This is a genomic window from Kitasatospora sp. NPDC003701, from assembly GCF_053587085.1.
The window spans coordinates 280,952-332,343 of sequence record NZ_JBSFNM010000002.1 but is presented as its reverse complement, the minus strand read 5'-3'; the positions used below and the strand labels follow the sequence as shown (position 1 = coordinate 332,343).

Here is a 51,392-nt window from a genome sequence, read left to right as displayed (position 1 = left end):
GCGGCCGCCGCCCGCCAGGGGTTCCGCCACGGTGTCGCTTCCTTCCTCGAACTGGTCTGCCTGGAACGGGCGGCCGACGCCGGCCCCAGCGAGGCGCCCGGCGAGCGGGTGGCCGAAAACCGCCTCCGGCACGGCCGGAAAGGTGAGGTGACGGATCCGCCCGGCGGCCCGGTCCACCAGGTGGACTCCGGGTGGGCCCTGAGTGCTGGTCAGTGCCCGCCGGAAGTGATCGAACCTTTCGGGCGGCAATGAAAACCGTCGTCGGTAGTTCCCACGCCCGTAACACGGACGGCGGTCCGACGGATGAACGGACCCGGTAGCTAATCGGCCAATCCGTGGCATGCATCTGTCATTAACGGCTCGTTTGCTGCCACGATTCCCCCGGCTGCAGACGAGGGGGCCCCACCCCCCGGTGCGGCTGTCCCAGGTCAGGTACAGCGCCTCTTCCTGTCAGCAACTGCTCGGCAAACTGCTCCGCAACCGCACCCGCGCCGCGCACCCGGCGGCGGGGGCCCCCACTGCGCCGCAACCCTGCGGCCAGGTTCTCTCCACCGCACGCGCACCCCGCGGCGGTCGGAAAAGGAGTCCGCATGTCGCGTTACACCCAGGCTCGGAAGGCAGCGGTTGTCATGGCCGCCTCCACCGCGCTGCTGGTGACCGGTATCCCCGTCATCGCGCAGGCCGCCACCCCGGACGCGCCGGCTGCCGTCGCCGCCCAGCAGGCGAGCCGCGCCCAGCTGATCGCCTCCGCGACCCAGCAGACCGCCACCCTCGCCCAGGCCCTCGGCCTCGGCAGCGAGGAGAAGCTGGTCACCAAGGACGTCGTCCAGGACGCCAACGGCGCCCGCCACCTGCGCTACGAGCGCACCTACGCCGGACTTCCGGTGCTCGGCGGCGACCTGATCGTCCACCAGGACGCCACCGGCGCCACCCAGGGTGTGACCAAGGCCGCCGAGGCCGCTCTGACCGGTGTGAGCACCACGCCGAAGCTGGCCGCGCCGGCCGCGCAGTCGGCCGCGCTCGCCGCCGAGTCGGGCGCCTCGCTGGAGAACGCGCCCCGCCTGGTGGTCTGGGCCGCCGACAACAGCCCGCGGCTGGCCTGGGAGACGGTCGTCGCCTCCACCGAGTCGGACGGCACCCCGAGCAAGCTGCACGTGGTCACCGACGCGACCTCCGGCCAGGTCATCCAGAAGTTCGAGGGCGTCAAGACCGGCACCGGCAAGGGCGTCTTCGTCGGCAACGTCACCGTCGGCACGACGCAGTCGGGCTCGACGTACCAGCTCAAGGACGGCACCCGCGGTGGGATGTACACCACCAACCTGAACCACGGGACCACGGGCACCGGCACCCTGTACACCAAGTCCACCGACAGCTGGGGCGACGGCACCGTCGCCAACAGCGAGTCCGCCGCGGTCGACGCCCACTTCGGCGTCTCGGCGACCTGGGACTACTACAAGAACACCTTCGGCCGCAACGGCATCCGCAACGACGGTGCCGGCGCCTACAGCCGCGTCCACTACGGCCAGAACTACGTCAACGCGTTCTGGGACGACACCTGCTTCTGCATGACGTACGGCGACGGCGACGGCAACACCCACCCGCTGACCGAGCTCGACGTCGCGGGCCACGAGATGAGCCACGGCGTCACCGCCGCCACGGCCAACCTCAACTACTCGGGTGAGTCCGGCGGCCTCAACGAGGCCACCTCGGACATCTTCGGCACCATGGTCGAGTTCTACGCCAACATCCCCACCGACAACCCCGACTACCTCATCGGTGAGTTGATCAACATCAACGGGGACGGCACCCCGCTGCGCTACATGGACAAGCCCTCCAAGGACGGCGGCTCCGCCGACTACTGGTCCTCCACCGTCGGCAACAAGGACGTCCACTACTCCTCGGGCGTCGCCAACCACTTCTTCTACCTGCTGTCCGAGGGCAGCGGCGCGAAGGTCATCAACGGCGTCAGCTACAACTCGCCGACCCAGGGCAACATCACCGTCACCGGCATCGGCCGGGACAAGGCCGCGGCGATCTGGTACAAGGCCCTCACCACCTACATGACCTCCACCACCAACTACGCCGCGGCGCGCACCGCGACGGAGAAGGCGGCCACCGACCTCTACGGCGCGGGCAGCCCCGAGCTCCTCGCGGTCGGCACCGCCTGGGCGGGCGTCAACGTCGGTACCGTGCCCACCAACCCGGGTGGCGTCACCGTCACCAGCCCGGGCAACCAGAGCACCAAGGTCGGCACCGCGGTCAGCCTGAGCATCAAGGCCAACGGCGGCACCGCGCCGCTGACCTACTCGGCCACCGGCCTGCCGGCCGGCTTGTCGATCAACGCCTCGACCGGCCTGATCAGCGGCACCCCGACCGCCGTCGGCACGTCCAACGTGACCGTCACGGCCAAGGACGCGGCGAACAAGACCGGCACCGCGAGCTTCACCTGGACCGTCACCGACAGCAGCAGCACCTGCACCCCGGCGCAGCTGCTCGGCAACGCCGGCTTCGAGACCGGTAGCGCCGCGCCGTGGACCGCCTCCAGCGGTGTCGTCGACAACAGCGCCTCGCAGGCCGCGCACGGCGGTTCGTGGAAGTCCTGGCTGAACGGCTACGGCTCCACCCACTCGGACAACCTCTCGCAGACGGTGACCATCCCGGCCGGCTGCAAGGCCTCGCTCAGCTTCTACCTGCACATCGACACCGCGGAGTCCGGCTCCACGGTGTACGACAAGCTGGCCGTCACGGTCAACGGCACCGCGCTGAAGACCTACTCCAACGTGGACGCGGCCGCCGGCTACCAGCTGCGCACCTTCGACCTCTCGTCCTACGCGGGCCAGACGGTCACCCTGAAGTTCGCCGGCACCGAGGACGCCTCGCTGCAGACCAGCTTCGTGATCGACGACACCTCGATCGCCACCAGCTGACCCCCGCCCCGGCGGTCGGCAGGGCCCGGTAGGGCCCGGTAGAACCAAGCAGGACAGGGAGCAGGGCCCGGCAGCCACGGCTGTCGGGCCCTGCGTCCGTCCGTGCGGGGGGTCGGGTGTGCGTGCCGCCGTCGAACGCGGGTGCGTGAGCTTTCGGAAACCGGTCGGCAACTGCGGGGCAACCGCCGGGCAACACGAAACACGGGCGAAACGTGTCCGTCCGCAACCAGAAATCCGTCCTCGCGACACTCTCCCAATCGACCCGCGCTCCCCCCTGGCGCGGGCCCGTGGGAAGGCACGCCCCTATGTTCCTGGCTGACCCGTCGCCCGGCCTCGACACCGGTGACACCGCCTGGCTGCTGGCCAGTACCGCCCTCGTCCTGCTGATGACCCCCGGCCTCGCGCTGTTCTACGGCGGCATGGTCCGCACCAAGAGCGTGCTCAACATGATCATGATGAGCTTCGTCTCCATCGCCGTGGTCACCGTGGTCTGGCTGCTGGCCGGCTACTCGCTCGCGTTCGGCCCGGACGTCGGCGGCTGGGGCCTGATCGGCGGCACGGACCACCTCGGGATGGCCGGAATCACCCCCTCCTCGCTCACCGGGCACGTCCCCACGGTGCTGTTCGCCACCTTCCAGCTGACCTTCGCGATCATCACCGCCGCGCTGATCAGCGGCGCCATCGCCGACCGCGCGCGGTTCGGTTCCTGGGTCGCCTTCACCGCCGTCTGGACGCTGCTGGTCTACGTCCCGGTGGCGCACTGGGTGTTCGCGCCCGGCGGGTGGATCCTGTCGAGGCTCGGCGCGCTCGACTTCGCCGGCGGCACCGTGGTCGAGGTCAACTGCGGCGCCAGCGGCCTGGCCCTGGCCCTGCTGCTCGGCCCCCGGATCGGCTTCCGGAAGGAGGCGATGCGCCCGCACAGCCTGCCCCTGGTGCTGCTCGGCGCGGGCCTGCTCTGGTTCGGCTGGTTCGGCTTCAACGCGGGCTCGGCGCTGGGCGCCAACGGCCTGGCCGCGTCCGCCCTGCTCAACACCCAGGCGGCCGGCTGCACCGGGCTGCTCGGCTGGCTGCTGGTCGAGAAGCGCCGGGACGGCCACGCCACCACGCTGGGCGCCGCCTCCGGCGCGGTGGCCGGCCTGGTCGCCATCACCCCCTCCTGCGGGAGCGTCGACCTGGTCGGTGCGCTGGTGATCGGGCTGGCGGCGGGCGTGGTCTGCTCGTACGCCGTCAGCTGGAAGTTCCGCTTCGGCTTCGACGACTCGCTGGACGTGGTGGGCGTGCACTTCGTGGCCGGCGTCATCGGCACCGCGCTGATCGGCCTCTTCGCCAGCGCGGCGATGACCGGCGGCCCGATCGGCCTGCTGCACGGCGGGGGCCTCGGCCAACTCGGCAAGCAGCTGGTCGCGGTGGCCGCCGTCGCGGTGTACGCCTTCGCCATGACGTACGGGATCGGGCGGGCGATCGACCGGGTGATGGGCTTCCGGGCCACCGAGGAGCACGAACTCACCGGCCTGGACCTCGCCGTGCACGCCGAGACCGCGTACGATCACGGCGTCCTGGGCCACGGTACGACCGCCCACGCCACCACCGTGCTCACGCACTCGTCCGACAGGACCCCCGCCGCATGAAGCTGATCACCGCGATCGTCAAGCCGTTCAAGCTGGACGAGGTCAAGAACGCCCTGCAGGCCATCGGCGTGCACGGACTGACCGTCACCGAGGCCAGCGGGTACGGGCGCCAGCACGGGCACACCGAGGTCTACCGGGGTGCCGAGTACCGGATCGACCTGGTGCCCAAGGCCCGGATCGAGGTGGTGGTCGAGGACGCCGACGCCGAGCAGGTGATGGAGGAGATCGTCCGCGCCGCCCGGACCGGGAAGATCGGCGACGGCAAGGTCTGGGCGGTGCCGGTGGAGACCGTCGTCCGGGTCCGCACCGGCGAACGCGGGCCGGACGCCGTGTAGTTCGGGCGCCCGTCCGGGGGCGGCGGCCGTCACGGGCCCCCGCCACCCGTCGGCGGCGGTCTGCCCCCGCCGCCCGCGTGCGAACGGCGGTTCGGCCCTGGTGCGGCGCGGGCCGGGCGGTGGGTCGTCCGGCCCGCGCGGCGTGCCGTTGGCACGATCGGCGCCACCCGGGCGCCGTCCGGGCGGGACGCCCGGATGCGAGGGGCCGTCCCCGCCGCCGCGCGGCCGGCCCCGGACCGGGAACATCTCGGCGGGAGTGGCCCGGACGAGGTCCTGGGCCCGTGCCGGCCGCCGCACCTCAGGTGGGCGCCCCGGAAGAGCCGTCCGGCCCGGTCGGGCGCGAACTCCTCGAAGTCGCCCCGCCCTGCTCATGCCGGCCCCCGCGTGCCGCCCGCCGGCCGCCCGCCGGCGTCGCCGCTGTCCACGCCGCGGCCCCCGCGTGCCGCCCGTCGGCCACCGCTGTCCACGCCGCGGCCCCCGCGGGCCGCCCGCCGGCCGTCCACCGCTGTCGCCGCTGTCCACGCCGCGGCGCACGGGAAAGTCGCACACGAGCTTTCCGGAGCTGCAGAAACGTTGTTCCCAAGGCCTTGACGGGCCCTCACCGCGACCTTAGGTTCAGCGCTGCAAGTTTCCAGCAAGTTTCAGCAATCTTTCACGAGCGGTACCCCAGGCTGCCCCCACCCCAGCCCCCAGGAGACATCGTGGTCACCTACGCCCCCACCCGCCGGCCTGCCCGGACGGTCGGCGCGCTCACCGCCTCGGCGGCGCTCGCACTCTCGCTCACCGCGGCGTTCGGCGCCGCCCCCACCGCCCAGGCCGCCCCGCCGGGCAACGGCAAGGACGTCACGGCCACGCTCTTCGAGTGGCGCTTCGCCTCCGTCGCCAAGGCCTGCACCGACACCCTCGGTCCGAAGGGCTACGGCTTCGTCGAGGTCTCGCCGCCCCAGGAGCACATCCAGGGCGGCCAGTGGTGGACGTCCTACCAGCCGGTGAGCTACAAGATAGCCGGGCGCCTCGGCGACCGGGCGTCCTTCAAGAGCATGATCGACACCTGCCACGCGGCGGGCGTCAAGGTGATCGCCGACTCGGTGATCAACCACATGTCGGCCGGCTCCGGGACGGGCACCGGCGGCACGAACTACACCAAGTACACCTACCCCGGGTACTACCAGGACCAGGACTTCCACTCCTGCCGCACCGCGATCAGCAACTACGCCGACCGCTCGAACGTGCAGAACTGCGAACTGGTCAACCTCTCCGACCTGAACACCGGCAGCGGCTACGTCCAGCAGACCATCGCCGGCTACCTGAACGACCTGGCCTCGCTCGGCGTCGACGGCTACCGGATCGACGCGGCCAAGCACATCGCCGCCGCCGACCTCGCCGCGATCAAGGCGAAGACCGCCAACCCCAACGCCTACTGGGTGCAGGAGGTCATCTACGGCGCGGGCGAGCCGATCCAGCCCACCGAGTACACCGGCACCGGCGACGTCGACGAGTTCCGCTCCGGCACCTGGCTGAAGAGCGCCTTCCAGGGCGGCCGGATCGCCGACCTCGCCGGCTGGGGCTCCGGGCTGCTGCCGGGCGACAAGGCCCGCACCTTCGTCGACAACTGGGACACCGAGCGCAACGGCTCCACGCTGACCTACAAGGACGGCTCCGCGTACACCCTGGCCAACGTCTTCATGCTGGCCAACCCCTACGGCTCGCCCAACGTCTACTCCGGCTACGCCTTCTCCGGCCACGACGACGGCCCGCCGAACGGCGGCACCGTCAACGCCTGCTACAGCGACGGCTGGAACTGCACCCACGCCTGGCGCCAGGTCGCCAACATGGTGGGCTTCCGCAACGCGGTGGCGGGTACCGGGATCACCAACTGGTGGTCCAACGGCAACAACGCGATCGCCTTCGGGCGCGGCGGCAAGGGCTTCGTGGCGATCAACCGCGAGCCGGGCCCGGTCACCCAGACCTTCCAGACCTCGCTGCCGGCCGGCTCCTACTGCGACGTCCAGCACGGTGACCCGACGTCCGGCGGCTGCAGCGGCCCGTCCTACACCGTCGGTCCGGACGGCCGCTTCACCGCCACCGTCGGCGCGGGCGACGCGGTCGCCCTGTACGTGGGCGCTCCCGGCAGCGCCGGCGGCGGCACGCCGGTGAGCGGCGGCGCGTCCTTCGCGGTCAACGCGACCACCGTCCTCGGGCAGAACATCTTCGTGGTCGGCAACACCGCGGCGCTCGGCGCCTGGGACCCGGCCAGGGCGCTGCCGCTCTCCTCGGCCGCCTACCCGGTCTGGAAGCTGGACGTGGCGCTGCCGGCCGGGACGGCCTTCGAGTACAAGTACGTCCGCAAGGACGCCTCCGGGGCCGTGACCTGGGAGTCCGGCGCCAACCGGACGGCGACGGTGCCGGCGTCGGGCGGCGTGGTCCTGAACGACACCTGGCGCGGCTGATCCCCCGTGACGGCCGCCGCCCGCCCCCTGCGTCGGGTGGGCGGCGGCCGTCAGCGCGCCGCCCGGGGATTCCCCCGCGCGAGTGGCCCGGCGCGGTTCGGCCCGCCGGGACGGGCGGACGCTGCCAGCATCACGGGATGAGAACCACCCCCGCCGTCCTCGACGTCGAGCTCTGCGGCGGCCGCTGGGACGGCCACCGCAAGCGGGTCAACGCCGTGGCCCCGCCGCCCTCGCTGCGGATGGTGCTGCGGGCCGAACTGCCCGCCGCCGAGGCCGGCGAGTACTGGCCGACCACCAGCGTCTACCGGCTGGACGGGACCGGCGGCCGGCGGCGCTACCGCTACTCCCACGACGAGTAGCGCCCGGCGCACGGTGCCCGCCGGGTCAGCCCCGCCCGATGTACGGCATGGTGGTCGCCATCACCGTGGCGAACTGCACATTGGCCTCCAGCGGCAGCTCCGCCATGTGCCGCACGGTGCGGGCCACGTCCGCGACGTCCATGGTCGGCTCCACCGCGACCCGCCCGTCCGCCTGCCGCACCCCGACGCTCATCGCCGCGGTCATGTCGGTCGCCGCGTTGCCGATGTCGATCTGCCCGCAGGCGATCCGGTACGGACGCCCGTCCAGCGACAGCGACTTGGTCAGCCCGGTGACGGCGTGCTTGGTCGCCGTGTACGCGATCGAGTGCGGCCGCGGCACGTGCGCGGAGATCGAGCCGTTGTTGACGATCCGGCCGCCCTGCGGGTCCTGGACCTTCATCTGCCGGAACGCGGCCCGCGCGCAGAGGAAGGCGCCGGTCAGGTTGAGGTCGACCACGGCCCGCCACTCGGCGATGTCCAGCTCGTCCACCGCGGCGGGCGCGCCGAACGTCCCGGCGTTGTTGAACAGCAGGTCGACCCGGCCGAACCGCTCGACGGCCGCCGCGAAGAGCGCGTCCACCGCCGCCGGGTCGGTGACGTCGGTCGGCACCACGGCCGCCGCCCCGCCGCCCGGCCCGGCCGCCGCGCAGAGCGCCGCCGTCTCGCGCAGCGGCTCCTCGCGCCGCCCGGCGAGCACCGGCCGCCACCCGGCGGCGGCCAGCTCCACGGCCACGGCGCGCCCCACCCCGCTGCCGGCTCCGGTGACGACGGCGATCTGCTGCGGCATGGCGGTACTCCTCGAAGCTTCTACGGGCGGCTCGTCGGTCGACGGCGGGTGTGCCGATCGTTCCCGATCCGCCGCCCCGCGTCACTGGTGGAAGCACCCAAAGTCCGACCCGCGCGACGCGCCGTCGGCTGTGGGGGGGATCCCCCCGCCGGGCGGCGGGGTCGGGCCCCCGCCGATCGGCGGACCCGCCCGCCGGCCTTTACCCGATCGGGGGCAAACATTGGATCGACGCAGGCTGTAGCGCAACCGGGCCGCCCGGCACCACGTCATAAGATCGCAGGACGGCACGCTCCCGCGAGGGACGGCGCGCCGCCGCCCCGGGGGTACGCGCGACGCCGCACCCCGGGTCTGTCCGGCCCCACCCGGGGGCCGCCGCCCGGCTCCCGACGGAGCGGGCGCGACATCGGTCGGAGAGTCCTCACCGTGCAGCCGCAGTCCACCCGCATCCGCGCCGTCCTGACCGGCGCCGCCGCCTTCACCCTGGCCGCCTCGCTGGCGGCCTGCGGCAGTACGGACGCCAGCGGCAAGGGGGACACCGTCAAGGGCGCCAAGGGCGCCGGCACGGCGAGCGGTACCGCCGCGCCCGGCACCCCGACGGCCACCGGGGGCACCACGACGCCGCCGGCGACCTCGAACCCGTCCGGCAAGGTGCTCATGCCCACCGGCCCGGCCGCGAGCTTCACCAAGGCCCGGGACACCGCGGCCGGGCAGATCCTGATGACCACGCTGAACGGGCCCAAGTCGGGCGTCTCCGGCAAGGTCTGGGTCTGGCTGCCGCCCGAGTACAACGACCCGAAGTTCGCCCGGACCGGCTTCCCGGTGCTCACCCTCTACGCGGGCGGCCAGAGCGCCGGGTACAACACCTGGACCGACAACCAGCTGCCGATCCAGGAGATCGACGCCGACCTGGCGAAGGCCGGCAAGGCGCACCCGTTCATCATGATCATGCCGGTGCAGAACCTCGACTCCAACGAGGCCAAGGCCCTGGAGTGCGCCGACATCCCGGGCCAGCCCCGGATCGGCACCTGGATGGCCGAGGACATCCCGGACTTCGTCCGCGCCAACTACCGGACGGTGAAGGGCCGCGACGGCTGGGGGCTGATGGGCGCCTCCACCGGCGCGTTCTGCAGCGCCAAGCTGGCGCTCCAGCACCCGGACAAGTTCAAGGCCGCCGTCCCGATCGACGGCTACTTCAACCCGGACTCGCCGCTCTGGAAGGGCCACGAGGCGGAGCGGCAGGCCAACAGCCCCGAGCTGATGGTCGCTCAGGGCAAGTCCGACGTGAAGCTGCTCGCCACCGCGGGCGGCGCCAACGCCTTCGAGATGAAGCTGGTCAAGGCGTGGGTCGCCAAGGCCGCCCCGCCGCTCTCCGTCGAGTACTACGAGCAGGCCGGCGGGAAGCACCTCACCAGCGACTTCAAGAAGATGATCCCGGACACGCTGCAGTGGCTCACCAAGAACCTCGCGGGGCCGCAGAGCGACTGACCGGGCCGGGGCGGCCGGCGCGCGCCGGCCGCCTGCCGGTTCCTTGCCGCGGCACCGTGGACGCGTCCGGTGCCGCTTCCGCGCGCTCGGCCGTAGGCGCGCACTGCCGTACGTACGTGGCTCCTTCTTCCCGGCCGCCCCCTGCCGCGCGTGCCCCGGCTCCAGGTGCCCTCGAAGCCCCGCGCCAGGCCGCTGACCTGCACGTCAATCGGACATTGATTCGCCTCTGATCGACTACGGCCACTGTGGTGGGAGCGCATTCCGCCAGTGCTGCCAGCCGTCGAGCCGGTCGTGAACCCGGTCGCGCCATGCCGTGCAAGCCCGCCGTGCCAAGTCGTGAAGAGAGTGCCATGCCGAGCCATCTGGTGTCCGTAGCGTCCCCCTCCCTGTCCGCCCGGCCGGACTCCCAGCATCGGCGGGCCGTCGACGAGGAGCCGGAAGAGGTCCGGTTCGCCGGGCTGCGACTGGTGTACGAAGCCCTCCGCCGCGACCTCGCCCGGCTGCCCAACGCGCTGCGGCTGATCCAGCCCGGTGAGGACGAGAAGGGCGAGGCGCTGCTTCGGCACTGGACCTTCGTCACCGCGATGCTGACCTGCCACCACGAGCAGCAGGACACCCGGATCTGGCCGATCGTGCGCCGCTTCGCGCCCGAGCTGCGCCTGCTGCTCAACTGGCTGGAGGCCGACCACCACAACCTGGACCACTCCTTCACCCGGGTCACCACCCTGGTCCGGATCGCCAGCCGGGACGCGGGCAGTGCCTGGCCGGTCGCCTACGCGATGGACGACCTGGCGGCCCGGCTGGAGACCCACCTGCGGATCGAGGAGCGTCAGCTGCTGCCCCGGATGGAGCGGGTGTTCGCGGACACCTCGCGGGTCGGCAGCCTGCCGGAGCTGCTGGACCTGCTGCGCTCCGCCGACGGCCCGGGCACCGCCGACGCGCTCGCCTGGCTGCTGGACGGCGTCGAGCCCGCGCTGGTCGAGCGGCTGCTGGCCGAGTGCGACGACGACGTGGCCCGCAACTGGCCGCACTGGCACGCGACCTACCAGCGCTGCACCGGCCTGCTCTGGGGCCCCGCCGACGCCTCGGACGGCCCCGCCGAGTGAGCACCCGGCCTTTCGCGGGCCCTTGATCTACGCGCGTGGCATATTCCTCCGGCCTGTGCCGCGCAGTTTTCCGACGAGTCGGGCCCGTCCGGCCCCCCGACCCTCAGGACCGGCGCAGCCCGAGTCGGGCGAGGTATCCGGGCAGGTCGGCCGGGTCGTGGGTGGCCAGCCCGAGATAGCCGTCCGGCCGGACCACGAAGAGCCCGCGGCCGTAGACCTCGGCCGCGACCCCGCCGTCCACGCGGTGCGTCCGTACACCGGCCGGGACGTCCGGCAGCTCGTGACCGACCGCGAGCACCGTCACCTGCGGGCCCCGGAACACGTCGAACAGCCGGGCTCCCGGCGCAGCCGCCGGGGGTGCGTCCAGCGGTACGTCCAGCGGCGCGTCCGGCGCGCGCTCGCCGGCGCGCAGCGCGTCCTCGGCCAGGCCGGTGCGCGCCTCCACGGTCAGCGGGCCGTGCTCGTAGCCGAGGCCCAGCTGCTCCGTCCGCGGCCCCCGGCGCAGTCCGCCGTCCCGCACCCCGCCCGCGCGGTGCAGCCGGGTGGAGATCTCCAGGACGTCGGCGGCGATCGGCAGCCGCTCCGCCTCGTAGCTGTCCAGCAGCTCCTCCGGTGCGCCGTGCCGCAGCACCTGGCCGAGCTTCCAGCCCAGGTTGTAGGCGTCCTGGATGCTGGTGTTCAGGCCCTGCCCGCCCGCCGGGGAGTGGATGTGCGCGGCGTCGCCCGCGAGGAGGACCCGCCCGGCCCGGAACCGCTCGGCCAGCGCCGCGCGCGGGCGGAAGTCGGAGGACCAGCGCACCTCGCCGACCGCCGATTCCGCGAGGTGGGTGCGGGCCGCGATCACCCGGCGCACCCCCTCGGGCGAGGTGTCCGGTGTCCCGTCCGGCTCGAACTGGGCGAACAGCTGGAAGTCGGTGGTGCCGGGCAGCGGGCAGAGCAGCAGCGGCCCGCCGGGTGCGTGCGGCCAGACGTGCCAGTTGTCGCGGTCGAGGCCGTCGACCCCGACGTCCGCGACCAGCGCCGGCCGGGGGTCGACCTGCTCGCCGGCCATCGTGATGCCCACCGCCCGGCGCACCGTGCTGCGGCCGCCGTCGGCGGCCACCAGGTACCGGGCCGAGACGGTCCGCCCGACGCCGTCCGGGCCGGTCACGGCGGCCTCGACCCGGTCGGGGTGCTGGTCGAGGCCGGTGAGCGCGGTGCCGAAGCGGACCCGGCCGCCGAGCTCCAGCAGCCTGCCGTGCAGGATCTCCTGGGTGCGCCACTGCGGGATCATCCAGACGTCCGGGTACGGGACGGTCGGGTCGGGCAGGCTCCGCTCCACGAGGTCCCACTCGCCCTGCCGCTCGCCGTCCTGCCAGGACACCATCCGGGGGTAGGGCCCACCGTGCGCCCGCACCGCGGGCAGGACGCCGAGGTCGTCGAGGACCTCCTGGGTGCGGGGCTGCAGGCCCTTGCCGCGCGAGCCGGGGAACAGGGCCCCGGCGCGTTCCACCAGCAGGGCGTCCACGCCGCGGCGGGCGAGGTCGCAGGCCAGGGCGAGGCCGGTCGGGCCGGCTCCGACGATCAGCACGTCGGTGCGATCGGGGAGCCGGGTGGACCCGGTCTGCGTGCGGGGGGACCGGTGCTGCGCGGCTTCGTGCCGGGCAGGCGTCATGAGCGCTCTCCTTAACGTCGTTAAGTTGGCCAATGGGGAGAGCATGGGCTTAACGGTGTTAAATTGTCAACGGCGGGGATCGGAGCGACAGGAAGGGGTGGCCGGAGTGCCGCCGAAGCTGGACCGTGCGCAGGTGGTCGACGCCGCCCTGCGACTGCTCGACGAGACCGGACTCGACGGCCTCACCCTGCGCCGGATCGCCACCGAGCTGGACGTCAAGGCGCCCGCGCTCTACTGGCACTTCGCCAACAAGCAGGCCCTGCTGGACGAGATGGCCACCGAGATGCTCCGCCGGATGTCCGCCGGGCAGGTGGTGGTGCCCGGCTCCTGGCAGGAGGCGCTCATCGGCACCTGCCGCACCCTGCGGGCCGCCCTGCTCGGCTACCGGGACGGCGCCAAGGTCTTCAGCGGCACGCGGCTCACCGACTACGGCCATGCCGAGGGCCAGCACGCCGTGCTGGCCGTCTTCGCCCGCGCCGGGTTCGAACTCGCCGACGCAGCACAGGCGTTCACCACCGCGTACGCCTACACCATCGGCTTCGTGATCGAGGAGCAGGCCGTCCACCCGGTGCCGGGGGAGCGGGCCCCCGGCTACGATCCGGAGCAGCGGGCCGCCGCCATCGACCCCGCGTACGGGCTGGCCGCCGCTGCGGGGCAGGACTTCTTCGGGGGCTTCGAGCAGCGCTTCGAGCGTGGCCTGGCCGTCGTCGTGGCCGGTGTCGAGCGCGTCCTCGGTCCCTCAACTCCCCACGCCCCCTAGGGGATCCACCCCGGCGCCCTCGGGGGCCGGGTGGCCCGGGTGCTCCGGGGGCGGCCAGGGGGAGGGTACCGCCGGGGGCCGATGGCGGGGCCCGGGCGGCTGCCTACCGTCGGAGGCATGACCACAGCGACCATCTCCGCGCGACCCGCGCGCCGCCCCGGACCGGTCCGTTCGGCCCTGCTCGCGGCCGGCGCCGTGCTGGTGCTCGGGGCCGGGCTGACCGCCTGCAAGGGCGGCGCCTCGCTCTGCACCACCGACAACAGCTGTGACGTCGTCGTCCGCACCGACGGCGGCGACTCCACCCACACCGTCGAGATCTTCGGCGGCGACCGGACCGTCAAACTGATCGTCAGTCACATCACCGACACCGCGGCCGAGGTGAAGCTCGGCGACGAGACCAGGACCGTCGCCGAAGGGGTCGAGACCGCCGTCGGCACCACGAAGATCACTCTGCGCAACGCCAACGCCCACGACAACTACGCCGAACTCCACGTCAGCCGCTGACCGTTCCCGTCGCCGGCCGGGCAGGCCGGCGACGTCGGCCGGCCCCGGCCCGCGTCCGCTACTCGGGCAGGCGGTTGAGCCAGGTCAGCGGAGTCACGCAGATCGCCTTCTGCGGCGATCCGTCCCACTCCACCGGCAGGCCGGCCGCCTCCAGTGCCGCGACCACCGCACGGCCGATCTCCACCGTCCGCTGCTCCGCCGCCTCCTCGGTCTCGCCGTCGGCCCGGAACCCGCCGTAACGCAGCATCAGCCCGAGCCCGGCGGCCGCTCCCTCGGTGTCCTGCTGGTGGAAGAAGACGAAGCCGCGCGAGTCCTCGTCGGCCTCGCCGCCGATCTCCGCGTAGCCGCAGTTGGCGCAGCAGGTGAAGTCCATCGCCGCGACGATGCCCTGCTCCTCCAACGCGTCGAAGGCCTCCTCCAGCCGGTCCACGTCCGTCGTCTCCGGCCACGACGCCTGCTCGGCCAGCCGCTCCTGCCAGAGCGGGGCGACGATCTCCTCGGCGTCCTCCGGCTCCAGTCCCTGGTCCTCGAACTCGTCGACCAGGGACTCGGCTATCTCGTCCGGCTCCTGGAAGCCGCAGCGGATCAACTCGCGGGCACGCTCCTCGGCCTCGCGCCGTACCTCGAAGCTGAGCTCGGTCTCCTGGTTCATGCCCGAATCCTCGCACCGACCACCGACAGACCCGCCGCCCACCCCCGGTGCTAACGTCCCCCGGTGCCCTCGCTTCTCGAACCGCCCCTGATCACCCGTCTGCTGGCCGCCGAGCGCATCCTGATCGCCGGCGCCGGCGGCGGATTCGACGTGTACGCGGGCCTGCCACTGGCGCTCGCCCTGCGCGCGGCCGGCAAGGAGGTGCACCTGGCCAACCTCTCCTTCAGCCACCTGTACGGTCTGCCCGCCGAGGTCTGGTGGGAGCCCGACGTCGCCCGGATCCGCCCCGACACCGCCGCCCCCGAGGGCTACTTCCCCGAGCGGACGCTGGCCCGCTGGCTGCACCGCCACGGCATGCCCGACACCGTCTGGGCGTTCCCCTCGGTCGGCGTGCAGCCGCTGCGCGCCGCCTACCGGGCGCTCACCGCCCACCTCGCCGTCGACGCCGTGCTGCTGGTCGACGGCGGCACCGACATCCTGATGCGCGGCGACGAGGCCGGCCTGGGCACGCCGGAGGAGGACATGGCCAGCCTCGGTGCGGTCGCCGGGCTGACGGAGGTCCCCGAACGCCTGGTCGCCTGCCTGGGCTTCGGCATCGACGCCTTCCACGGCGTCAACCACGCCCTGGTGCTGGAGAACCTCGCCGCGCTGGAGCGGTCCGGCGGCTACCTCGGGGCCTTCTCGATCCCGCGCGACAGCCGGGAGGGCGCGCTCTACCTGGACGCCGTGGACCATGCCAGGTCCGCGTTCCCCGAGCACCCGAGCATCGTCAACGGGTCGGTGGCGGCCGCGCTGCGCGGCGAGTTCGGCGACGTCCGGTTCACCGACCGCACCAAGGGCAGCCCGCTCTTCGTCAATCCCCTGATGACGCTGTACTTCGGCGTCACGGTCGAGGCGCTGGCGGCCGAGCACCGCTACCTGGACCTGATCGAGCACACCGTGCTCATACGGCAGATCAGCAGCGTGATCGAGGAGTTCCGCGACGGCCTGCCGGCGCAGCGACCGCCCCGGCAGTTCCCGCACTGACGACGGCCGGCGCCGGGGGCCGGGTCCCGGGCGGCGCTCAGCCCGAGGCGAGCCGGAACTCCAGGTTGCCGAAGCGGACCTGGTCGCCGGGGCGGACGCGGACGCCGCCCGCGACCCGTCGGCCGTTCACGTGCGTCCCGTTGGTCGAGCCGAGGTCGTACAGCACCCAGTCGTCGCCCTCCCGCCGCAGCTCGGCGTGGTGGCGCGACACCGAGGCGTCGTGCAGCCGCAGCCCGGAGCCGGGGATCCGGCCGATCGTCAACTGCCGCGCCGCCGGGTGCGGCAGGCTCAGCCCGGGCAGTCGCTCGACCCGCCACGCCCCGCGCAGCCGCACCCCGAAGGCCGAGAGCTGACCCACCGTCCGCAGCAGGAAGCGCCCGAGCGGTCGGCCGGCCGGCAGGTCCGCCATCGCCTCGTCGAGCTCGGCCCGGCTGTCGGCGCGCAGCACGAGCTCCATCCGCCCGAGGAAGGTGTCGTGGGACAGCCGGCCGCTGCCCGCACCCTCCCGCAGCACCCCGAGCGCCTGCTCCCGCTCGGCCTCGGACGGCCGGACCACGTGCGTCCGGATCTCAGGAGACGTCATGGCCCGATTGTCGGCTCACCCGCCCGTACCTGTCCAGATTGCCGGGCGCCCCGGTCCGTCGAACACCTGGCCCCGGCCCCGGCCCCGGTCAGGCTTTCTGGGCAGCCGCCAGGATCTTGACGGTGGTGTGCAGGAAGCGGGCCGTGGCCGAGCCCCGGTAGGAGGGGCCGAAGAGCTTGCTGCCGGTCCGCCACTTGCCGTCCTGCAGGTGGATCACCACGTAGGCGGCGCCGGCGTCGGCGCCGACCACCTCGTAGTCGCCCTTGGGCGAGGTGTACGGCACCGGGAAGTCGGCCGGCAGCGGCTCGGAGAGGAACTCGACCACCAGGCGCGTCTCCGGTGTGGCCTCGATGCCCGCGAACGGCTCGGCCGCGAGCAGCTCCGCCACCTCGTCGACGGTGCGCAGCATCACCGGGACGGGGTAGCCGAGCGCCTCGGCCAGGTGCTCCTCGATGCGCAGGGTGAGCGCCGCGCGGTCCGGCTCCTCGGTGTCGAAGAAGACGTTGCCGCTCTGGATGTACGAGCGCACGCCGGCGAGGCCCAGCTCGGTGAAGAGGGCGCGCAGCCGCTCCATCCTCACCGTCCGGCCACCGACGTTGACGGCCCGCAGGAAGGCGATGTACCTGGTCGTGGTGGTCACCCGCCCAGTCTGGCACCGGCCACCGACAACCACCGGACAGCGACGGCCACCGGCGACCGACGACCACCGGACACCGACGACCACCGGCCCGCGAGGAGCACCCGGCGGCGGCCGGAGGGCCACCGTCCGGCGGAGGGCGACCGTCGGTGCCCGGTGCCAGACTGGCGCCATGGCTACCTGGCAGGATTTCGAGCACGAGGCACCGGAGCTGGCCTCCGCCGTCCGGGCCCGCTTCGAGGCGAACAAGCACCACGTCCTGGCGACGCTGCGCAGGGACGGCTCACCCCGGGTGAGCGGTATCGAGGTGAACTTCCTCGGCGCCGATCTGACGCTCGGGTCGATGCACGGCGCGGCGAAGGCGCGCGACCTCCAGCGGGACGCCCGCTTCGCGCTGCACAGCAACCCGAGCGACGAGACCCTGGCCGGCGGTGACTCCAAGCTCTCCGGCCGGGCGGTCGAGATCACCGACGAGACCGAGCTGGCCGCCTACGCGGCGGAGCTGCCGGAGCCGCCGCCCGGCCCGTTCCAGGCCTTCCGGCTGGAGGTGGAGCAGGCGGTGCACACCACCGTGGGCGACGACCACCTGTGGATCACGTCCTGGCGCCCGGGGGAGCCGGTGCGGCGGATCCAGCGGCACTGACCGGGCCGCCCGGCTACGGCAGGACGGACTTGAGGACGTCGGGGGTGCGGGCCACCACGGCGTGGCCGTCGTCCGCGGTGATGATCGGGCGCTGGATCAGGATCGGGTGCTCGGCCATCGCCGCGATCCAGCGCGCCCGGTCGGCCGGCTCCCTCGTCCAGCGCTTCATGCCCAGGTCCTTGGAGGCCTGCTCGTCGAGCCGGGTGATGTCCCACGGCTCCAGCGCCAGCCGCTCCAGGACCTGCTCCAGTTCCGCGGCGGTCGGCGGGTCCTCCAGGTAGCGCCGCACGGTGTACTTCGCGCCGACGGCTTCCAGCGCGCCCAGTGCCGTACGGCACTTCCCGCAGCGGGGGTTGATCCAGATCTCCATGCCGCCAGGGTACCGACCGCCCGTCCCCGATCGGGTGAACCCGGCCTCCCGGGAACTACCGTCCGTCCACCGGCGGTTTACGAACCGGCAGCGGGACCTCGGGAGCGCGGTCTCGGGAGCGGGTCGCGGGAGGGGAGCACCGGGTGGACGGCGCGTCGATCATCGAGCAGCTGACAGCGGACAGGGGCGTGGCGGATCCGTACCCGCTGTACGCGCGGGCGCACGAGCTCGGCGCCGCCGTCCCCGCCGGGCCCGGCACCGTCCTGGCGGTCGGCCACACCGCCGCCAACCAGGTGCTGCGCAACCCCGGCTTCGGGCTGGAGGACATCGAGCTGCTGGGCGAGGTGAACGCCGAGCTGGCCCGGCACTCGTCGGTGACCCTGCTCGGCCGCTCGATCCTGCAGCGGAACGCGCCCGACCACGCCCGGGTCCGCTCGTTGATCGCCTCGGCCTTCAACGCCCGCCGGGTGGCCGCGCTGAGACCGGCCGTCGAGGCGGCGGTCGGCCGGCTGCTGGACGGGATGGCGGAGCAGGGCGGTGACGGCTCGCCGGTCGACTTCATGGACGCCTTCGCGTTCCGCCTGCCGGTCGAGGTCATCTGCGAGCTGCTCGGCGTCCCGGAGCCGGACCGCTACCGCTTCCGGGGCCTAGCGGGGGACTTGACCATCGCCCTGGAGCTGGTCCAGGACCTCGCCGAGCTGGCCGTCGCCGACGCCGCCGCCGACGAGCTGTCCGGCTACTTCACCGCGCTCGTCGCCGAGCGGCTGGCCCGTCCGAAGGACGACCTGGTCAGCGACCTCGCCCGGATCGCCGCCGACGCCCCGGAGCGGATCTCCGGCCGCGAGCTGCTGGCCAACCTGGTCCTGCTGCTGGTGGCCGGCTTCGAGACCACCACCAATCTACTCGGCAACGGGCTCGCCCTGCTCTTCCGGCACCCGCAGGCGATGGAGGGGCTGCGCACCGGCGCGCTCGCCCCGGCGCGCTTCACCGACGAGGTGCTGCGCTACGACTCGCCGGTCCAGCTCACCACCCGGATCGCCACCACCGAGGGGCTCGACGTGGCCGGTGTGCCGGCGCCGCCCGGCACCGTGGTGCTGGTCCTGCTGGCCGCCGCCAACCACGACCCGGCCCGCTACCACCGCCCGGAGCTCTTCGACCCGAGCCGCACGGACAGCCAGCCGCTCAGCTTCGGCGGCGGCTCGCACTTCTGCCTCGGCTCCCAGCTGGCCCGGCTGGAGGCCGAGGTCGCGGTGCCGGCGCTGCTCGACCGCTTCCTCCGGCTCGCGCCCGGGGGCGTGCCCACCCGGCGGGACCGCCTCGTCCTGCGCGGCTTCGACACCCTGCCGGTCACCGTCCGCTGAGCCCGGCCGGCGCCCCGCGGTCACGCCGCGCCGCGCCCTGCCCGGTCCGCGCCGCCCCCGTACGCCGGCCGTCGGCGAACCGGGCCGTTGGGCCCGGGCGGCCGGGACCAAAGCAAGGGGCCCTCCGGGCACCGGTGGGAGAGCATGGAAGGGATGGGACCGGCCGTTCCGGCCCGGTCGCCCCGACCGTGCCCCGCCGGTCAGCCAGGAGGTCCCCGCCGTGCCCGCAGCGCCCCGTCCGCCGTATCCGGCGGCCGCGGAACCGAGCGCACCGCGCTGGGTGGCCTGGCTGCCGGTGGTCCTGGTGCTGCTCGACCTGGCGGCCGAGGCGGTCGTCCCGGACGCGGTCGCGGCCGGTTTCCTGCTCACCGCGCTGCCGGTGGTGGTGGCGTTCTCCTACGGCCCGGTGCTGACCGCCGGCTCCACCGCGGGAGCCCTCGCACTCCAACTCGCCCTGGCGGCGCGCGCCGGACACCTCGCCGAGCAGCACCACGTCTGGGTCTACATCTCCACGCTGCTGGCCGGTGTGATGGGCACCGCCCTGTCCTGGCAGCGGACGCGGCAGACCCGCACCCTGCTGCGCACCCGGACGGTCGCCGAGACCCTGCAGCGCACCGTGCTGCGCCCCGTCCCGGAGCGGGCCGGCGGGCTGCGGGTGGCCGGCCTGTACCGCCCGTCGCAGGCCGAGGCGCTGATCGGCGGCGACCTGTACGAGGTGTGCGACACCCGCTTCGGCGTCCGGGTCCTGCTCGGCGACGTCCGGGGCAAGGGCCTCGGCGCGGTCCGGACGGTGGCGGACGTGCTGGGCGCCTTCCGGGCGACCGCGCACGACACCGCCGACCTCGTCGAGCTCGCCGAGCAGCTGGACCGCGCGGTGCTGCGCGACGCGGCCGACCGCGGCGACGAGGAGCTGTTCGTGACGGCCGTCCTGGTCCAGTACCGGGCCGGCGCGGACCGCGTGGAGATCGTCAACCGGGGCCATGTCACGCCGCTGCTGCTCTCCGACCGCGGCATCGCCCCGGCGCACTGCCCGTTCGACCTGCCCCTCGGCCTCGGCCACCTCAACCGGCCCGCCGCCCCCGGACCGGACGCTCCCGCGCACGCCGGGCCGGCCACCGTCCCCCTGCCGCTCGGCCAGACCCTGCTGCTCTACACCGACGGCGTCAGCGAGGCCCGCGACGCCTCCGGCGCCTTCTACCCGCTCGCCCACCGGCTGGCCGCCCTCGGCACGACCGCCCCGGACCGCCTGGTCTCCTTCCTCGCCCAGGACGTCCGCGCCTACGCGGGCCTCCTCGCCGACGACCTCGCCGTCCTCGCCCTCACCCCGGCCTGACGCCCCCCGGCCCGACGACCGCCCCGCCGGAGCACGACCGAGCCCCCCGCCCCCGACCACCGAGGTCGGGAACGGAGGGCTCGGCCACCCGGCAGCGAGCGGCCTACAGGTCGTAGTACAGCTCGAACTCGTGCGGGTGCGGGCGCAGGGCGATCGGGGCGATCTCGTTGGTGCGCTTGAAGTCGATCCACGTCTCGATCAGGTCGGGCGTGAAGACGTTGCCCGCGAGCAGGTACTCGTGGTCCGCCTCCAGGGCCTCCAGCACGGCCGGCAGCGAGGACGGCACCTGCGGCACGTTGGCGTGCTCCTCGGGGGCCAGCTCGTACAGGTCCTTGTCGACGGGCTGCAGCGGCTCGATCTTGTTCTTGATGCCGTCGAGGCCGGCCATCAGCATCGCGGCGAACGCGAGGTAGGGGTTGGACGACGGGTCCGGCGCGCGGAACTCGATGCGCTTGGCCTTGGCGTTGGAGCCGGTGATCGGGATCCGGATCGCGGCCGAGCGGTTGCGCTGCGAGTACACCAGGTTCACCGGCGCCTCGAAGCCGGGCACCAGCCGGTGGTACGAGTTCACCGACGGGTTGGTGAAGGCGAGCAGCGAGGGGGCGTGCTTGAGCAGGCCGCCGATGTAGTAGCGGGCGGTGTCGGAGAGCCCGGCGTAGCCCTGCTCGTCGTAGAAGAGCGGCGAGCCCTCGGTCCACAGCGACTGGTGGACGTGCATGCCGGAGCCGTTGTCGCCGAAGATCGGCTTGGGCATGAAGGTGGCGGTCTTGCCGTTGCGCCACGCGACGTTCTTGATGATGTACTTGAACAGCATCAGGTCGTCGGCCGCGTGCAGCAGCGTGTTGAACTTGTAGTTGATCTCGGCCTGGCCGGCCGTGCCCACCTCGTGGTGCTGGCGCTCGACCTCCAGCCCGGCCGCGGCCAGCTCCAGCGACATCTCCGCGCGCAGGTCGGCGAAGTGGTCGACGGGCGGGATCGGGAAGTAGCCGCCCTTGTACTTGACCTTGTAGCCGCGCACGTCGCCCTCGGCGGAGCCGCTGTTCCAGGCGCCGGCCTCGGAGTCGATGTGGTAGTACGACGCGTTGGCGCTGGTGTCGAAGCGCACCGAGTCGAAGACGTAGAACTCGGCCTCGGGGCCGAAGTACGCGGTGTCGGCGATGCCGGAGGAGGCGAGGTACGCCTCGGCCTTCTTCGCGACGTTGCGCGGGTCGCGGCTGTAGGCCTCGCCGGTGACCGGGTCCTGGATGAAGAAGTTGATGTTGAGGTGCTTGTCCCTGCGGAACGGGTCGAGCCGGGCCGTGGCCAGGTCCGGGACGAGTGCCATGTCGGACTCGTGGATGGCCTGGAAGCCGCGGATCGACGAACCGTCGAACATCAGGGTCTCGGACGGGTCGAAGGTCGCCGCGGGCACGGAGAAGTGCTGCATGACGCCCGGGAGATCGCAGAACCGGACGTCGATGAACTTGACATCGTTGTCCTGAATGAACTGCTTCACTTCGGCGGCGCTGTTGAACATCCATCCTCCTCGGCGTGCGATTGGGCCTCACCCTAGGAATGGCCCGTTTCCAACCGGTGACCCGGTCGTTTCCTGAATGTTAACCGCCGCCTTCGGACGGGCGGCAAAGTCGTACGCTCCGGGGCAAAATGCTTCGCCCGCCCGGATCGCGGCCGTTGAGTGGTCTGGACCACTTGAGGAGTCCCGGGCGACGCGATTCACCCTCCGGGGGAGCCGGTGCCGGGCCGCGGTGTCCGCCCGGTTAGTGTGGATTCGTGGACACCAGAGAAGCGTTGGGATCGTGGATCGACGGCCCGAGGGCGGCCGCCGAGAAGATGGGTGCCGACTTCGGCTACCGCGGTGAGCGCCTCGGACTGCCCCGGGAGGGCACCGGCTCGATCGCCGGCCCGGGCCGCCGCGTGGGCGCGCTGTTCGTCGACGGCTGGCTGGTCGCCCTGGTCGCCTACGGGCTGCTCGGCAAGGGCTCCCCGGCCTCGGCCAACCTGTGGACCACCCCGCTCTTCTTCGCCGTCACCGTGCTGCTGCTCGCCACCACGGGGACGACCGTCGGCAAGCGGCTGTTCGGTCTGCGGGTGGTCCGCCTGGACGGCCGCCGCGCCACCATCCCGCAGGTGCTGCTGCGCACCCTGCTGCTCTGCCTGGTGGTGCCGGCCCTGGTCTGGGACCGCGACACCCGGGGCCTGCACGACAAGGCGGTCGGCGCGGTCGAGGTCCGCATCTAGGGCCTGTCTCTCTCGGTCGCCCCCGAACGACGACCGGCCCTCGAACGACGACCGGCCCTCGAACGACGAACGGCCCCCGAACGACGAACGGCCCCCGAACGACGAACGGCCCCGCTGCGGAGATTCCGCGGCGGGGCCGATCGCGTCGATGGGGGAGGGGGTCAGCGGACCTGGCCGCCCTTGGGCATCCGGGCGCCCTTGGGCATCGGGCCCTTGGGGATCGGCGCCTTGGAGAGCAGGTCGCCCAGCGCGCGGAGGCGGTCGTTGGTCTCGGTGACCTGGGCGGGCGTGATCGCACGGGGCAGTCGCATCAGGTGGATCTGCAGCTTCTTGAGCGGGATCTCGCCCTCGCCGGTGCCCACCACGATGTCGTGCACCGGTACGTCGCCGACGACCCGGGCCATCTTCTTCTTCTCGGACGCCAGCAGCTGGCGGACCCGGTTCGGGTTGCCCTCGCCGATCAGCGCGATGCCGGCCCGGCCCACGGCGCGGTAGACCGCGTCCTGGTTGCGGGTGACCGCCACCGGGGTGGAACTCGCGCTCCACCCCCGCTTGATGTTGTTCAGCACCGCCGCCACGGCCCCCGGCTGCCCTTCCATCTGCCCGAACGCGGCGCGTTCGGCCCGGCGCCCGAAGACGATCGCCATGGCCAGGAAGGCCACGATGAAGCCCAGGATGCCCAGATAGACCGGGTGGTCGATTGCGAAGCCGATGGCGAGGAACACGCCGAAGGTCAGCAGGCCGACGCCGGCGATGATCAGGCCGATCTTGGTGTCGACCTTCTTGGTCATGGTGTAAGCCAGGCGGATCTGCTTCAGTCGCCCGGGGTTCTCGGATGTTTCCCTCGCCATAACGCTCATGGTACGTGCCGTGGGTGCGGGATAACCAAGCCCGGGTACCCGTTCGCCCGAACCGTGACCCGGGTGCCCCCGGGCGAACGCGCACAGTGGTCGTGCCGGGGGGTGGTCCGGACGGGGTCTAGCGGCGCGCGGACTCCATCGCGGGGCCGCCCGGCAGGGCGTCGCGCTCGCGGTCCGCCGCGTAGCGGCGGTTCTCGCAGACCGCGGCCCAGGCGTTGCGCCGGGCCTGCCGCTGCCCGCCCGCCAGCAGCACACTCTCGGCCAGCCGCAGCGCGGTGCCGACCGACCGGATGCCGACCTGCATGTCGAACAGCTCCTCTGGTGGCGGAAATGATTCGAACGGTTCCATCCTCACCACTCCGTGTTACCAGCCCGTGACCTGCCAGTCAAAGCCCGGTGAACCCGAAGGGGCGGAGCCGAAGCCCCGCCCCTCAGATGGCTCAAACCGATCGGTGGCCGGACCGGAACCCACGGCCGGACCGGGTGGACCGGGACCGGGCCCGAGACCCGGACCGGCCCGAAACCGGACCGGCCGGACCGGGACCGGACTGCCGTCAGACGGCCGCCGTCCGCTCGCGGTGCTCCAGCGCCTGCCGGTACAGCCGCCCGGCGCGGTACGAGGACCGCACCAGCGGGCCGGACATGACCCCGGCGAAGCCGAGCTCCTCGGCCTCCTGCTGCAGCTCGACGAACTCGTGCGGCTTCACCCAGCGCTCGACCGGGTGGTGGCGCAGCGACGGGCGCAGGTACTGGGTGATGGTGATCAGCTCGCAGCCGGCGCCGACCAGGTCGGCCAGCGCCTGGCTGACCTCCTCGCGGGTCTCGCCCATGCCCAGGATCAGGTTGGACTTGGTGACCAGCCCGGCCGCGCGGGCCTGGGTGATGACGTCCAGCGAGCGCTCGTAGCGGAACGCGGGCCGGATCCGCTTGAAGATCCGCGGCACCGTCTCGACGTTGTGCGCCAGCACCTCGGGGCGGGACGAGAAGACCTCGGCCAGCTGCTCCGGCACCGCGTTGAAGTCGGGGATCAGCAGCTCGACGCCGGTGCGGCCGCTCTCGCGGCCGGCGGTCAGCGCGTGCACCTGGCGCACCGTCTCCGCGTACAGCCAGGAGCCGCCGTCCTCCAGGTCGTCGCGGGCGACGCCGGTGATGGTGGCGTAGTTGAGGTCCATGGTCACGATGGACTCGGCCACGCGGCGCGGCTCGTCGCGGTCGAAGTCGGCGGGCTTGCCGGTGTCGATCTGGCAGAAGTCGCAGCGGCGGGTGCACTGGTCACCGCCGATGAGGAAGGTCGCCTCGCGGTCCTCCCAGCACTCGAAGATGTTGGGGCAGCCGGCCTCCTGGCAGACCGTGTGCAGCCCCTCCTTCTTCACCAGCGACTGGAGGGCGTTGTACTCCGGGCCCATCTTCGCGCGGGTCTTGATCCACTCGGGCTTCCGCTCGATGGGGGTCTCGCTGTTGCGGACCTCCAGGCGGAGCAGCTTCCTGCCGTCGGGTGCGACAGCGGACACGTGCGACTCCTAGAACTAGACGGGGTACCCCCAGGGTACGCCTGTGCTTGTACGGCCTTCGCCGGGCCCGTGGCCCGCAAACGCAGGGCAACAGTGCTACCGGCCGGTAGATTCCCGGGTGGCCCGGTCGGGCGGCACCCGGGTGCGGGCTCAGCGGCCGAGTGCCGGTTCCGGCAGTTCGGCGAACACCTCCGCCAGGTGCTTCTCGACCACGGTCAGCGCCTCGCCGACCTCGAAGGGCCGGGCGAGCTCACCGGAGAGCGAGGCCACGCCCGCGTCCCGGATCCCGCACGGCACGATCCGGTCGAACCAGGTCATGTCCGGATCGCAGTTCAGCGCGAAGCCGTGCATCGTCACCCCGCGCGCGACCCGGACGCCGATCGCGGCGAGCTTGCGGTCGTCGCCGCGCTGCCCGGCGTTGGACGGCGCGTACTCGGGGCCGGCCAGCCGCGGGTCGATGCCCAGCGGCAGGCCCATCCGCAGGGTCAGCTTGCCGATGTCCACCACCTGCGCCGGGTCCACCACCGCGTCCGGGATGGTCGCGCCCAGGACCCAGACCCCGCTGCGGCCCTCGATCCGGGTGGTCTCCACGCCGAACTCGCCGCAGGCCCGGATCAGGGCCTCCTCCAGCCGGCGCACATAGGCGACGACGTCCATCGGCTCGGGGAGCTTCACGATCGGGTAGCCGACCAGCTGGCCGGGGCCGTGCCAGGTGATCTCGCCGCCCCGGTTGACCTCGACCACCGGCGTGCCGTCCAGCGGCAGGTCGGCCGGATTGGTGCGGCGGCCCATCGTGTACACCGGCGGGTGCTCCAGCAGCAGCACGGTGTCGGGGATCTCGTCCGCGACCCGCAGGGCGTGCAGCCGCTGCTGCTCCTCCCAGGCCTCCTGGTAGGGCACGGCACCCTCGCCCATGCCCATCCGCACGAACCGTACGTTCTCGCTCATGCGCCCACCTCGTTGCGCTCTGTGGCCACTGCTGCTCCTTGCCAGGCGTTCGAGACCAACCTCGCCACTGTACGCCCGAGCCGCTTTCGGCCGTTCAGGTGCCCGAGGGTGCCCGGGAGGGCCCGGGGATCCCCGGGGGGACGGCCGAGCGGGAGCGACGGGGCGGGCGCCGGGGCGGCCCCGGTTCAGCCGCCCGCGAGCAGTTGCAGGCGCAGCGCCAGCTGGAGCTCCAGCGAGCGCTCCGGGTGGTTCCAGTCCCGGCCGAGCAGCACCTCGACCCGGTCCAGCCGCTGCACCACGGTGTTCACGTGGACGTGCAGCTCGTCCTTGGCGCGGGTCAGGCTGCCGCCGCAGTCGAAGTAGGCGCGCAGGGTGCGGACCAGTTCGGTGCCGCGCCGGGCGTCGTAGTCGAGCAGGGGGCCGAGTGCCGCGCCGACGAAGCCGTCCACGTCGTGGCCGTCGCCGAGCAGCACACCGAGGAAGCCGAGGGCGCGGGCCGAGGCACCGTCCCCGGCCCGGCCGAGCACCCGCAGGGCCCGGACGCAGCGCAGGCCCTCGGCGTACGAGGCGGCCAGCGCGACCGGTCCGGCGGCCGGGCGGCCGGCGCCCACCGTGACCGGGAACCCGGCCAGCCGGGCGAGCCGCTCGGCGGCCAGCTCGGCCGCTTGCTGGGCCGCCGCCGCACCTGCCGCCCCGCCCGCGCCCCCGCCCGCCGAGCCCGAGCCCGAGCCCGCGCCCCCGCCCGCCGTCGGGCCGTCGTCCGGGAGCAGCAGGACGACGGCCTCGCCGTGCTCCGCGCTGATGCCGCGCGAGCCGAACAGGTACCGCCCGGCGGCGCCCGCCAGCCGGCCGCGGTCGGTCGCCGCGGTACCGGGGGCGCCGGCCGGTTCGGCGACCAGCACCAGGTGCGGGCGCCCGAGGTCCACGCCCAGCCGGCGGCCGCGCGCGGTCAGGCCGGCCGGGTCGCGGTCGGGGGCGGTCAGCAGGTCGGCCAGCAGTTCGCCGCGCACCCGGTTCTCGGTCTCGGCCACCGAGCGGCGCAGCAGCAGGAGCAGCGCGGTCACCACACTGGCCCGTTCGAACAGCCGCCGGTCGGCGTCCTCCAGGCCGGGCCGCCCGCGCAGCACGAGCGCCCCCAGCGGCTCCTGCCCGGCCAGCACGGCGCAGACCCAGTCCTCGCGGTGCCGTACCGACCGGCCCTCGGTCCGGGAGGCGGCGACCGCCTCGGCCAGCCCCTCGGCGGGCCCGGCCCGGCCGGCCAGCGGCTCGCCCTCGGTGTCCAGGACGGCGATCTCGCCGCCCAGCAGGGCGGCCACCGCGGCGGCGACGTCCGGCACCTCGGCGCCGCGCAGGACGAGGTCGGTGAGCCGGTCGTGGCCCTGCTCGGCCCGCTGGACGGCGGCCGAGTGGGCGCGGATCAGCTCGTTGGCGCTGTTCAGCTCGGCGAGCGCGGCGCGGGTGTCGGCCAGCGACTTGGCGGTGTCCAGCGCGATCGCGGCGTGCGCGGCCAGCGAGCAGAGCAGCGCGACCTCGTCGGGGGAGAAGGCGCGCGGGGAGCGGTCGGCGGCGAACAGCACCCCGATCACCCGCCCGCCGAGCAGCAGCGGCACCCCGATGATCGCGACCAGGCCCTCGTCCAGCACGCCGGCGTCGATCGTGCCGGTGTGGTGGAACCGTTCGTCGGCCCGGTAGTCGGGGGTGGCGTACGGGCGGGCGGTCTGGGCCACCAGGCCGCCGAGGCCGTCGCCCAGGCTCAGCCGCAGGGTCTGGAAGAGCACCGAGACCGAGCCGTCGGTGACCCGCATGTAGGTGTCGCCGGCGGCCTCGTCCGGGAGGGTCAGATAGGCGGTGTCGGTGCCGAGCAGCAGCCGGGCCCGGCGGACGATCGCCTGGAGCACGGTGTCCAGGTCCCGGGAGGCGGCGAGGTCCCCGGCGGTGTCGAAGAGCGCGGTCAGCTCGGCCTCGCGGCGCCGGTGCTGACGCAGCGTCCGGTGCACCCGCAGGGCCTGCCAGGTGGCGTCGTCGATCTCGCTCAGCACGGCGGCGGGCGCCCCCCGGCGGCGCGCGTCGGCCAGGACGTCGGCGAAGTCCTCGGTGGCGGCGCCGGAGGCGAGGAGGTCGAGCAACCGCCGCAGCGCCGGTGCCGCGCTGGCGTCGGGACGGAGGTCGTTCACGGTGCGGCCGCCAATCGGCAGTGGGTCGCTGGCCCAGGGACGGAAGCGCGATCGTAGCGGCTCGGCCCCGGTGGACGCGGGTGGCCGGCGCTCCCGGGGCGACGGGCGCCGGCCACCGGTTCGTCAGGCGCTCGCGGCCTTGGCCACCACGGTGTCCTCCGGCGCGCCCACCGCCGGATCGGCGGCCTCGGGGCCGGCCTCGGTCAGGTCGGCGCCGCGGGTCTCCCGGCCGCAGAGCACCGCGAGGACGGTGATCACCGCGGCGATGGCCACGTACACGGAGATCGGCGTCGAGCTGCCGTAGTCCTTCAGCAGCGCCGTGGCGATCAGGGGTGCCGGGGCACCGGCCGCCACCGAGGCGAACTGGGCGCCGATGGAGGCGCCCGAGTAGCGCATCCGGGTCGCGAACATCTCGGAGAAGAAGGCCGCCTGCGGCGCGTACATCGCGCTGTGGAAGACCAGCCCCACCGTCACCGCCAGCAGCAGCGAGCCGAACGACCTGGTGTCCACCAGCCCGAAGAAGACGAACGCCCAGACCCCGACGCCGACCGCGCCCACCAGGTACACCGGCTTGCGCCCGACCCGGTCGGAGAGCGCGCCGAACACCGGGATCAGCGCGAACTGGATCGCGGAGGCGACCAGCACCGCGTTCAGCGCGGTCTGCTTGGGCAGGTGCACCTGGGTCACCGCGTACGCCAGCACAAAGGTGGTCATCACGTAGTACGAGATGTTCTCCGCCATCCGGGCGCCCATCGCCACCAGCACCTCCCGCCAGTGGTGCCGCAGCACCGCCACCAGCGGGGTCTGCTCCGCCGCCCGGCCGGCCGCCTTCCGGGCCTCGGCGGCCGCCAGCGCCTGCTGGAACAGCGGGGACTCGTCCACCGCCAGCCGGATCCACATCCCGATCGCCACCAGCACCGCCGACAGCAGGAACGGCACCCGCCAGCCCCAGGACAGGAAGGTGGCGTCCGACTGCACGGTGGTGAGCAGCGACAGCACCCCCGCCGCCAGCAGGTTGCCCGCGGGGGCGCCGCCCTGCGGCCAGGACGCCCAGAAGCCGCGGCGCCGGGCGTCCCCGTGCTCGGAGACCAGCAGGACCGCGCCGCCCCACTCGCCGCCGAGCGCGAAGCCCTGCACCAGCCGCAGCACGGTCAGCAGCACCGGTGCGGCCGCACCGATCTGGTGGTACGTCGGCAGCAGGCCGATCAGCGTGGTCGAGCCGCCCATCAGCAGCAGGCTCACCACCAGCAGCTTCTTGCGGCCGACCCGGTCGCCGAAGTGCCCGAACACCAGCGCGCCGAGCGGCCGGGCGGCGAAGCCGATCGCATAGGTGAGGAAGGCGAGCAGCGTCCCGGTCAGCGGATCGCTCGCCGGGAAGAACACCTTGCCGAAGACGAGCGCGGCGGCCGTGCCGTACAGGAAGTAGTCGTACCACTCGATGGTGGTGCCGATCAGGCTGGCACCGACCACCTTCCAGAGCGGGGAGCCCGGTCTCGCGACTGCGGGGGAACTGGCCATGGGCGGGGTCACCTCGAAGGGGGGAGTGTGGTGAGGGGGCATCAGCGCGCCGTCCAGCCGCCGTCGACGGGGAGGCTGGCGCCGGTGATGTAGGAGGCGTGCGCGGAGCAGAGCCAGAGGGCCAGCTGCGCCACCTCGTCGGGTTCGATCAGCCGCTTGACGGCGGTCCGGTCGAGCATGATCTGCTCCACCACCTCGTCCTCGCGGATGCCGTGCGCCAGCGCCTGGCCGGCGATCTGCTGCTCCACGAGCGGGGTGCGGACGTACCCCGGGTTGATGCAGTTGCTGGTGACGCCGTACGGCGCGCCCTCCAGGGCGACCGTCTTGCTCAGCCCCTCCAGCGCGTGCTTCGCCGTCACGTAGGCCGACTTGAAGGCGCTGGCCCGCAGGCCGTGGACGGAGGAGATGTTGACCACCCGCCCCCAGTCCTGCGCGTACATGTGCGGCAGGGTGCGGCGCAGGATGCGGAACGGGGCCTCGACCATCACCCGCTGGATCAGGGTGAAGCGGTCGGTCGGGAACTCGTGGACGGGTGCGACGTGCTGGAGGCCGGCGTTGTTGACCACGATGTCGGCGTCGTCCGGCAGCGCCTCCACCGCCTCCGGGTCGGCGAGGTCGGCGACGAGCGCCACGCCGCCGATCCGGTCGGCGAGCTCCCGGGCCGGGGCGGCCGCGAGGTCGACGACGTAGACCCGGGCGCCGGCCTCGGCGAAGGCCTCGGCGCAGGCCCGGCCGATGCCCGAGGCGGCCCCGGTGACCAGGGCCGTACGGCCGTCGAGCGGGCGGGCTGAAGTGGTGTCCATGGCCGAGAACGGTAGGAATCCGGCGGCTCGGCTCCCATGTGATGGGACACCACAGTGGTGGGGCGGGCTGTGGCGGTCATCGCTACGAGGGTCGATCGGCGGTTCGGCCGCCCAGGGCCAAACCCATCCTGTCCGGGCTTCCCCACAATGGGCGCCGATGCTTCACCCGTTCGGAGGATTGCTCGGTCAGAACCACCCATAGCGCCCGAATGCTCGCTACATTCACGCCGATTCCCGACAGGGGGCGCCGCCACAGGCAGCCGAAGTGCTGGTGGAGCCGGTACGGCGTCCGAGAGGTGTTGACTGACTATGCCCCAACGGCCTGCAACCGACAGCCCGGCGTACGGACCGCTCGACCCGCTCGACCAGCACCGAGGTCCGGTCGGCCGGGCCCTTCCGGACGCCCCCGACGCCCTGGCCACCGACGACATGCGGCTGCCCGCGCAGGTCACGACCGCACGGCACCGGAGCGCCCCGGCGCCCGCGGACGCGCCCGTCGCGCCCGCCCAGCCCCCGGCGGCCGCCGCCGGACCGGCCCCGCAGAACGGCCAGCTGGCCGCCCTGATCGAGGAGGCCGGCTTCTCGCACGCCGGTCTGGCCCGCCGGGTGGACCAGCTCGGTCTGGAGCACGGTCTGGACCTGCGGTACGACAAGACCTCCGTCACCCGCTGGCTCCGCGGCCAGCAGCCGCGCGGCGCCACCCCCGCGCTGATCGCCGAGGTGTTCACCCGCCGGCTCGGCCGCCGCCTCACCGCCCAGGACCTCGGCCTGGACGCCTGCGCCCCGGTCTACGCCGGCCTGGAGTTCGCCGAGACGCCGCAGGAGGCGGTGGACATCGTGGCGAGCATGTGGCGCAAGGACAACGGCCCGCAGTCCGAGCTGCGCCGGATCGCCTTCACCCCGGCCGGCCTGGTCGTCCCCAGCCGGGACTGGCTGATCGGCCGCACCGACGAGCGGGTCGCCCGGGACGGCTCCACCCTGCCCCGGCCCGATGCCGCCACGGGGGCGGCGCCGGCCGGTCCGGCCGCGCCCGGCGGGGCCGCCGCACCACCGGCGCGCGGTACGGCGCCCGGTGCGTCCGCCGCGCCGTCCGCCTCGTCGTCGGCCCGGAACGCCGCCGGGGCGGCGGCCGGCCCGGCCTCCACTGCCCCGGCCGCCGCCGGCGCGCTCGGCCGGGTGCCGACCCAGAGCCGCCGCCCGCCCGCCGCCGTCGAGCCGCCGTACACCGACCCGGCCCGCGAGCCCAGGCCGGCGCTGCGGGTGGGCCGGGGCGACATCGCCGCCATCCGCGCCGTCGGGGACCTCTTCCGCGCGCTGGACCACGCCTACGGCGGCGGCCACGCCCGCCAGGCACTGGTCCGCTACCTGGAGAGCGAGGCCGAGCCGATGCTGCGCGGCCGCTACGGCGAGCAGATCGGGCGGGCGCTCTTCGGGGCCGTCGCCGACCTGACCAGGCTCGCCGGCTGGACGTCCTTCGACATCGCCGCGCACGGCCTGGCCCAGCGCTACTTCGTCCAGGCCCTGCGGCTCTCCCAGGCCGCGGGGGACCGCGCGCTCGGCGGCTACATCCTGGTGACGATGAGCCAGCAGGCCGTCCACCTCGGCCACGGCCGGGAGGCGGTCCAGCTGGCCCGGGTCGCCCAGCAGGGCGTGGGCACCGCCGTTCCGCCCACCGTGCAGTCGCTGCTGCACGCCGCCGAGGCGCGCGGGCACGGCCTGCTCGGCGACGTCCGGTCCTGCACCACCGCGCTGGTGCGCTCCGAGCGGGCCCTGGCCGGGGCCCGGGCCGGTGACGAACTTCCCTCCTGGGCGCGCTACTTCGACGAGGCGCAGCTCTCCGACGAGTTCGCCCACTGCTACCGGGACCTCCAGCAGTGGCGGACGTCGGCCCAGCACGCCGAGAAGTCGCTGCGGCTGCGCTCGCCCGCCTACGCCCGCAGCCGGATCTTCTGCCGGCTGGTGCTGGCCACCGCCCGGCTCGGCATGGGGGACTTGGACGAGGCGTGCACCATGGCCACCGACGCGCTGCGGGCGGCCGGGGAGATGCGCTCGGCCCGTTCGCTGGAGTACGTCCGGGACTTCCACCGCCGGCTCACCCCCTACCGGGGCAGTCCGGTGGCCCGCGCCTTCGAGGAGACGGCGCGCCAGGCGGGGGTGATCTGACGGCGGGCCGGGGTGGTCCGACGACGATCGGGGGCGGTCCGACGACGGCCGGCGGCGGTCCGGCGGCGGGCCGGGCCGGGGCCGGCCGGGCGCGCCCACCGACCGGCCCGCCGCGGCTACCAGCTCTCGGCGTTGACCCGCTGCCGGTCGCCCTCGGCAGCGGGCGGGCGGACCGTCCCGCGCAGCCGCTGGGCCAGCAGCGGGAAGACCAGGACGGAGAGCATGCCCGCGCCGACCAGCGCGGCCGCGGTGGAGGACGGCAGGTGCCCGTCGTCCACCTCGATCGTGGTGATCACCACGACCAGCGGCAGCGCGGTCGCGCCGTACAGGCCGAGCGCCGCCCGGTCGCGCCGGCCGAGTCCGATCGGCGCGATGAGGGCGGCCGGCAGTCCGCGCACGGTCAGCAGGAGCAGCAGGAACACCGGGACGAGCAGCAGGGTGCCCGGGTCCCGGAGCAGCGCCTCCAGGTCGAACTTCATCCCGCTGACCACGAAGAACACCGGGACGAGGAACCCGAAGCCGATGCCCTCCAGCTTGGCCTCGATGACCTCCTCCTCGGCCTCCGGCACGTCGGTGAGCAGCAGGCGGGAGACGATCCCGGCGGTGAAGGCGCCGAGCAGCATGTCCAGATCGAGCCAGATCGCGGCGGACACCATCGCGGTGAGCACCAGGATCACCGTGCGGATCGCGAACTGGCCGGAGGTGCGCAGGGTCCGGCGGATCAGCCGGGTCATCCAGGCCGGCCGGGGCCGGCGGGCGTAGCCGACGGAGGTCGCCGTGATCACCGCGAAGACGGCCAGGATGACGGCGGTCCGGAGCGGGCTGTTGCCGCTGAGCAGGATCGCGACCGCGATGATCGGCCCGAACTCGCCGACCGCGCCGGTGGCCATCACCAGCGAGCCGAACGGGGTCGGCAGCTCCCGGGAGTCCCGCAGGATCGGCAGGATGGTGCCGAGCGCGGTGGTGGTGAGCGCCAGTCCGGCGAAAGCGCCGTTCAGCGCGTCCCGGTTGACCATCGCGCCCACGCCGAGCGCCACCACCAGGGACACCAGCCACGCGGCGCCCGCCCGTTTCAGCGGGCCGCCGCGCAGCTTGGCGAAGTCGATCTCGTATCCGGCCAGGAAGATCAGCATCGCCAGGCCGAACTCGGAGAGCGCGTCGACCAGACCGCCGACCTGTGCCCAGTCCAGGACGTCGGGTCCGATCAGTACGCCGAGCACGATCTCGAACACCACCGTGGGGACGGCGACCCACCGCAGCAGCCGGTCGGCGAGCAGCGGCGCGGCCACGGCGGCGGCCGGGATCAGGATCAGCGTGAGCGGCTCGACCTGGAAGTCGGCGCTCACCGGGCGACGGGTCCGGGGCTCTGGACGGCACGCATCCCATTAGCGGTCATATCGGCATACTGGCACGCCGTGGTCGGCCGCCTCGGCAGCCCGCCGGTCGCGTGTTACGCCGCCGCCTCCGCCTCCCGGGCGGCGGTCGGCAGCCCGAGGTCGCGCACCACGGCCTGCGCCGCCCGCCGCCCCGACACCAGCGCGCCCTGGACGCTGCTGGTGTCCCGGTGGTCGCCGCAGACGTACAGCCCGGCCAGCAACCGCACCGGGCGCCGGGTGTTGTGCGGCGGCGGCATGGCGGGCACCGCGTCCGGGACGTGGCGCACGCTCAGGAACTGCCAGCCCTTCGTCGGGGCGCCGTACAGCTCCGCCAGTCGCGCGCGGACCGCGGGTTCGAGCGCGGCCGGCCCGCCGGCGTCGAAGGAGCGCCGCCCCAGCACCGTCGTGGCGATCAGCGCCTGTCCGGCCGGGGCGTACGAGGGGTGCAGCTCGCTGAGCACCAGGGAGTGCGAGACCAGCGGCGGGTGGCCGTTCGGCCGGTCGCCGTCCAGCAGCAGCACGGCCTCGCCGATCGGTGCCCGGTCCGTCGCGTGGTAGAAGGTCGTGACGGGGTGGAAGTCCGGCAGCCGCAGCCCGGGCAGCAGCCCGGCGGCGGAGCGCGCGTCGGTCGCCACCACGACGGCCTGGGCGCCGATCCGGCCGTGGCCGGCGGTCTCCACGCCGTCGGCCGCTATCGAGGTGACCCGCACTCCGGTCCGCAGGGTGCCGGCCGGCAGGGCGGCGGCCACCTGGGCGGGCACGGCCGCGATCCCGTCGGCGGGCAGACAGAGCCGGCCGCGCGCGTAGCTGCGCAGCACCAGGTCGGCGATCCGGCTGCTGGTGCCCAGGGCCGGGTCGCTGAGCAGGGCGCCGAGCAGCGGCCGCAGGAAGCCGTCGACGGTGCGCGGTGCGAGGCCGCGTTCGCCGAGCGCGCGGGCGGTGGTGGTCTCCGGCCGGGCCTGCAACCGGCCGGCCGGGGTGGCGGCCAGCCGGCTGAGCCAGCTGCCCAGCCGGGCCTTGTCCAGCGGACTGCCGAGCGGAGCCCGGGAGGCCGCCTGCCGGGCGGCGGTCAGCTGAGGGTCCCCGGCGCGGTACCGGCGGCCGCCGCTGTGCACGAGCACGCCCGGCGCGAGCGGCTGCAGGCCGAGCCGGTCCAGGTCGAGCGCGCGGCTCAGCTCGGGATAGGCGGTGTTCAGCAGCTGGCTGCCGTGGTCGAGCCGGAACCCGTCCAGCTCCCGGGTGGCCATCCGGCCGCCGATCCGGCCCGCGGCCTCCAGGACCTGGACGGTCAGGCCGTGGCCGGTGAGCGCGCGGGCGGCGGCCAGGCCCGCGAGTCCGGCGCCCACCACGACGACGTCCGGATCGGACTGTCGGCGGGTGCGGCGAGTGAAGTCATATGTGGGCACTGGCGTGCTCCCTCCCTGGTCCCGGAGCTTCGGCCGACGCAGGCAGCGGGGTGCCGGGACACGGTCCGACGGTGTGATGCCCAGTCAGTAAGAGCGTCAGACAAGCGCACCGGGCCCGATCCGGGCGCCGGGGAGGGTTCGACAGCATGCGGTGGGGGCGCGGTCACGCACGGTGTGCGCAACCGGCCGGGTTCGGGGTCGACGGGCGCGCACGGTCACCAGGGGCGTGCGGCGCGCCCGTTGCGTGCTCCTGTGCGCCCCCTCCCGGAGCCCCGACCGACCCCCGCTCGGCATATGCCCCCGGCCAGGGCGGATGCCGTAGCGGGCGTACGCGGGCCCGCCCGGGCCGGGTGCCGCACCGGGAGCACCCGGCCTACCGCAACCGCCCGCCCCGAGCGCACTCCCGGCTCCCGGCGACCGGCGCCGCCCCGCCGCTGCGGCCCGGCCGCTACAGCGCCGCCCGCACCGCCGCGTCCACATCCGTGTGCTCGAAGCGGAAGCCGGCCTCCAGCAGCCGCCGCGGCACCACCCGGTGGCTGCCGGTCACCTCGACCGCCAACTCGCCCAGCGCCACCTTGAGCACCGCCTCCGGCACCGGGAACGGCGTCGGCCGCTTCAGCACCCGCCCGAGCGCCGCCGTCAGCTCGGCGTTGGTGACCGGCTCCGGCGCGCTCAGGTTGAACGCGCCGCTCAGGTCGTCCCGGTCGATCAGGAACCGCAGCGCCGCGATCTCGTCCGCCAGCGAGATGAAGCTCCAGTACTGCCGGCCGTCGCCGAGCCGCCCGCCGAGCCCGAGGCGGAACAGCGGGAAGAGCCGGCCGCCGGCCCCGCCGGCGGCCGAGAGCACCAGCCCGGTGCGCGGGTGGACCACCCGGATCCCGGCCCGCTCGGCGGGCCGCGCGGCGGCCTCCCACTCCACGCAGACCTCGGCCAGGAAGTCGTCCCCGGCGGGGGAGTCCTCGTCGATCACCTTGTCGCCGGTCTGCCCGTAGAACCCGACGGCCGAGGCGCTGACGAAGACCTGCGGCGGCTCGTCGAGCTCCGCCAGCGCGACGGCCAGCGTCTCGGTGCCGAGCACCCGGCTCTCCCGGATCTCCCGCTTGTACGCGTCCGTCCACCGGCGGTCGCCGACCCCGGCGCCCGCCAGGTGCACCACCGCCCCGACGCCCGCCAGCCCGGCCCGGTCGACCTGCCCCAGCAGCGGGTTCCAGCCGATCGCCGTCGTCCCGTCCGGCCGCGGCCCGGTTTTGGAGCGGTGCCGGACCAGCCGGACCACCTGGTGGCCGTCGGCGAGCAGCGAGCGGACGAGTGTCGAGCCGATCAATCCCGTGGATCCTGTGACCGCGATGCGCATGGGGCCATCCTTGCAGCTCCCGGCGGCCGGAATTCCGTGTACGCCCCGGGCGCCGCTGATTAGCATGGCGCGCATGCGCCATGAAGATCTGATCATCCGTCCCGCACGGACCGAGGACGAGAAGGAGCTCTCCGAGCTCAACCGGGCCGCCTGGTCCTGGCAGAGCGACGTCGCCCCGCAGCCGGCCGAGGGGGACGGCGTGTTCGACGAGCGCCACGCCCCGGACCAGTTCCTGCTCGCCCTGCTCGACGACCGGATCGTCGGCTACATCCGGGTGGTGCCGCCCACCCCGCTGGCCAGCAACCGGCACGTCCGGCAGATCCAGGGCCTGGCGGTCTCCTCCGCGGCCCGCGGCCGGGGCGTCGGCCGGGCACTGGTCGAGGCGGGCTGCACGGCCGCCAGGGAGCAGGGGGCGCGCCGGATCACCCTGCGCGTGCTGGGGCACAACGCCCCGGCCCGCCGGCTCTACGAGGCCTGCGGCTTCGTGGTCGAGGGTTCGCTCACCGAGGAGTTCCTGATCGACGGCCGGTACGTGGACGACATCTGGATGGCCCGTTCGCTGGTGCTCTGAGCCCGCGGGGCCGGCGGGCCGCGACGGCGCCTCGCGTCCCGCGTCCCGCGTCCCGCGCCTCGCGCCCGCCTACGGCGCCCCGCCCCGCGCCCCGCGCCCGCCTACGGCGCCCCGCGCCCCGCGCGCAGAGTACTGACAGGTCGTCAGATCGGGCGGGAGGGTGGTGCAGACTCGTGACAAACCCAACCTGTCTGGAGCAGTGCCGCGCCGGGTACCGTACGGCCGTGAGCAACTCGACGCCTCCCGGGTGGTACCCGGTACCGGGTGCGGACGGCACAGCCGGTCATGAGCGCTGGTGGGACGGCAACGCCTGGACCAGTGACGTCCGCCCCGTCCAGGCGGGCGGCGGCGGGCTCGCCGACGCCCCGACCCAGGTCTCCTGGCAGACCCCGCAACCGCCGACCCCCGTCTCCCCGCCGCCCGCCTACGGCTACGGCGCCCCGCAGCAGGGCGCGCCCGGCTACGGCTACCCGACGCAGGACCAGCAGGGCTACGGCTACCCGCAGGGCGGTTACCCGCCGCCGCCGCCGCCGTCCGGCCGGATGAAGCCGGGCGTGGCCGTGGCGATCGCGGCCGGGGTGCTGGTCGTGGTCGGCGTGGTGGCCGCGATCGCCCTCAACAGCGGCGGCGATCCGAAGGCGGACCCGGCGCCCGTGCCGACGGTCACCGTCACCGACACCCCGAGCCGGACGCCGAGCCCCGGTCCGACCACGCGCACGCCCGCGCCCACTCCCACCCCCGTGCCCAGCCTGCCGCCGGTGCCGGTGGTCAAGGACACCGCCGCCGACGCCCAGCACGCCATCACGGTGCCGATCTTCCAGGGCTGGGACGCGCAGACCGACACCACGCACTCGACCGTCTTCCTGGGCAGCGGCCGCTACACCTGCCCGACCGGCGGCTCCTGCATCCGGGGCCAGTTCTCGGTGGAGAAGGACACCATCGCGGGGGCCTCGGCCCGGGCGGCGGCCGAGGCGGCGATGCCCACCTACGCGGCGGCGATCTTCACCGGGATCACCTCGCACACCGATGCCGGCTCCGCCAACACCACCGTGGCGGGCGTCTCGGGCTACGCGGTGCGGTGGCACATCACCACCTCGGACGGCACCAAGGGCTACATCCTGCTGGCGGCCGTCCCGGCCAAGGGCGGCGGCTTCGTGGCCTTCGAGGGCGGGGTGGACGACGCCGCGGGCGCGCCCGACCCCACCGTGCTCGACCAGATCCTCAAGGGCATCAAGCAGGACAGCAGCGCCTCCGGCTCCGGCACCTGAGCCACCGGCGCCCGAGCCGCCGCTCCGGCGCCCGGGCCACCCGCTCCGGCGCCCGAGCCGCCCGGGCCGTCCCCGGGTCAGTCCCCGTAGCGCTCCCAGAGCTTGGGGAACCGTTTCGCCATGGCGTCCGGGTCGTCGAAGTCCAGGGCGGCGCCGGCCGGCCGCGCGGGCTGCCGCTCGCCCACCTCGGGCAGCGGCAGCCCGGTCAGTTGCTCGTACGCCTCGTCGGCCGCGTAGCCCAGGTCCTCGGCCTCGCCGTCCTCCTCCTCGTCGAAGTCGGGGAGCAGGTCGGCCAGATCGTCCGGCTCGTGCAGCCCGCCCTCGAACACCTCCCGCCCCTGGCCGATCAGCCAGCAGCGGAAGTAGTCGAAGGAGTCCTCGGAGGCGCCGTCCAGCAACAGGTAGGCCGCGCCCCACAGGTCGGTGCGGTAGGCGCGCTGGAACCGGGCCTCGAAGAGCCGGGCGAAGTCGATGACGTCGTCCGGGGTCAGTTGGACGAGCCGTTCCACCAGCCGTTCCGCCTGCTCGTCCGGGTCGCCGTCGGCGTCCTCCCGGGTGTCGTCGATGATCTGCCAGAAGTCGGTCTCGTCCATCACCGCTCCAGCATCCCTGTTCGCCCGCGCGATCGCATGCGATGGGCCCGGCGAAACGCGGGCGGACGCGACCGCGGGCGGCGCCGAGGCGGACGCGGCGGGCGGGCGGCCGCCACCGTGCGGCCGGCAGCCGCACGGGCGAAAACGCGGAGCCCCGCGCCGTCCTGGGACGACGCGGGGCTCCGAACTACCGTGGCTGCCTTGCGGGCTGCCGCCTTACAGGCCGAGCTCGACCTCGAACTCGCCGGCCTCGAGGATCTCCTTGACGGCGACCAGGAAACGGGCGGCGTCGGCGCCGTCCACCAGGCGGTGGTCGTAGGAGAGCGACAGGTAGGTCATGTCGCGGATGCCGATGGCGGTGCCGCCGTCGGCCTCGATGACGACCGGGCGCTTGACCGTCGCGCCGATGCCCAGGATGGCGACCTGGTTCGGCGGCACGATGACGGTGTCGAACAGCGCACCGCGCGAGCCGGTGTTGCTGATGGTGAAGGTCGCGCCGGACAGCTCGTCCGGAGTGATCTTGTTGCCGCGCACCTTGCCGGCCAGCTCCGCGGTCTTCTTCGAGATGCCGGCGATGTTGAGGTCGCCCGCACCCTTGATGACCGGGGTCATCAGACCCTTCTCGGAGTCCACCGCGATCCCGATGTTCTCGGAGTCGAAGTAGGTGATGGTGCCCTCGGCCTCGTTGATGCGGGCGTTGATCACCGGGTGGCTCTTCAGCGCCTGGGCGGCGGCCTTGACGAAGAACGGCATCGGGGACAGCTTCACGCCCTCGCGGGCGAGGAAGGCGTCCTTGGCCTTGCCGCGCAGCGCGATGATCTTGGTGACGTCCACCTCGACCACGCTGGTCAGCTGAGCCTGCTCGTGCAGGGCCTTCAGCATGTTGTCGCCGATGGCCTTGCGGATGCGGGTCATCTTGACCGTCTGGCCACGCAGCGGGGACGGCGCGGCGGCGGCCTTCGGCGCGGCGGCAGCGGCGGGGGCCGGCACGGCCTTCGCGGCCTCGGCGGCGGCGATGACGTCCTGCTTGCGGATGCGACCGCCGACACCGGTACCGGTGACGGAGGCCAGCGTGACGCCCTGCTCGGCGGCGAGCTTGCGCACCAGCGGGGTGACGTAGGCGTCACCGCTGTCGGTGGCCGGCGCGGCGGCGACGGGGGCCGGGGCGGCGACCGGAGCGGCCGGAGCCACCGGGGCCGGGGCGGTGACCGGGGCAGCGGGGGCGACCGGGGCCGGAGCGGCAACGGGAGCCGGAGCGGCCACCGGGGCCGGGGCGGCGACCGGAGCAGCCGGGGCGGCCGGAGCCGGAGCGGCGACCGGGGCCGGCGCAGCGGCCGGAGCGGGAGCGGCAGCCGGGGCCGGAGCGGCCGCGGCCGCACCCGGGGCACCGATCAGCGCGAGCTGGGCGCCGACCTCGGCGGTCTCGTCCTCGCCGACCAGGATCTTCACCACGACGCCGGCGACCGGCGACGGGATCTCGGTGTCGACCTTGTCGGTGGAGACCTCGAGCAGCGGCTCGTCGACCTCGACCGTCTCACCCTCGGCCTTCAGCCAGCGGGTGACGGTGCCCTCGGTGACCGACTCGCCCAGCGCGGGCAGCAGCACGGGGGTGGCGTCGCCGGCCGGCGCGGCCGGGGCCGCCGCCGGAGCGGCCGGAGCCTCGGCGACCGGGGCGGCAGCGGCGGGCGCCTCCGCGACCGGGGCCGGGGCGGCAGCCGGGGCCGGAGCGGCCTCGGCGGCCGGAGCCGGAGCGGCGACCGGGGCGCCGGAGCCGTCGTCGATGATCGCCAGCTCGGCGCCGACCTCGACGGTCTCGTCCTCGCCGACCTTGATCGAGGCCAGGATGCCCGAGGCCGGGGCCGGGATCTCGGTGTCGACCTTGTCGGTGGAGACCTCGAGCAGCGGCTCGTCGACCTCCACACGCTCACCCTCGGCCTTCAGCCAACGGGTGACGGTGCCCTCGGAAACGCTCTCGCCCAGCGCGGGCAGTGTTACTGAGACCGCCATGGTTTCAGCGACTCCTATCAAGTCTTGCGTACTGGAATGGGGGGTGTTGGGCGTGATCAGTCGTGCGCGTGCAGCGGCTTGCCGGCCAGCGCCAGGTGCGCCTCGCCCAGGGCCTCGGACTGGGTCGGGTGGGCGTGGATGAGCTGCGCGACCTCGGCCGGCAGAGCCTCCCAGTTGTAGATCAGCTGCGCCTCGCCGACCTGCTCGCCCATCCGGGCGCCGACCATGTGGACGCCGACCACGGCGCCGTCCTTGACCTGGACGAGCTTGATCTCGCCGGCGGTCTTCAGGATCTTGCTCTTGCCGTTGCCGGCCAGGTTGTACTTGAGGGTGACGACCTTCTCCTTGCCGTACAGCTCGACGGCCTTGGCCTCGGAGATGCCGACGGAGGCCACCTCGGGGTTTGAGTAGGTCACGCGCGGGACGCCGTCGTAGTCGATCGGCACGGCCTTGAGGCCGGCCAGGCGCTCGGCGACCAGGATGCCCTCGGCGAAGCCGACGTGGGCCAGCTGCAGGGTCGGGGCGAGGTCGCCGACGGCGGAGATGGTGGGCACGTTGGTGCGCATGTACTCGTCGACGAGCACGTAGCCGCGGTCCATCGCGACGCCGTTCTCCTCGTAGCCGAGGCCGGCCGAGACCGGGCCGCGGCCGATGGCGACGAGCAGCAGGTCGGCGTCGATCTGCTTGCCGTTCTCGGTGGAGACGCGCACACCGGTCTCGGTGTACTCGACGCCGGAGAAGCGGGCCTTCAGCTCGAACTTGATGCCGCGCTTGCGGAACGCGCGCTCCAGCAGCTTGGAGGAGTTCTCGTCCTCCAGCGGGACCAGGTGCGGCAGGGCCTCGACGATGGTGACCTCGACGCCGAAGGACTTCCAGACCGAGGCGAACTCGACGCCGATCACGCCGCCGCCGAGGATCACGGCGGACTTCGGGATGCGGTCGAGCTTGAGCGCGTGGTCGGAGGAGATCACGCGGTCGCCGTCGATGGTCAGGCCCGGCAGCGACTTCGGCACGGAGCCGGTGGCGAGGACGATGTGGCGGCCCTCGATGCGCTGGCCGTTGACGTCCACCGAGGTCTGCGAGGAGAGCTTGCCCTCGCCCTGGATGAAGGTCACCTTGCGGGAGGCGACCAGGCCCTGCAGGCCCTTGTACAGGCCGGCGATGACGTCGTCCTTGTACTTGTGGACACCGTTGATGTCGATGCCCTGGAAGGTGGCCAGCACGCCGAACTCGGCGGCCTCCTTCGTCTCGTCCGCGATCTCGGCGGCGTGCAGCAGCGCCTTGGTCGGGATGCAGCCGCGGTGCAGGCAGGTGCCGCCCAGCTCACCCTTCTCGACCAGGGCGACGCTCAGACCCAGCTGAGCGGCGCGGAGCGCCGCGGCGTAACCGCCGCTTCCGCCTCCGAGAATGACTACGTCGAAAACGGTGCTGGCGTCGTTCGCCACGTCACGTCCTCCATGCAATGGGGTGGGTCGCCGGGCCGGTCGCGGTCCGGTGGGTCGGAAGCCTTTGTGGGGCGCCCAGTCGTGCCGGAAATACATCTTCGCACTTGTTCACGGCAGCTGATGTCCGGGTCCGCCCCAGGGGTGTCCCGAAGGGTGGTCACAGGGGCGGGAATGCCCCCGACGGAAGGGCATCATCGCAGCTCAACGCGGGGTTGACAGCGGCCGGGGCGGCGTTTTCGGCGGGTCGGGCCGTGCCCGGTTCCGCACTGTGGAACAAAGTTTCGCCCGCAGCGAACAGAGGTGCGGGCGGGGTCCTGCCGTCTACCCGCAGGTAACAGCGCTGCGGGCGGGGTCGCGGCCGCAGCGGGGTCCCGGGCACGGAAAGCGCCCGGGAAGCCGGACGGGGTCCGGCGCGCGTGCGCGGGACCCCGTCCGTCCGAGCCCGGATCAGGCCTTGTCGCCCGCCGCGGTCCGCTCGGCGAAGCGGACCAGGGTGCGCACCGCGCTCGCGGTGCCGCCCTTGGGGGTGTAGCCGAACGGCGCGCCCTCGTGGAAGGCCGGGCCGGCGATGTCCAGGTGGGCCCAGTCGATGCCCTCGGCCACGAACTCCTTGAGGAACAGGCCGGCCACCAGGCCGCCACCCATCCGCTCGCCCATGTTGGCCAGGTCGGCGATGGTCGACTCGGTCATGCCCTTGCGCAGCTCGGCCGGCAGCGGCATCGGCCAGGACTGCTCGCCGGCCTCGCCCGCGACGGTGTGCAGCGTCTCGCGCAGCTCGTCGTTGTTGGCCATCACGCCGAAGGTGCGGCTGCCCAGCGCCAGCATCATCGCGCCGGTCAGCGTCGCCACGTCGACGATCACGTCCGGGTTCTCCTCGCCGGCCCGCACGATGGCGTCGGCCAGCACCAGGCGGCCCTCGGCGTCGGTGTTGAGCACCTCGACGGTCTTGCCGCCGTACATCTTCAGCACGTCACCCGGGCGGGTGGCGGTGCCCGACGGCATGTTCTCGGCCAGCGCCAGCCAGGCGGTGACGTTGACGGCGAGGCCCAGGCGCTTGGCGGAGACGACGGCGGCGAACACCGCGGCGGCGCCGGCCATGTCGCACTTCATGGTCTCGTTGTGGCCGGCCGGCTTCAGCGAGATGCCGCCCGAGTCGTAGGTGATGCCCTTGCCGATGAACGCCAGGCTCGCCTTGGCCTTCGGGTGGGTGTACGCCACCTTCACCAGCCGCGGCGGGTTGGCGGAGCCGTTGCCGACGCCGAGCAGGCCGCCGAAGCCGCCCTTGAGCAGCGCCTTCTCGTCCAGCACCTCGACCTTGAGGCCGTGCTCCTTGCCGGCCGCCTGGGCGATCGCGGCGAAGATCTTCGGGTTCAGGTCGTTCGGCGCGGTGTTGACGAGGTCGCGGGCGCGGTTCATCTCCTCGCCGACGACCAGGGCGCGCTCGACGGCGGCCTTGGCGTCCTTGCTGCCCTTGCGGGCGGTCAGCAGGACCAGCTCGCCGACCGGCTCCTTGGCGCTGCCGTTGCCCTTGTAGGTGCCGAAGGAGTAGGCGCCGAGCAGGCCGCCCAGCGCGACCGCCTCGACCTCGTCGGCGGACTCGACCGGCAGGGCCAGCGCGGCCTTCTTGCCACCGGCCAGGGTGCGGGCGGCGACACCGGCGGCGCGGCGCAGCGTCTCCAGGCCGTAGCCGCCCTCGGCGGCCTCGCCCAGGCCGACCGCGAGCACGAGCGCGGCCTTCAGGCCGGCGGGGGAGGGGACCTTGACGGCCTCGCCCTCGGCGCCGGTCGCGCCCAGGGTGGTGAGGACCTCGGCCAGCTTGCCCTCGAACGCCTCGCTCACGGCCTCGGCGCCCGGCGCCAGCACGATGCCCTTCGGGCCCTTCGCCACACCGATCACCAGCGCGTCCGCGCGCAGCGAGGCGGCGGAGGAGGTGCTCACAGACAATGCAGTCACGTAATGCGTCCTGTTCTATCGCGGTCCACGGCACCGGTGACGGCACGGCTGCCGCACCGGCGCAGCCCGGGGCCGCCACTGCGGGCCGTCCCGCCGGTGCGGGTCTGGTCCGGGGCCCCTGGCGCGTGCGTCCACCGGTCGCGGCGGCCGCACACACCAGAAGCCCCGGCTCCTCGACGCGCGTCGGCCGGGCCGGACCTGCGACGGTGCAGGGCTGCGGTGCTCCCCGCATGGTAGTCCGCATGCTGGGATCACGCGCCGCCCGGTGTCCCGCCGCCCGTCCCGGGGCCCGGCGGTGCGCCTCAGCCCAGCAGTGCGAGGGCGAGCAGGGTGCCGGTCGCGGCGGTCTCGGCCATCGCGCCGAGGACGTCCCCGGTGATGCCGTCGAACCGGCGTACGCAGCGCCGCAACAGCAGCCAGGAGCAGCCGAGGCCGACCGCAACGGCCAGTGGCAGCCGCAGAACTGACCAGCCGTCCGACAGGCCGAGGGCGGCCAGGAGCAGTGCCGAACAGGCCGTCGACGCCGCCGCCGCGCCGAGCGGCACGGTACCCGCCACCATCGCGCCGAGCCCGCCCGGCCGGGCGGCCGGCACCGGGCGCGCGCAGCCCCAGGCGAGCGCGCACCGGGCGGCCGTCGCGGAGGCGAGCACCGCGAGCGCGCCGCGCGCCGGCGAGGCGTCGAACTGCCCGGCCAGTGCGGCGACCTGGGCCAGCAGGACCAGCACCAGCGTGAGTACGCCGAACGGCCCGATGTCGGACTGCTTCATGATGCGCAGCGCGTCCTGCGCCGGTTTGCCGCTGCCCAGGCCGTCGGCGACGTCGGCCAGACCGTCCAGATGCAGGCCCCGGGTCAGCGCGGCCAGCACGCCGACGGCGGTCACCGCGCCGAGCAGCCCGCCCGCGCGCCAGGCCACCGCCGCCCCCGCACCGGCGGCCAGCGCCCCGAGGGCCAGGCCGACCACCGGGGCCGCCGTCATCGCCCGGCCCGCCGTCGGGCGGTCCCAGCGCTCGACCCGCACCCGCAGCACGGAGAGCGTCCCGAACGCGAACCGCAGCCCGTCGCCCCAGCCGGCCGGTGCCTCCGGTGACCCGTCCCGCATGGCCCGCCGCTCCTCACATCCGTTACGTCGGGGCGCGGCCCCGTGCTGCGCCGCGCTCCGCAACGGCCCTGCCCCGCCCGGCTCCCGGGGCGATCGGCACCGGGCCGTCGGCACCCGGTGGCCGGCGCCCGGCCGTCAGGCCCGGCCGAGCAGCTCCGCCGCCGAGGGCAGCTTCGGCTGCTCCTTGGGCGCCGCCGGGGCCCTCGGGACGGGCGCGTGCTCGGCCAGGGCGTCCGCCGCGGCCTGCAGCAGCGGCAGCGCCATCAGCGCGCCGACGCCCTCGCCCATGGTGATCTCCTGCTCCTGGAGCGGCGTCAGGGTGAGCCGGTCGTAGGCCTTGGCCTGGGCCGGCTCGCCGGTGGACTGCCCGGCCCGCCACCACTCCGGTGCCCGGAACGCGATCCGCTGGGCCACCAGCGCGCAGGCCGCGGAGACCACGCCGTCCAGCACCACCGGGAGCTTGCGCACGGCGGCCTGCAGCAGGAAGCCGGTGATCGCCGCGAAGTCGGCGCCGCCGGTGGCGCCGAGCAGGGCCAGCTGGTCGCCGAGCACCGGCCGGGCCCGCCGCAGCGAGTCGCGGACGGTCGCGCACTTGACCATCCACACCCGGTCGTCGATGCCCGAGCCGCGCCCGGTCACCGCGGCCGCGTCCGTCCCGCAGAGCGCGCCGACCAGGACCGCCGCCACCGTGGTCGCGCCGACCGCGAGGTCGCCCAGGACGACCAGGTCGGTACCGGCGTCGGCCTCCTCGTCGGCGACGGCCATCCCAGCCCGGAAGGCCTTGACCGTCTCCTCGGCGCTCAGCGCGTCCTCGATGTCGATCCGGCCGGAGCCGCGCCGCACCCGGTGCGCGACCACGTCGTCCGGGAAGTCGGACGGGTCCGCGTCCACCGCGACGTCCACCACCCGCACCTCGGCGCCGAAGCGCCGGGCGAGCAGGGCGACCGGCGCGGTGCCGTCCAGCACCGCCCGCACCCGGGCGGCCGTGCCGCCCTGCGCGGGCAGCCGGGACACCCCGAGGGCCGCCACCCCGTGGTCGGCGGCGAACAGCAGCACCTTGGGCGCCGACAGCGGCCGCACCGGGGAGCGCCCCTGCACGGACGACAGCCAACTGCCCAGCTCCTCCAGCCGGCCGAGCCCGCCGCGCGGCCGGTCCAGCGCCTGCCAGCGCTCTTCGGCGGCCCGCCGGGCGCTCTCGTCGGGGCGCTCGACGAGCGAGGAGAACGTATCGAGATCCACGGTCGTGTCCATCGGTCGGAAGGCTACACGCCGCAGGTGCTCAGCCTGCGGCGGGCTTGACCGTCAGAACCTGCCCCGCCACGACGAGCAGCACACGCTCCGAGGCGTCGGCCACCGCCATGTTCAGCCGGCCCAGGGTGTCGCGGAAGCGGCGGCCCGAGGCGGTCGCCGGGACGACGCCCATGCCCACCTCGTTGCTGACCGCGATCACCGGGCGCCGGGTGGCCGCCCAGGCCCGGGCCAGCCCCTCGCAGCGCCGCTGGACCGCCGCCTCGCCGCCGTCCGCCCAGACCGCGTCGTCCCAGGCGCCGCACTCGTCCATCACGGCGGTCAGCCAGAGCGCCAGGCAGTCGATCAGCACCGGCGCGGGGTCGGCGGCGTCCGCCAGCACCGCCTCCAGGTCGCAGGTCTCGGCGGTGCGCCAGCTCGCCGGTCGCCGGTCGCGGTGCAGCGCGACCCGCTGCGCCCACTCGGTGTCGCCGTCCCGGGTGCCGCTGGTGGCCACGTAGAGGACGTCCGGGTACCGGGCGAGCAGCTGCTCGGCCCTGGTGGACTTGCCGGACCGGGCGCCGCCGAGGACCAGGGTGCGGGGGAGTGCGGGGTGGGCTGCCATGCGTCCATCCTGCCAAGGCGGCGGCGCACCGCCCCGGCCGGGCCCGGCCGGGGCGGCAACGCGGCCCCCGGCGGGCAATCGCGGCTCCCGGCGGGCAATCGCGGGCCCCGTCAGGCATACGGAAGATCGGGCCGGGCAGGCTAAGGTGCGCAGCACGCAGGCAGCGCACAGGTCGTCAGTGGGAGGAACCGGGCATGGTCTGGACGTGGCGGTACGAGAAGGCGGACGGCACCGTGGTGGCCCCGAGCGGCGGCCAGGAGGAGGAGTTCGCCGGCCAGGGGGACGCCGAGACCTGGATCGGGGAGAGCTGGAAGCAGCTGGCCGATGACGGCGTGGACACCGCCGTCCTGCTCGACGACGGCCGGGAGATCTACTCGATGAGCCTGCACGAGGCCTGAGCCGGCTCGCCCGCCGACCTGTTGGGCCGCGCCGGGCCGAAGGGCCGCGCCGGTGCCGCAGGGGAGCGAGCGGGCCCCGAGGAACCAGGGGCCTTGGCGCGCCGACCGTCGGCACCGGGTCGAGCGGCCCGGGGGCGAGCGCGCGAGAATGCGGCTACTTGGCCCCGAACACGTGCAGCAGCGCGGCGACCTGCCGGTACGGATCGGTGCGGCCGGCCCGCTCCTCGGCCTCCAGCAGCTGGGCCAGCTGCCGGCCGTCCACCGGCGGCGCCGCGTCGTCGGGCGCGTTGTCGGTGAAGACCCGCACGCCGTACCAGTGCCGCAGCGGCACGGACACCTCGGAGAGGGTGACGGCGAGGTCGGCGAGCCGGTCGGCCCGGGCGGCCAGCCCGAGCCGGTTGTAGTACCGGTCGCTCTCGAAGGCGTGCAGGGCGGCCCGCCAGTCCCCGGCGGCGGCGGGCCGCAGGGCCAGCGCGTCGCGGTTGCGGACCAGCAGCGAGAGCAGCCCGCCGGGGGCCAGCAGCCGCGCCAGCGAGGCGATCATCGGGTCCGGGTCCGGCAGGTACATCAGGACGCCGTGGCAGAGCACCACGTCGAAGCTGCGCGGCCCGAACCAGCGCCCGCACTGGTGGCCGTCGCCGCTGAGCAGCTGCATCCGGCCGCGCACCTCGGGCGGCTCCTCGGCCAGCGCCCCCTGGGCGACGCCGAGCGCGACCGGGTCGGAGTCGATCCCGGTGACGTAGTGGCCGGCCCGGGCCAGCCGCAGCGCCTGGGTGCCCTGGCCGCAGCCGATGTCGAGGACGCGCTGTTCGGCGCGGCCGGCCAGCTGCTCGGCCAGCTGCCGGGCGACCAGCTCCTGCCGGACGAGGTTGCGCAGGCTGCCGAGGCGTTCCAGCCAGGGGCCGGTGCCGCCGGCGAAGGAGCCGCTGCGCGAGGGCAGCCGGCGCTCCTGGGCGAGCCGGTCGTGGCCGCCCTCGCCCTGGCCCGGAAGCGCGTACAGGCCGGGCCCCTCCCAGGCGGGAGGGGCCCAGCCGGAGTCCACCGGTTCGGCGGTCAGGGCTTCTCTCCGCGCCGCACCTGCGGCTTGGGCAGGCGCAGCCGGCGCATCTGCAGGATGCGCATCAGGCCGTACGCGACCGCGCCGCGGGTGTTCTGGCCCGCGAACCGCTCGGTGAGCTGCTTGCGCAGCCCGAAGCCGAGGCGGACGAAGTCCAGCACCACCAGCACGAAGAAGGCCAGGAAGAGCAGGGTGGAGAGCAGCTGGAGGGCCGGCACCTTGACGATGCTGAGGACCAGGATCACCACGGCGGCGGGCAGGAAGAACTCGGCGAGCGACCAGCGGGCGTCCACGTAGTCGCGGGTGAACTTGCGCACCGGGCCCTTGTCACGGGCCGGCAGGTGCCGCTCGTCACCCTCCAGCAGCGCGGTGCGCTGCTTCTCGCGCTCGCTGCGCATCCGCTCGCGCGCCTGGCGGGAGGCCTCCTTGCGGTCCTTGGGCACGGTCACCCGGGTACGCCGGTGGGCCTCGGCCTCACTGCGCTTGGGAGTGGGCCGCCCCTTCTTCGCCTGCGGGTTGCGGGCCTGGGTCGTCTCGTCCTGCTTCTCCAGCACGGCGGCGGAGGCAGCGGCATCATCTGAACGGCGTCGGAACACACCACCAGCGTACGGGGTGCGCGACCGCTTCCACGGGTCCCCTCGGACCCAAACGCGTATCGATCGTGCCGGTCCGGGCCCGGAGCCGGGTTTGCGGGGGTCTTCCCGTAGGGGATCACTGCGGCGGACGGTGGTGGGGATGAGGGGCGGATCCACCCCGGGGATGAGGCCGCCACGGGTGTCGCTGTAGCAGTCTTGTTGCAGGCAGGTGCACTGCGGCGACGGGCTCGCTGCACATACACTCGTCGTGTCTGGTAACGAGATAGAGACCGCAGGCCGGAGAAGGGGGCACCCGAGGCCCATGAGCGACGGAATCATGAAGCGTATGGGGTTGATCTTCCGCTCCAAGGCGAACAAGGCCTTGGACCGGGCGGAGGATCCCCGTGAGACGCTCGACTACTCGTACCAGAAGCAGCTCGAGCTGCTGCAGAAGGTACGTCGCGGCGTCGCGGACGTGGCCACCTCGCGCAAGCGCCTGGAGCTCCAGCTGACCCAGCTGCAGCAGCAGTCCGCCAAGTACGAGGACCAGGGCCGCAAGGCGCTCTCGCTCGGTCGGGAGGACCTCGCGCGCGAGGCCCTGACCCGCAAGGCGAACATGCAGTCCCAGATCACCGACCTGGAGGTGCAGTACCAGCAGCTCCAGGCGGAGGAGGAGAAGCTCACGCTCGCCTCCCAGCGGCTGCAGGCCAAGGTCGACGCCTTCCGCACCAAGAAGGAGACGATCAAGGCCACCTACACCGCGGCCCAGGCGCAGACCCGGATCGCCGAGTCCTTCTCCGGCATCTCGGAGGAGATGGGCGACGTCGGTCTGGCGATCCAGCGGGCCGAGGACAAGACCGCCCAGATGCAGGCCCGCGCGGGTGCGATCGACGAGCTGCTGGCCTCCGGCGCGCTCGACGACGCCAGCGGGCTCGGCCGCAAGGACGACATCGAGGCGGAGCTGGAGCGGGTCGCCGGTGGCTCGGACGTCGAGCTGGAGCTGGCCCGGATGAAGGCCGAGCTGACGGGCGGCTCTCCCGCCTCCGGTCCGCAGGCCATCGAGCCGGGCAAGGGGCAGCCGCAGGACGCCCAGCCGGACAACCCGCGGATCAACTACAACAAGTGACCTGAGCTTCACCCCACTGAACCAGGGAGACGCACGGCATGATCATGAGGGTCATGGGCGAGGGCCAGTTCGAGGTGGGCGACACCCATCTGAACCGGCTGAACAAGCTCGACGACGAGCTTCTCGCCGCACTGGAGTCGGGGGACGAAGAGCATTTCCGTCGAGCGCTCGGGGAGCTGCTGGGCGCCGTCAAGGAGTTCGGCACCCCGCTGCCGGACGCCTCCTTGGAGCCCTCCGACCTGATCCTCCCGGATGCCGATGCGACGATCGACCAGGTTCGGCAGCTGCTGCGGGCCGAGGGTGACGGCCTGATCCCCGGGTACCCCGAGTAGCCGCCGTCTCACGCCAGACGAAAGGGCGGGCTCCTCCCTCACGGAGGAGCCCGCCCTTCGGCGTGCGGCGGGGCTACGGCAGGGCCAGCATCCGGTCCAGCGCCGCCTTGGCGTACTTCTCGGTCTCCGGGTCGACCCGGATCACGTTCGGCACCCGGCCCTCG

General features: G+C 73.8%; 47 protein-coding genes and 1 pseudogene (1 of these 48 cut by a window edge). 21 read left to right on the top strand and 27 right to left on the bottom strand.

Features of this window, described 5'->3' with window-relative positions:
• From ACWDRR_RS03630 to ACWDRR_RS03605, 6 genes and pseudogenes are all read left to right on the top strand, one after another.
• Positions 1-252, top strand: a pseudogene (locus ACWDRR_RS03630) (hypothetical protein); the annotation flags it as partial.
• A 338-nt stretch (positions 253-590) separates the two neighbouring features.
• Complete coding sequence (locus ACWDRR_RS03625) at positions 591-2,927, top strand: M4 family metallopeptidase (RefSeq protein ID WP_449770521.1); 2,337 nt, start codon at positions 591-593, stop codon at positions 2,925-2,927.
• Positions 2,928-3,232: 305 nt separating this feature from the next.
• Positions 3,233-4,555 (top strand): ammonium transporter, encoded by a 1,323-nt coding sequence (locus ACWDRR_RS03620; RefSeq protein WP_449770520.1) that lies wholly within the window; start codon positions 3,233-3,235, stop codon positions 4,553-4,555.
• Complete coding sequence (locus ACWDRR_RS03615; protein ID WP_380577530.1) at positions 4,552-4,890, top strand: P-II family nitrogen regulator; 339 nt, start codon at positions 4,552-4,554, stop codon at positions 4,888-4,890. The genes ACWDRR_RS03620 and ACWDRR_RS03615 overlap by 4 nt, the downstream gene beginning before the upstream one ends.
• Positions 4,891-5,591: 701 nt before the next feature.
• Complete coding sequence (locus tag ACWDRR_RS03610; RefSeq protein WP_449770519.1) at positions 5,592-7,340, top strand: carbohydrate-binding module family 20 domain-containing protein; 1,749 nt, start codon at positions 5,592-5,594, stop codon at positions 7,338-7,340.
• A 137-nt stretch (positions 7,341-7,477) separates the two neighbouring features.
• The gene (locus ACWDRR_RS03605) at positions 7,478-7,699 is read left to right on the top strand and encodes a hypothetical protein (protein WP_449770518.1); all 222 of its coding nucleotides are present in this window, start codon (positions 7,478-7,480) and stop codon (positions 7,697-7,699) included.
• Between the two features lie 25 nt (positions 7,700-7,724).
• On the opposite strand, the gene ACWDRR_RS03600 is transcribed toward ACWDRR_RS03605, so the two are convergent.
• Entirely contained in the window at positions 7,725-8,486 is a 762-nt protein-coding gene (locus ACWDRR_RS03600) for an SDR family oxidoreductase (RefSeq protein WP_449770517.1), read from the bottom strand.
• Between the two features lie 423 nt (positions 8,487-8,909).
• Between ACWDRR_RS03600 and ACWDRR_RS03595 the strand changes: the two genes are divergently transcribed.
• Together ACWDRR_RS03595 and ACWDRR_RS03590 are read left to right on the top strand one after the other, a co-directional pair.
• Positions 8,910-9,971 carry an alpha/beta hydrolase gene (locus ACWDRR_RS03595; protein WP_449770516.1) on the top strand — a complete coding sequence of 354 codons (1,062 nt, stop codon included), beginning with the start codon at positions 8,910-8,912 and terminating at the stop codon, positions 9,969-9,971.
• Between the two features lie 350 nt (positions 9,972-10,321).
• Entirely contained in the window at positions 10,322-11,077 is a 756-nt protein-coding gene (locus tag ACWDRR_RS03590) for a hemerythrin domain-containing protein (protein ID WP_449770515.1), read from the top strand.
• Positions 11,078-11,180: 103 nt separating this feature from the next.
• Here ACWDRR_RS03590 and ACWDRR_RS03585 read toward each other — a convergent pair whose 3' ends face one another.
• Positions 11,181-12,731 (bottom strand): FAD-dependent monooxygenase, encoded by a 1,551-nt coding sequence (locus tag ACWDRR_RS03585; RefSeq protein ID WP_449770514.1) that lies wholly within the window; start codon positions 12,729-12,731, stop codon positions 11,181-11,183.
• Between the two features lie 106 nt (positions 12,732-12,837).
• Here ACWDRR_RS03585 and ACWDRR_RS03580 point away from each other — a divergent pair, with 106 nt between their 5' ends.
• Both ACWDRR_RS03580 and ACWDRR_RS03575 read left to right on the top strand, forming a co-directional pair.
• Complete coding sequence (locus ACWDRR_RS03580) at positions 12,838-13,491, top strand: TetR/AcrR family transcriptional regulator C-terminal domain-containing protein (RefSeq protein WP_449770513.1); 654 nt, start codon at positions 12,838-12,840, stop codon at positions 13,489-13,491.
• A 117-nt stretch (positions 13,492-13,608) separates the two neighbouring features.
• Positions 13,609-13,995, top strand: coding sequence for a hypothetical protein (locus ACWDRR_RS03575; RefSeq protein WP_449770512.1), 387 nt, complete (start codon positions 13,609-13,611; stop codon positions 13,993-13,995).
• Positions 13,996-14,053: 58 nt separating this feature from the next.
• Here ACWDRR_RS03575 and ACWDRR_RS03570 read toward each other — a convergent pair whose 3' ends face one another.
• Positions 14,054-14,647, bottom strand: a complete 594-nt coding sequence (locus ACWDRR_RS03570) for a DUF6891 domain-containing protein (protein WP_449770511.1) — start codon at positions 14,645-14,647, stop codon at positions 14,054-14,056.
• Between the two features lie 63 nt (positions 14,648-14,710).
• On the opposite strand from ACWDRR_RS03570, the gene ACWDRR_RS03565 reads away from it, so the two are divergent.
• Positions 14,711-15,673 carry a DUF1152 domain-containing protein gene (locus tag ACWDRR_RS03565; RefSeq protein WP_449770510.1) on the top strand — a complete coding sequence of 321 codons (963 nt, stop codon included), beginning with the start codon at positions 14,711-14,713 and terminating at the stop codon, positions 15,671-15,673.
• A gap of 37 nt (positions 15,674-15,710) precedes the next feature.
• Here ACWDRR_RS03565 and ACWDRR_RS03560 read toward each other — a convergent pair whose 3' ends face one another.
• Both ACWDRR_RS03560 and ACWDRR_RS03555 read right to left on the bottom strand, forming a co-directional pair.
• Positions 15,711-16,256: an FHA domain-containing protein gene (locus ACWDRR_RS03560; protein ID WP_449770509.1), complete on the bottom strand. Its 546-nt coding sequence runs from the start codon at positions 16,254-16,256 to the stop codon at positions 15,711-15,713.
• An 88-nt stretch (positions 16,257-16,344) separates the two neighbouring features.
• Positions 16,345-16,896, bottom strand: a complete 552-nt coding sequence (locus ACWDRR_RS03555; protein ID WP_449770508.1) for a DUF1697 domain-containing protein — start codon at positions 16,894-16,896, stop codon at positions 16,345-16,347.
• 169 nt (positions 16,897-17,065) lie between these two features.
• Here ACWDRR_RS03555 and ACWDRR_RS03550 point away from each other — a divergent pair, with 169 nt between their 5' ends.
• A complete protein-coding gene (locus ACWDRR_RS03550) occupies positions 17,066-17,536 on the top strand; it encodes a pyridoxamine 5'-phosphate oxidase family protein (RefSeq protein ID WP_449770507.1) in 471 nt (156 codons plus the stop codon).
• A 13-nt stretch (positions 17,537-17,549) separates the two neighbouring features.
• On the opposite strand, the gene ACWDRR_RS03545 is transcribed toward ACWDRR_RS03550, so the two are convergent.
• Complete coding sequence (locus ACWDRR_RS03545; RefSeq protein ID WP_449770506.1) at positions 17,550-17,906, bottom strand: ArsC/Spx/MgsR family protein; 357 nt, start codon at positions 17,904-17,906, stop codon at positions 17,550-17,552.
• Positions 17,907-18,049: 143 nt separating this feature from the next.
• Here ACWDRR_RS03545 and ACWDRR_RS03540 point away from each other — a divergent pair, with 143 nt between their 5' ends.
• Positions 18,050-19,267 (top strand): cytochrome P450, encoded by a 1,218-nt coding sequence (locus ACWDRR_RS03540; RefSeq protein WP_449770505.1) that lies wholly within the window; start codon positions 18,050-18,052, stop codon positions 19,265-19,267.
• A gap of 220 nt (positions 19,268-19,487) precedes the next feature.
• Positions 19,488-20,600 (top strand): PP2C family protein-serine/threonine phosphatase, encoded by a 1,113-nt coding sequence (locus ACWDRR_RS03535; protein ID WP_449770504.1) that lies wholly within the window; start codon positions 19,488-19,490, stop codon positions 20,598-20,600.
• A 103-nt stretch (positions 20,601-20,703) separates the two neighbouring features.
• Here ACWDRR_RS03535 and glnA read toward each other — a convergent pair whose 3' ends face one another.
• Positions 20,704-22,116, bottom strand: coding sequence for a type I glutamate--ammonia ligase (gene glnA / locus ACWDRR_RS03530; protein ID WP_449770503.1), 1,413 nt, complete (start codon positions 22,114-22,116; stop codon positions 20,704-20,706).
• 254 nt (positions 22,117-22,370) lie between these two features.
• On the opposite strand from glnA, the gene ACWDRR_RS03525 reads away from it, so the two are divergent.
• Positions 22,371-22,838: an RDD family protein gene (locus tag ACWDRR_RS03525; RefSeq protein WP_449770502.1), complete on the top strand. Its 468-nt coding sequence runs from the start codon at positions 22,371-22,373 to the stop codon at positions 22,836-22,838.
• 161 nt (positions 22,839-22,999) lie between these two features.
• Here ACWDRR_RS03525 and ACWDRR_RS03520 read toward each other — a convergent pair whose 3' ends face one another.
• From ACWDRR_RS03520 to ACWDRR_RS03490, 7 genes are all read right to left on the bottom strand, one after another.
• Complete coding sequence (locus tag ACWDRR_RS03520) at positions 23,000-23,689, bottom strand: DUF4191 domain-containing protein (RefSeq protein ID WP_360627933.1); 690 nt, start codon at positions 23,687-23,689, stop codon at positions 23,000-23,002.
• A gap of 127 nt (positions 23,690-23,816) precedes the next feature.
• Positions 23,817-24,047: a hypothetical protein gene (locus ACWDRR_RS03515; protein ID WP_449770501.1), complete on the bottom strand. Its 231-nt coding sequence runs from the start codon at positions 24,045-24,047 to the stop codon at positions 23,817-23,819.
• Between the two features lie 205 nt (positions 24,048-24,252).
• Entirely contained in the window at positions 24,253-25,209 is a 957-nt protein-coding gene (locus tag ACWDRR_RS03510; RefSeq protein ID WP_449770500.1) for a lipoyl synthase, read from the bottom strand.
• 150 nt (positions 25,210-25,359) lie between these two features.
• Entirely contained in the window at positions 25,360-26,157 is a 798-nt protein-coding gene (gene lipB, locus ACWDRR_RS03505; RefSeq protein WP_449770499.1) for a lipoyl(octanoyl) transferase LipB, read from the bottom strand.
• A gap of 185 nt (positions 26,158-26,342) precedes the next feature.
• Positions 26,343-28,331 (bottom strand): helix-turn-helix domain-containing protein, encoded by a 1,989-nt coding sequence (locus ACWDRR_RS03500; protein WP_449770498.1) that lies wholly within the window; start codon positions 28,329-28,331, stop codon positions 26,343-26,345.
• A 123-nt stretch (positions 28,332-28,454) separates the two neighbouring features.
• The gene (locus ACWDRR_RS03495) at positions 28,455-29,849 is read right to left on the bottom strand and encodes an MFS transporter (RefSeq protein ID WP_449770497.1); all 1,395 of its coding nucleotides are present in this window, start codon (positions 29,847-29,849) and stop codon (positions 28,455-28,457) included.
• A gap of 41 nt (positions 29,850-29,890) precedes the next feature.
• Positions 29,891-30,652, bottom strand: a complete 762-nt coding sequence (locus tag ACWDRR_RS03490; RefSeq protein ID WP_449770496.1) for a 3-hydroxybutyrate dehydrogenase — start codon at positions 30,650-30,652, stop codon at positions 29,891-29,893.
• A 309-nt stretch (positions 30,653-30,961) separates the two neighbouring features.
• Between ACWDRR_RS03490 and ACWDRR_RS03485 the strand changes: the two genes are divergently transcribed.
• On the top strand, positions 30,962-32,815 hold the full coding sequence (locus ACWDRR_RS03485; RefSeq protein ID WP_449770495.1) for a regulator: 1,854 nt from the start codon (positions 30,962-30,964) through the stop codon (positions 32,813-32,815).
• Between the two features lie 116 nt (positions 32,816-32,931).
• On the opposite strand, the gene ACWDRR_RS03480 is transcribed toward ACWDRR_RS03485, so the two are convergent.
• The 3 genes from ACWDRR_RS03480 to ACWDRR_RS03470 form a co-directional block, all read right to left on the bottom strand.
• Positions 32,932-34,161: a cation:proton antiporter gene (locus ACWDRR_RS03480; protein ID WP_449770494.1), complete on the bottom strand. Its 1,230-nt coding sequence runs from the start codon at positions 34,159-34,161 to the stop codon at positions 32,932-32,934.
• A gap of 104 nt (positions 34,162-34,265) precedes the next feature.
• Positions 34,266-35,597: an NAD(P)/FAD-dependent oxidoreductase gene (locus ACWDRR_RS03475; RefSeq protein WP_449770493.1), complete on the bottom strand. Its 1,332-nt coding sequence runs from the start codon at positions 35,595-35,597 to the stop codon at positions 34,266-34,268.
• A gap of 448 nt (positions 35,598-36,045) precedes the next feature.
• Complete coding sequence (locus ACWDRR_RS03470; protein WP_449770492.1) at positions 36,046-36,951, bottom strand: TIGR01777 family oxidoreductase; 906 nt, start codon at positions 36,949-36,951, stop codon at positions 36,046-36,048.
• A gap of 73 nt (positions 36,952-37,024) precedes the next feature.
• On the opposite strand from ACWDRR_RS03470, the gene ACWDRR_RS03465 reads away from it, so the two are divergent.
• Complete coding sequence (locus ACWDRR_RS03465; RefSeq protein ID WP_449770491.1) at positions 37,025-37,522, top strand: N-acetyltransferase family protein; 498 nt, start codon at positions 37,025-37,027, stop codon at positions 37,520-37,522.
• 224 nt (positions 37,523-37,746) lie between these two features.
• Positions 37,747-38,790, top strand: coding sequence for a DUF2510 domain-containing protein (locus ACWDRR_RS03460; protein WP_449770490.1), 1,044 nt, complete (start codon positions 37,747-37,749; stop codon positions 38,788-38,790).
• 77 nt (positions 38,791-38,867) lie between these two features.
• Here the strand turns inward: ACWDRR_RS03460 and ACWDRR_RS03455 are convergent, their stop codons facing one another.
• The 7 genes from ACWDRR_RS03455 to cobU all read right to left on the bottom strand — a co-directional run bounded on the left by ACWDRR_RS03455 (position 38,868) and on the right by cobU (position 47,740).
• A complete protein-coding gene (locus tag ACWDRR_RS03455; RefSeq protein ID WP_449770489.1) occupies positions 38,868-39,383 on the bottom strand; it encodes a DUF4240 domain-containing protein in 516 nt (171 codons plus the stop codon).
• A gap of 216 nt (positions 39,384-39,599) precedes the next feature.
• Positions 39,600-41,390, bottom strand: a complete 1,791-nt coding sequence (gene sucB / locus ACWDRR_RS03450; protein WP_449770488.1) for a 2-oxoglutarate dehydrogenase, E2 component, dihydrolipoamide succinyltransferase — start codon at positions 41,388-41,390, stop codon at positions 39,600-39,602.
• Positions 41,391-41,446: 56 nt separating this feature from the next.
• The gene (gene lpdA, locus ACWDRR_RS03445) at positions 41,447-42,835 is read right to left on the bottom strand and encodes a dihydrolipoyl dehydrogenase (RefSeq protein ID WP_449770487.1); all 1,389 of its coding nucleotides are present in this window, start codon (positions 42,833-42,835) and stop codon (positions 41,447-41,449) included.
• Between the two features lie 447 nt (positions 42,836-43,282).
• The gene (locus tag ACWDRR_RS03440; RefSeq protein ID WP_449770486.1) at positions 43,283-44,788 is read right to left on the bottom strand and encodes a leucyl aminopeptidase; all 1,506 of its coding nucleotides are present in this window, start codon (positions 44,786-44,788) and stop codon (positions 43,283-43,285) included.
• A gap of 302 nt (positions 44,789-45,090) precedes the next feature.
• On the bottom strand, positions 45,091-45,888 hold the full coding sequence (locus ACWDRR_RS03435; protein ID WP_449770485.1) for an adenosylcobinamide-GDP ribazoletransferase: 798 nt from the start codon (positions 45,886-45,888) through the stop codon (positions 45,091-45,093).
• Positions 45,889-46,023: 135 nt separating this feature from the next.
• Positions 46,024-47,139, bottom strand: coding sequence for a nicotinate-nucleotide--dimethylbenzimidazole phosphoribosyltransferase (locus ACWDRR_RS03430; RefSeq protein ID WP_449770484.1), 1,116 nt, complete (start codon positions 47,137-47,139; stop codon positions 46,024-46,026).
• A gap of 28 nt (positions 47,140-47,167) precedes the next feature.
• Positions 47,168-47,740 (bottom strand): bifunctional adenosylcobinamide kinase/adenosylcobinamide-phosphate guanylyltransferase, encoded by a 573-nt coding sequence (cobU, locus tag ACWDRR_RS03425; protein WP_449770483.1) that lies wholly within the window; start codon positions 47,738-47,740, stop codon positions 47,168-47,170.
• Positions 47,741-47,934: 194 nt separating this feature from the next.
• Between cobU and ACWDRR_RS03420 the strand changes: the two genes are divergently transcribed.
• A complete protein-coding gene (locus ACWDRR_RS03420; protein ID WP_449770482.1) occupies positions 47,935-48,138 on the top strand; it encodes a hypothetical protein in 204 nt (67 codons plus the stop codon).
• Positions 48,139-48,292: 154 nt separating this feature from the next.
• On the opposite strand, the gene ACWDRR_RS03415 is transcribed toward ACWDRR_RS03420, so the two are convergent.
• Both ACWDRR_RS03415 and ACWDRR_RS03410 read right to left on the bottom strand, forming a co-directional pair.
• Entirely contained in the window at positions 48,293-49,033 is a 741-nt protein-coding gene (locus ACWDRR_RS03415) for a class I SAM-dependent methyltransferase (protein ID WP_449770535.1), read from the bottom strand.
• Between the two features lie 158 nt (positions 49,034-49,191).
• On the bottom strand, positions 49,192-49,791 hold the full coding sequence (locus ACWDRR_RS03410; protein WP_449770481.1) for a DUF3043 domain-containing protein: 600 nt from the start codon (positions 49,789-49,791) through the stop codon (positions 49,192-49,194).
• Positions 49,792-50,092: 301 nt separating this feature from the next.
• Between ACWDRR_RS03410 and ACWDRR_RS03405 the strand changes: the two genes are divergently transcribed.
• Both ACWDRR_RS03405 and pspAA read left to right on the top strand, forming a co-directional pair.
• Positions 50,093-50,896 (top strand): PspA/IM30 family protein, encoded by an 804-nt coding sequence (locus ACWDRR_RS03405; RefSeq protein ID WP_449770480.1) that lies wholly within the window; start codon positions 50,093-50,095, stop codon positions 50,894-50,896.
• 38 nt (positions 50,897-50,934) lie between these two features.
• A complete protein-coding gene (gene pspAA, locus ACWDRR_RS03400; RefSeq protein ID WP_449770479.1) occupies positions 50,935-51,228 on the top strand; it encodes a PspA-associated protein PspAA in 294 nt (97 codons plus the stop codon).
• A gap of 73 nt (positions 51,229-51,301) precedes the next feature.
• Here pspAA and nadA read toward each other — a convergent pair whose 3' ends face one another.
• Positions 51,302-51,392, bottom strand: partial view of a quinolinate synthase NadA gene (gene nadA / locus ACWDRR_RS03395; protein WP_449770478.1) — the 3' portion only. 1,094 nt of this gene lie beyond the right edge of the window; only the last 91 of its 1,185 coding nucleotides appear in the window; its start codon lies off the right edge, out of view; it ends in the stop codon at positions 51,302-51,304.

Excerpts from the sequence above, each read along its gene's own strand:
- ACWDRR_RS03570 (WP_449770511.1), bottom strand. The coding sequence starts at position 14,647 with ATGAACCAGGAGACCGAGCTCAGCTTCGAGGTACGGCGCGAGGCCGAG.
- sucB (WP_449770488.1), bottom strand. The coding sequence starts at position 41,390 with ATGGCGGTCTCAGTAACACTGCCCGCGCTGGGCGAGAGCGTTTCCGAG.
- ACWDRR_RS03465 (WP_449770491.1), top strand. The coding sequence starts at position 37,025 with ATGCGCCATGAAGATCTGATCATCCGTCCCGCACGGACCGAGGACGAG.
- ACWDRR_RS03600 (WP_449770517.1), bottom strand. The coding sequence starts at position 8,486 with ATGCCGCAGCAGATCGCCGTCGTCACCGGAGCCGGCAGCGGGGTGGGG.
- ACWDRR_RS03585 (WP_449770514.1), bottom strand. The coding sequence starts at position 12,731 with ATGACGCCTGCCCGGCACGAAGCCGCGCAGCACCGGTCCCCCCGCACG.
- ACWDRR_RS03470 (WP_449770492.1), bottom strand. The coding sequence starts at position 36,951 with ATGCGCATCGCGGTCACAGGATCCACGGGATTGATCGGCTCGACACTC.
- ACWDRR_RS03520 (WP_360627933.1), bottom strand. The coding sequence starts at position 23,689 with ATGGCGAGGGAAACATCCGAGAACCCCGGGCGACTGAAGCAGATCCGC.
- cobU (WP_449770483.1), bottom strand. The coding sequence starts at position 47,740 with ATGGCAGCCCACCCCGCACTCCCCCGCACCCTGGTCCTCGGCGGCGCC.
- ACWDRR_RS03545 (WP_449770506.1), bottom strand. The coding sequence starts at position 17,906 with ATGGAGATCTGGATCAACCCCCGCTGCGGGAAGTGCCGTACGGCACTG.
- ACWDRR_RS03625 (WP_449770521.1), top strand. The coding sequence starts at position 591 with ATGTCGCGTTACACCCAGGCTCGGAAGGCAGCGGTTGTCATGGCCGCC.
- ACWDRR_RS03430 (WP_449770484.1), bottom strand. The coding sequence starts at position 47,139 with ATGGACACGACCGTGGATCTCGATACGTTCTCCTCGCTCGTCGAGCGC.
- ACWDRR_RS03435 (WP_449770485.1), bottom strand. The coding sequence starts at position 45,888 with ATGCGGGACGGGTCACCGGAGGCACCGGCCGGCTGGGGCGACGGGCTG.
- ACWDRR_RS03620 (WP_449770520.1), top strand. The coding sequence starts at position 3,233 with ATGTTCCTGGCTGACCCGTCGCCCGGCCTCGACACCGGTGACACCGCC.
- ACWDRR_RS03485 (WP_449770495.1), top strand. The coding sequence starts at position 30,962 with ATGCCCCAACGGCCTGCAACCGACAGCCCGGCGTACGGACCGCTCGAC.
- ACWDRR_RS03605 (WP_449770518.1), top strand. The coding sequence starts at position 7,478 with ATGAGAACCACCCCCGCCGTCCTCGACGTCGAGCTCTGCGGCGGCCGC.
- pspAA (WP_449770479.1), top strand. The coding sequence starts at position 50,935 with ATGATCATGAGGGTCATGGGCGAGGGCCAGTTCGAGGTGGGCGACACC.
- ACWDRR_RS03490 (WP_449770496.1), bottom strand. The coding sequence starts at position 30,652 with ATGGACACCACTTCAGCCCGCCCGCTCGACGGCCGTACGGCCCTGGTC.
- ACWDRR_RS03420 (WP_449770482.1), top strand. The coding sequence starts at position 47,935 with ATGGTCTGGACGTGGCGGTACGAGAAGGCGGACGGCACCGTGGTGGCC.
- ACWDRR_RS03405 (WP_449770480.1), top strand. The coding sequence starts at position 50,093 with ATGAGCGACGGAATCATGAAGCGTATGGGGTTGATCTTCCGCTCCAAG.
- ACWDRR_RS03575 (WP_449770512.1), top strand. The coding sequence starts at position 13,609 with ATGACCACAGCGACCATCTCCGCGCGACCCGCGCGCCGCCCCGGACCG.
- ACWDRR_RS03550 (WP_449770507.1), top strand. The coding sequence starts at position 17,066 with ATGGCTACCTGGCAGGATTTCGAGCACGAGGCACCGGAGCTGGCCTCC.
- ACWDRR_RS03515 (WP_449770501.1), bottom strand. The coding sequence starts at position 24,047 with ATGGAACCGTTCGAATCATTTCCGCCACCAGAGGAGCTGTTCGACATG.
- lipB (WP_449770499.1), bottom strand. The coding sequence starts at position 26,157 with ATGAGCGAGAACGTACGGTTCGTGCGGATGGGCATGGGCGAGGGTGCC.
- ACWDRR_RS03590 (WP_449770515.1), top strand. The coding sequence starts at position 10,322 with ATGCCGAGCCATCTGGTGTCCGTAGCGTCCCCCTCCCTGTCCGCCCGG.
- glnA (WP_449770503.1), bottom strand. The coding sequence starts at position 22,116 with ATGTTCAACAGCGCCGCCGAAGTGAAGCAGTTCATTCAGGACAACGAT.
- ACWDRR_RS03560 (WP_449770509.1), bottom strand. The coding sequence starts at position 16,256 with ATGACGTCTCCTGAGATCCGGACGCACGTGGTCCGGCCGTCCGAGGCC.
- ACWDRR_RS03615 (WP_380577530.1), top strand. The coding sequence starts at position 4,552 with ATGAAGCTGATCACCGCGATCGTCAAGCCGTTCAAGCTGGACGAGGTC.
- ACWDRR_RS03455 (WP_449770489.1), bottom strand. The coding sequence starts at position 39,383 with ATGGACGAGACCGACTTCTGGCAGATCATCGACGACACCCGGGAGGAC.
- ACWDRR_RS03495 (WP_449770497.1), bottom strand. The coding sequence starts at position 29,849 with ATGGCCAGTTCCCCCGCAGTCGCGAGACCGGGCTCCCCGCTCTGGAAG.